This window comes from Williamsia soli, assembly GCF_017377795.1.
Classification (GTDB): domain Bacteria; phylum Actinomycetota; class Actinomycetes; order Mycobacteriales; family Mycobacteriaceae; genus Williamsia; species Williamsia soli.
The window spans coordinates 1-57,000 of record NZ_JAFRDR010000009.1 but is presented as its reverse complement, the minus strand read 5'-3'; the positions used below and the strand labels follow the sequence as shown (position 1 = coordinate 57,000).

The 57,000-nt window shown below is 65.5% G+C and carries 54 protein-coding genes, 1 tRNA gene and 1 pseudogene (1 of these 56 only partly in view); 31 read left to right on the top strand and 25 right to left on the bottom strand.

All coding sequences use genetic code 11. The features are described 5' to 3' along the window. A protein-coding gene (locus J3S28_RS21530; protein ID WP_237341906.1) for a TetR/AcrR family transcriptional regulator crosses the window boundary here: on the bottom strand, window positions 1–420 show its 5' portion. It extends 201 nt beyond the left edge of the window; the window shows 420 of its 621 coding nt (coding positions 1–420); its start codon is at window positions 418–420; its stop codon lies off the left edge, out of view. Between the two features lie 259 nt (window positions 421–679). Between J3S28_RS21530 and J3S28_RS21525 the strand changes: the two are divergent. Further along, a pseudogene (locus tag J3S28_RS21525) lies at window positions 680–871 on the top strand (winged helix-turn-helix transcriptional regulator); the annotation flags it as partial. A gap of 50 nt (window positions 872–921) precedes the next feature. Here J3S28_RS21525 and J3S28_RS21520 read toward each other — a convergent pair. Then, window positions 922–1,428 (bottom strand): MarR family winged helix-turn-helix transcriptional regulator, encoded by a 507-nt coding sequence (locus J3S28_RS21520; protein ID WP_372436054.1) that lies wholly within the window; start codon window positions 1,426–1,428, stop codon window positions 922–924. 66 nt (window positions 1,429–1,494) lie between these two features. On the opposite strand from J3S28_RS21520, the gene J3S28_RS21515 reads away from it, so the two are divergent. Beyond that, complete coding sequence (locus J3S28_RS21515; protein ID WP_372436060.1) at window positions 1,495–2,646, top strand: FUSC family protein; 1,152 nt, start codon at window positions 1,495–1,497, stop codon at window positions 2,644–2,646. Here J3S28_RS21515 and J3S28_RS21510 read toward each other — a convergent pair. Further along, window positions 2,586–3,188, bottom strand: a complete 603-nt coding sequence (locus J3S28_RS21510) for a TetR/AcrR family transcriptional regulator (RefSeq protein WP_207842800.1) — start codon at window positions 3,186–3,188, stop codon at window positions 2,586–2,588. The two genes, J3S28_RS21515 and J3S28_RS21510, sit on opposite strands and share 61 nt — an antisense overlap. A 96-nt stretch (window positions 3,189–3,284) precedes the next feature. Here J3S28_RS21510 and J3S28_RS21505 point away from each other — a divergent pair, with 96 nt between their 5' ends. Then, window positions 3,285–4,424, top strand: a complete 1,140-nt coding sequence (locus J3S28_RS21505; RefSeq protein WP_084894050.1) for an acyl-CoA dehydrogenase family protein — start codon at window positions 3,285–3,287, stop codon at window positions 4,422–4,424. A 130-nt stretch (window positions 4,425–4,554) separates the two neighbouring features. On the opposite strand, the gene J3S28_RS21500 is transcribed toward J3S28_RS21505, so the two are convergent. After that, window positions 4,555–5,496, bottom strand: a complete 942-nt coding sequence (locus tag J3S28_RS21500; protein WP_207842799.1) for an ROK family protein — start codon at window positions 5,494–5,496, stop codon at window positions 4,555–4,557. Window positions 5,497–5,528: 32 nt separating this feature from the next. Then, a complete protein-coding gene (locus J3S28_RS21495) occupies window positions 5,529–6,746 on the bottom strand; it encodes a thiolase family protein (protein WP_207842798.1) in 1,218 nt (405 codons plus the stop codon). Between the two features lie 165 nt (window positions 6,747–6,911). On the opposite strand from J3S28_RS21495, the gene J3S28_RS21490 reads away from it, so the two are divergent. The 9 genes from J3S28_RS21490 (at window position 6,912) to J3S28_RS21450 (ending at window position 17,290) form a co-directional block, all read left to right on the top strand. Further along, the gene (locus J3S28_RS21490) at window positions 6,912–8,042 is read left to right on the top strand and encodes an MBL fold metallo-hydrolase (protein WP_207843085.1); all 1,131 of its coding nucleotides are present in this window, start codon (window positions 6,912–6,914) and stop codon (window positions 8,040–8,042) included. Next, the gene (locus J3S28_RS21485) at window positions 8,039–10,543 is read left to right on the top strand and encodes an HAD-IC family P-type ATPase (protein WP_207842797.1); all 2,505 of its coding nucleotides are present in this window, start codon (window positions 8,039–8,041) and stop codon (window positions 10,541–10,543) included. The genes J3S28_RS21490 and J3S28_RS21485 overlap by 4 nt, the downstream gene beginning before the upstream one ends. A 17-nt stretch (window positions 10,544–10,560) precedes the next feature. Further along, window positions 10,561–10,749, top strand: a complete 189-nt coding sequence (locus J3S28_RS21480; protein WP_207842796.1) for an antitoxin — start codon at window positions 10,561–10,563, stop codon at window positions 10,747–10,749. Next, on the top strand, window positions 10,688–12,007 hold the full coding sequence (locus J3S28_RS21475) for a lipase family protein (protein ID WP_307797318.1): 1,320 nt from the start codon (window positions 10,688–10,690) through the stop codon (window positions 12,005–12,007). Before J3S28_RS21480 ends, J3S28_RS21475 begins: the two co-directional genes overlap by 62 nt. Window positions 12,008–12,064: 57 nt before the next feature. Beyond that, window positions 12,065–12,502, top strand: a complete 438-nt coding sequence (locus J3S28_RS21470; protein ID WP_207842795.1) for a type II toxin-antitoxin system Rv0910 family toxin — start codon at window positions 12,065–12,067, stop codon at window positions 12,500–12,502. Window positions 12,503–12,562: 60 nt separating this feature from the next. Continuing rightward, complete coding sequence (locus J3S28_RS21465) at window positions 12,563–14,233, top strand: substrate-binding domain-containing protein (RefSeq protein ID WP_207842794.1); 1,671 nt, start codon at window positions 12,563–12,565, stop codon at window positions 14,231–14,233. A gap of 158 nt (window positions 14,234–14,391) precedes the next feature. Beyond that, complete coding sequence (locus tag J3S28_RS21460; protein ID WP_207842792.1) at window positions 14,392–14,907, top strand: FMN-binding protein; 516 nt, start codon at window positions 14,392–14,394, stop codon at window positions 14,905–14,907. Beyond that, window positions 14,907–15,776, top strand: coding sequence for an FAD:protein FMN transferase (locus J3S28_RS21455; protein ID WP_372436059.1), 870 nt, complete (start codon window positions 14,907–14,909; stop codon window positions 15,774–15,776). The genes J3S28_RS21460 and J3S28_RS21455 overlap by 1 nt, the downstream gene beginning before the upstream one ends. Then, entirely contained in the window at window positions 15,773–17,290 is a 1,518-nt protein-coding gene (locus J3S28_RS21450; RefSeq protein WP_207842791.1) for an RnfABCDGE type electron transport complex subunit D, read from the top strand. The genes J3S28_RS21455 and J3S28_RS21450 overlap by 4 nt, the downstream gene beginning before the upstream one ends. 89 nt (window positions 17,291–17,379) lie before the next feature. Here J3S28_RS21450 and J3S28_RS21445 read toward each other — a convergent pair whose 3' ends face one another. Further along, complete coding sequence (locus J3S28_RS21445; RefSeq protein WP_207842790.1) at window positions 17,380–18,339, bottom strand: proline dehydrogenase family protein; 960 nt, start codon at window positions 18,337–18,339, stop codon at window positions 17,380–17,382. Between the two features lie 2 nt (window positions 18,340–18,341). Then, complete coding sequence (gene pruA, locus J3S28_RS21440) at window positions 18,342–19,976, bottom strand: L-glutamate gamma-semialdehyde dehydrogenase (protein ID WP_207842789.1); 1,635 nt, start codon at window positions 19,974–19,976, stop codon at window positions 18,342–18,344. A gap of 96 nt (window positions 19,977–20,072) precedes the next feature. Between pruA and J3S28_RS21435 the strand changes: the two genes are divergently transcribed. Next, the gene (locus J3S28_RS21435; RefSeq protein WP_207842788.1) at window positions 20,073–21,686 is read left to right on the top strand and encodes a PucR family transcriptional regulator; all 1,614 of its coding nucleotides are present in this window, start codon (window positions 20,073–20,075) and stop codon (window positions 21,684–21,686) included. 49 nt (window positions 21,687–21,735) lie between these two features. Here the strand turns inward: J3S28_RS21435 and pgfA are convergent, their stop codons facing one another. Together pgfA and J3S28_RS21425 are read right to left on the bottom strand one after the other, a co-directional pair. After that, window positions 21,736–22,872 carry a cell envelope lipid trafficking protein PgfA gene (gene pgfA, locus J3S28_RS21430; protein ID WP_207842786.1) on the bottom strand — a complete coding sequence of 379 codons (1,137 nt, stop codon included), beginning with the start codon at window positions 22,870–22,872 and terminating at the stop codon, window positions 21,736–21,738. 103 nt (window positions 22,873–22,975) lie between these two features. Further along, a complete protein-coding gene (locus tag J3S28_RS21425) occupies window positions 22,976–23,251 on the bottom strand; it encodes a hypothetical protein (RefSeq protein WP_207842784.1) in 276 nt (91 codons plus the stop codon). A gap of 58 nt (window positions 23,252–23,309) precedes the next feature. Between J3S28_RS21425 and J3S28_RS21420 the strand changes: the two genes are divergently transcribed. Next, window positions 23,310–23,837, top strand: coding sequence for a GNAT family N-acetyltransferase (locus J3S28_RS21420; protein WP_207842783.1), 528 nt, complete (start codon window positions 23,310–23,312; stop codon window positions 23,835–23,837). Window positions 23,838–23,856: 19 nt separating this feature from the next. On the opposite strand, the gene J3S28_RS21415 is transcribed toward J3S28_RS21420, so the two are convergent. Both J3S28_RS21415 and J3S28_RS21410 read right to left on the bottom strand, forming a co-directional pair. After that, a tRNA-Arg gene (locus tag J3S28_RS21415) sits at window positions 23,857–23,929 on the bottom strand. A 22-nt stretch (window positions 23,930–23,951) separates the two neighbouring features. Then, window positions 23,952–24,200: a DUF2630 family protein gene (locus J3S28_RS21410; RefSeq protein WP_207842782.1), complete on the bottom strand. Its 249-nt coding sequence runs from the start codon at window positions 24,198–24,200 to the stop codon at window positions 23,952–23,954. Between the two features lie 96 nt (window positions 24,201–24,296). On the opposite strand from J3S28_RS21410, the gene J3S28_RS21405 reads away from it, so the two are divergent. Beyond that, complete coding sequence (locus tag J3S28_RS21405; RefSeq protein ID WP_207842781.1) at window positions 24,297–25,115, top strand: maleylpyruvate isomerase family mycothiol-dependent enzyme; 819 nt, start codon at window positions 24,297–24,299, stop codon at window positions 25,113–25,115. A gap of 22 nt (window positions 25,116–25,137) precedes the next feature. Continuing rightward, window positions 25,138–26,442 carry a family 1 glycosylhydrolase gene (locus J3S28_RS21400; protein WP_237341904.1) on the top strand — a complete coding sequence of 435 codons (1,305 nt, stop codon included), beginning with the start codon at window positions 25,138–25,140 and terminating at the stop codon, window positions 26,440–26,442. Here the strand turns inward: J3S28_RS21400 and J3S28_RS21395 are convergent. Further along, window positions 26,339–27,361: a DMT family transporter gene (locus J3S28_RS21395; protein WP_207842780.1), complete on the bottom strand. Its 1,023-nt coding sequence runs from the start codon at window positions 27,359–27,361 to the stop codon at window positions 26,339–26,341. The genes J3S28_RS21400 and J3S28_RS21395 overlap by 104 nt on opposite strands. A gap of 137 nt (window positions 27,362–27,498) precedes the next feature. On the opposite strand from J3S28_RS21395, the gene J3S28_RS21390 reads away from it, so the two are divergent. Next, window positions 27,499–28,305 (top strand): SDR family oxidoreductase, encoded by an 807-nt coding sequence (locus J3S28_RS21390; protein ID WP_207842779.1) that lies wholly within the window; start codon window positions 27,499–27,501, stop codon window positions 28,303–28,305. Window positions 28,306–28,309: 4 nt separating this feature from the next. Then, the gene (cobF, locus tag J3S28_RS21385; RefSeq protein ID WP_207842778.1) at window positions 28,310–29,074 is read left to right on the top strand and encodes a precorrin-6A synthase (deacetylating); all 765 of its coding nucleotides are present in this window, start codon (window positions 28,310–28,312) and stop codon (window positions 29,072–29,074) included. An 85-nt stretch (window positions 29,075–29,159) separates the two neighbouring features. Here cobF and J3S28_RS21380 read toward each other — a convergent pair whose 3' ends face one another. Then, window positions 29,160–29,906: a 3'(2'),5'-bisphosphate nucleotidase CysQ gene (locus J3S28_RS21380; RefSeq protein ID WP_237341903.1), complete on the bottom strand. Its 747-nt coding sequence runs from the start codon at window positions 29,904–29,906 to the stop codon at window positions 29,160–29,162. A gap of 25 nt (window positions 29,907–29,931) precedes the next feature. Between J3S28_RS21380 and J3S28_RS21375 the strand changes: the two genes are divergently transcribed. From J3S28_RS21375 to J3S28_RS21355, 5 genes are all read left to right on the top strand, one after another. Further along, the gene (locus J3S28_RS21375) at window positions 29,932–30,807 is read left to right on the top strand and encodes an Fpg/Nei family DNA glycosylase (protein ID WP_207842775.1); all 876 of its coding nucleotides are present in this window, start codon (window positions 29,932–29,934) and stop codon (window positions 30,805–30,807) included. Then, complete coding sequence (locus tag J3S28_RS21370; RefSeq protein WP_307797314.1) at window positions 30,804–31,862, top strand: Ca2+-dependent phosphoinositide-specific phospholipase C; 1,059 nt, start codon at window positions 30,804–30,806, stop codon at window positions 31,860–31,862. Before J3S28_RS21375 ends, J3S28_RS21370 begins: the two co-directional genes overlap by 4 nt. Further along, the gene (locus J3S28_RS21365; protein WP_207842774.1) at window positions 31,859–32,599 is read left to right on the top strand and encodes an SDR family oxidoreductase; all 741 of its coding nucleotides are present in this window, start codon (window positions 31,859–31,861) and stop codon (window positions 32,597–32,599) included. The genes J3S28_RS21370 and J3S28_RS21365 overlap by 4 nt, the downstream gene beginning before the upstream one ends. Window position 32,600: 1 nt before the next feature. Further along, window positions 32,601–33,272: a response regulator transcription factor gene (locus J3S28_RS21360; protein WP_207842773.1), complete on the top strand. Its 672-nt coding sequence runs from the start codon at window positions 32,601–32,603 to the stop codon at window positions 33,270–33,272. Between the two features lie 307 nt (window positions 33,273–33,579). Beyond that, entirely contained in the window at window positions 33,580–34,659 is a 1,080-nt protein-coding gene (locus J3S28_RS21355; protein ID WP_237341902.1) for a DUF222 domain-containing protein, read from the top strand. Window positions 34,660–34,771: 112 nt separating this feature from the next. Here the strand turns inward: J3S28_RS21355 and J3S28_RS21350 are convergent, their stop codons facing one another. Then, complete coding sequence (locus J3S28_RS21350) at window positions 34,772–36,247, bottom strand: sensor histidine kinase (RefSeq protein WP_207842772.1); 1,476 nt, start codon at window positions 36,245–36,247, stop codon at window positions 34,772–34,774. A gap of 8 nt (window positions 36,248–36,255) precedes the next feature. Then, window positions 36,256–36,933: a hypothetical protein gene (locus J3S28_RS21345; RefSeq protein WP_207842771.1), complete on the bottom strand. Its 678-nt coding sequence runs from the start codon at window positions 36,931–36,933 to the stop codon at window positions 36,256–36,258. Between the two features lie 52 nt (window positions 36,934–36,985). Here J3S28_RS21345 and J3S28_RS21340 point away from each other — a divergent pair, with 52 nt between their 5' ends. Beyond that, complete coding sequence (locus J3S28_RS21340; protein WP_207842770.1) at window positions 36,986–37,519, top strand: hypothetical protein; 534 nt, start codon at window positions 36,986–36,988, stop codon at window positions 37,517–37,519. Between the two features lie 3 nt (window positions 37,520–37,522). Here the strand turns inward: J3S28_RS21340 and J3S28_RS21335 are convergent, their stop codons facing one another. The 6 genes from J3S28_RS21335 to J3S28_RS21310 form a co-directional block, all read right to left on the bottom strand. Beyond that, entirely contained in the window at window positions 37,523–38,479 is a 957-nt protein-coding gene (locus J3S28_RS21335; RefSeq protein WP_207842769.1) for a mechanosensitive ion channel family protein, read from the bottom strand. A gap of 51 nt (window positions 38,480–38,530) precedes the next feature. Continuing rightward, complete coding sequence (locus J3S28_RS21330; RefSeq protein ID WP_207842768.1) at window positions 38,531–39,850, bottom strand: condensation domain-containing protein; 1,320 nt, start codon at window positions 39,848–39,850, stop codon at window positions 38,531–38,533. Next, window positions 39,847–41,529 carry a glucose-6-phosphate isomerase gene (gene pgi / locus J3S28_RS21325; protein ID WP_237341901.1) on the bottom strand — a complete coding sequence of 561 codons (1,683 nt, stop codon included), beginning with the start codon at window positions 41,527–41,529 and terminating at the stop codon, window positions 39,847–39,849. The genes J3S28_RS21330 and pgi overlap by 4 nt, the downstream gene beginning before the upstream one ends. A gap of 134 nt (window positions 41,530–41,663) precedes the next feature. Then, on the bottom strand, window positions 41,664–42,533 hold the full coding sequence (locus tag J3S28_RS21320) for an FAD:protein FMN transferase (RefSeq protein ID WP_207842766.1): 870 nt from the start codon (window positions 42,531–42,533) through the stop codon (window positions 41,664–41,666). A 156-nt stretch (window positions 42,534–42,689) separates the two neighbouring features. Beyond that, window positions 42,690–42,902 (bottom strand): hypothetical protein, encoded by a 213-nt coding sequence (locus tag J3S28_RS21315; protein ID WP_207842764.1) that lies wholly within the window; start codon window positions 42,900–42,902, stop codon window positions 42,690–42,692. Window positions 42,903–43,002: 100 nt separating this feature from the next. Next, a complete protein-coding gene (locus J3S28_RS21310; protein WP_207842763.1) occupies window positions 43,003–43,683 on the bottom strand; it encodes a TetR/AcrR family transcriptional regulator in 681 nt (226 codons plus the stop codon). A 91-nt stretch (window positions 43,684–43,774) separates the two neighbouring features. Between J3S28_RS21310 and J3S28_RS21305 the strand changes: the two genes are divergently transcribed. Further along, window positions 43,775–45,259: an MFS transporter gene (locus J3S28_RS21305; RefSeq protein WP_207842762.1), complete on the top strand. Its 1,485-nt coding sequence runs from the start codon at window positions 43,775–43,777 to the stop codon at window positions 45,257–45,259. Window positions 45,260–45,284: 25 nt separating this feature from the next. On the opposite strand, the gene J3S28_RS21300 is transcribed toward J3S28_RS21305, so the two are convergent. Beyond that, window positions 45,285–45,593 (bottom strand): chorismate mutase, encoded by a 309-nt coding sequence (locus J3S28_RS21300; RefSeq protein WP_245937759.1) that lies wholly within the window; start codon window positions 45,591–45,593, stop codon window positions 45,285–45,287. A gap of 48 nt (window positions 45,594–45,641) precedes the next feature. On the opposite strand from J3S28_RS21300, the gene J3S28_RS21295 reads away from it, so the two are divergent. Continuing rightward, window positions 45,642–47,483 carry a hypothetical protein gene (locus J3S28_RS21295; protein ID WP_207842760.1) on the top strand — a complete coding sequence of 614 codons (1,842 nt, stop codon included), beginning with the start codon at window positions 45,642–45,644 and terminating at the stop codon, window positions 47,481–47,483. A 1-nt stretch (window position 47,484) separates the two neighbouring features. On the opposite strand, the gene J3S28_RS21290 is transcribed toward J3S28_RS21295, so the two are convergent. Beyond that, complete coding sequence (locus tag J3S28_RS21290; protein ID WP_207842759.1) at window positions 47,485–49,020, bottom strand: hypothetical protein; 1,536 nt, start codon at window positions 49,018–49,020, stop codon at window positions 47,485–47,487. Between the two features lie 96 nt (window positions 49,021–49,116). On the opposite strand from J3S28_RS21290, the gene J3S28_RS21285 reads away from it, so the two are divergent. Next, a complete protein-coding gene (locus J3S28_RS21285; RefSeq protein ID WP_207842758.1) occupies window positions 49,117–51,663 on the top strand; it encodes a UvrD-helicase domain-containing protein in 2,547 nt (848 codons plus the stop codon). A 52-nt stretch (window positions 51,664–51,715) separates the two neighbouring features. On the opposite strand, the gene J3S28_RS21280 is transcribed toward J3S28_RS21285, so the two are convergent. Next, window positions 51,716–52,849 carry a M23 family metallopeptidase gene (locus J3S28_RS21280; RefSeq protein ID WP_237341900.1) on the bottom strand — a complete coding sequence of 378 codons (1,134 nt, stop codon included), beginning with the start codon at window positions 52,847–52,849 and terminating at the stop codon, window positions 51,716–51,718. 378 nt (window positions 52,850–53,227) lie between these two features. On the opposite strand from J3S28_RS21280, the gene sucC reads away from it, so the two are divergent. The 4 genes from sucC (at window position 53,228) to J3S28_RS21260 (ending at window position 56,641) form a co-directional block, all read left to right on the top strand. Further along, window positions 53,228–54,391: an ADP-forming succinate--CoA ligase subunit beta gene (gene sucC / locus J3S28_RS21275; protein WP_207842757.1), complete on the top strand. Its 1,164-nt coding sequence runs from the start codon at window positions 53,228–53,230 to the stop codon at window positions 54,389–54,391. Window positions 54,392–54,404: 13 nt separating this feature from the next. Then, the gene (sucD, locus tag J3S28_RS21270; RefSeq protein ID WP_084894088.1) at window positions 54,405–55,295 is read left to right on the top strand and encodes a succinate--CoA ligase subunit alpha; all 891 of its coding nucleotides are present in this window, start codon (window positions 54,405–54,407) and stop codon (window positions 55,293–55,295) included. A gap of 139 nt (window positions 55,296–55,434) precedes the next feature. Beyond that, entirely contained in the window at window positions 55,435–56,184 is a 750-nt protein-coding gene (locus tag J3S28_RS21265; RefSeq protein ID WP_207842756.1) for a hypothetical protein, read from the top strand. Then, on the top strand, window positions 56,177–56,641 hold the full coding sequence (locus J3S28_RS21260) for an RDD family protein (protein WP_207842755.1): 465 nt from the start codon (window positions 56,177–56,179) through the stop codon (window positions 56,639–56,641). Before J3S28_RS21265 ends, J3S28_RS21260 begins: the two co-directional genes overlap by 8 nt. Here J3S28_RS21260 and J3S28_RS21255 read toward each other — a convergent pair. Beyond that, window positions 56,629–56,793: a hypothetical protein gene (locus J3S28_RS21255; RefSeq protein WP_207842754.1), complete on the bottom strand. Its 165-nt coding sequence runs from the start codon at window positions 56,791–56,793 to the stop codon at window positions 56,629–56,631. The two genes, J3S28_RS21260 and J3S28_RS21255, sit on opposite strands and share 13 nt — an antisense overlap. Between the last annotated feature and the right edge of the window lie 207 nt (window positions 56,794–57,000).

Here is a 57,000-nt window from a genome sequence, read left to right as displayed (position 1 = left end):
GACACCGGCGATGATGCTGCGGAAGCCGACAGCGCGGTTTTCGCGCCAGCGCCGGGCGAACGCCTCGTTGGTCATCGACAAGTGAAAGACGCCAACGAGTTCCGGCAGATATTTGCGATACGCGGCAAAGTAGGCGGCGACCGCCGTCCGGATGGTGGAGTAGGGGTCGGCGGTTTTCGCCTGCACACTGAGGGCGAGAACTTCGGCCGAGAACAGGTCCAGCAACGACTCGAGGAGTTGCTCTTTGCTGTCGTAATAGTTGTAGAACGATCCGGCCGAGCGTCCCGCGGCCTCGGTGATGTCCGAGATCTTCGCTCGGAAATAGCCTTTGGTCGCGAAGACCTCACGCGCCGCGTCTTGCAGGGCGGCCTCGGTACGCTGCCCCTTGGCCCGCATCGCCATCGCCTTGACCTCGTTCATCTCGGGTTCGATCGGCCACGACCTCAGTACCCTCGCGCCGCCGGTGTTGCCAGTTCAACGTCGCAGATGCGGGCGTCGGACCAGCGCCTGTCGAGATGAATCTGAATATAGTATCAGTTCGGGTTGCGGCGAACCCAGCTGAAAGCCGGACACACCGCGGAGTTCATGAGCCGAACACCGGTAAAGGATCACTTCGGCCCAATCGTCGAATCATGCTGTGAGGCAGATCATCTCGCACCTGCAGGTCGACCTACGACAAATGCTGGCGAAGCGTCAGAGCGATCACCAGCCGCACGCTTGTGATGGCGCGTTGCACGAGGCCTTCGCGTTTCTCGGCAAGCGCTGGAACGGAGTCCTGCTCGGAACGTTGATGCATGGGCCGGCGGGCTTCGTCGAGTTGCGGGCGGGGGTCGGTGGGATCGGCGACTCGGTGCTCTCGAGTCGCCTTGCCGAGCTCACCTCGGCGAGTGACGGTCGCCGCGTCCTCGGCGCCGAGCTGACCTACTCGGGTAGGGCTTGCGATACCTTGCGCAGCAACGTGATCAGCGCCACCCGCTCCTGTGGGCTCAATGATTCGAGGATCTTGGTGTCGCGAGCGAGTCGGCGGGGAAACTGGGTGTCGACGAGTTCGCGGCCGGCGTCGGTGAGCTCGAGCAGCACCACTCGACCGTCCCGGTCCGATCTGCGTCTGCGCACCAGACCGATGTCCGACAGGCGTTCGGTCAGCTTGGTGATCGAGGCGCCACTGAGCATCGTCGTCGAGACCACCTCGCTGGCGCGAAGTGGACGCTGCGCCCTGGCGAGGGCGCCGAGCACGTCGAACTCCGAGCGGCCGATGGAATGCGCCTCGAGGTCGCGGTCGAGGGAGTGCGTCAGCGCAGACGCGATCCGATTGATGCGGCCGAGTACCTCGACGGGCGTCGTGTCGAGGTCGGGGTAGGCCTCTGCCCACTCGCGTCCGATCCGTTCGACGATGTCGTTCGGCGCGCTGTCTGAGGTCACCGGCACATCGTAACCGTCACCTCCATATTTAGTTCACTAGTAAAATAGTGATAAAATACTTCGGTGTTCAAGATCCCCGCGTCCACGACCAACGTCCTGTCATCACAGGCCCGCCGGAGCGGTTCTGCGCTGCGTCATCTCTGCTCGCCGCGCACCTGGTGGAGCGCCGCGGTGACGGTGAACCGCGGCAATACTGCGATCGCGCCCGCGGTTCGCGTGGGTGTCGCGGTTGGTCTCGTCCTGGTCGTGGGTGGCCTCCTCGGTCATCGAGATCTCGCCGGATTCGCCGCTTTGGGGTCGCTGACCTCGGCATTTTGCCGGGCTGATCCATATCGCGTGCGGCTCCCGAGGTTGCTGGTCGTCGGCGGGGCAGTGGTGCTCTATGTCGGCTTCGGAGCGATCCTGGGTGCGTCGGGATCGTCGATCGTCGTGCAGATCGTCGCGATCTCTTCGGCTGCCGGGTTGGCCGCACTGCTCGTGTCAGCGCTGCGGCTGATGGGCCCGGGAGCGGTGGTGCTGATCTTCGCCGCAGCGGGCGCGGCAGGGTTCGCGACGACGGTGGGCGACGTCGGACGTCTCCTCGTCGCTGCGATCATCGGGGCGTGTGTGGGGATCGCAGCATCCCTCGCCCCGTGGGCGAGAGATGCGCTCCGCAGCGACGACCGGCACCGGATCGCCGAACGCGCGCATGTCCTCGCTGATCTGCGCGGGGCCGTCAACCGGCGGCTGCTCATGCGGTCGGCGCGAATCGTTGCCGCGTGCGCGATCGCGGCCGGCATCGCCGTGGCCGCCGGCCTGCAACACCCGATGTGGGCTGCCATGGGTGCGCTCGCGAGTCTGCAGGGCGTTGATTATCACGCCACCGTGCACCGTGGAGTGCAGCGGCTGCTCGGGAACGTCGTCGGTGCTGCGCTGGCGATCGGGTTGCTGGCGTTGCCGCTGGGCTACTGGGGTGCCGTGGCGCTCATCGTGGTGCTGCAGGTGGCCGCCGAGATCCTGGCCACCGTCAACTACGCACTGTGTTCTCTGGCGGTGACCCCGATGGCTCTGCTGCTCACCGGACTCGGTGCGGGCCTGACCGCCGACGTCGCGGTCGACCGAGTGGCCGACACTGCCGTCGGGGTGGTGTGCGGCGTGGTGCTGGCAGCCTTGACGGTTGCGCGTCACGAGTTCGTCGGCAGTGCTCCGATCCCCGTGGTCAGCAGCTCTGCGAGTTCGAGGTAGGCCTGTGAGTCGTCGAGTCCTACAGCATCTTTGATGCTGCGTTGTTGGATGCGCACCATGACCGCGGCGGCGACGTCGGCGACGAAAGCGGCGTGGAGGTCGCGGACGTCACCGGCCGCAGCGCCCTCGGTGATGAGATCGCGTACCCGCTCGGCTGCGGCCCGGGTGTTGTGCTCGTACACGTCTCGGGCCGGTGGATAGGCGGCAAGGTCGTCCATGAACTGTTCGGATGCCGGGGCCAGAGCGACTCCCACCGCCGTCAAATACGCCGTGAGCCGGGCGCGGGTTCCATCTGCGGTTGCCACCGCCCCCTCGACCTCGGCAGTCGCAGCCCGAAAGAAGTGCACGGTAACCGCTTGGACGAGGTCTCCTTTGCTGCCCGCCAGGGTGTAGAGCGTCGATTTCGAGCAGCGCAGCCGGGCGGCGATCTCGTCGAGAGTCAGGTGCGCGAACCCCTCGAACAGGAAGAGCTGGACGAGTGAGTCGAACAATTCGGCCCGGCGCGCAGTGGCATGAACTCCTGGGGCGGTGGTCGGGACCATGGCTCGATAGTACTGCTTGACGCCATCCAGTACTGTTATGAGTACTGAAGCTCGCGTGCCAGTACTGTCGCGCGGTGATGACCGAGGGAGATCGCGATGTCCGTCAACCGGCTGCTACCCACCGAAGAGGCCCGTGACCTGGTCCAATTGGCGAGCGATGTCGCCGACAAGACCTTGGCGCCCATCGTCGACGAGTACGAGAAGGCCGAGAAGTACCCGGATGAGGCCTTCGCGGTACTTGGTCAGACCGGGCTGCTCAGCCTCCCGTATCCCGAGGAGTGGGGCGGCGGAGGTCAGCCGTATGAGGTGTACTTGCAGGTCCTCGAAGAGCTCGCCGCGCGCTGGGCCGCGGTGGCGGTGGCGGTGAGCGTGCACAGCCTCTCGTGCCATCCGCTGATGATGTTCGGCACCGACGAGCAGAAGCAGCGCTGGCTTCCGGAGATGCTCGGTGGTGAGAAGATCGGTGCGTACAGCCTGTCGGAGCCGCAGGCCGGTTCCGACGCCGCGGCCCTGAACTGCAAAGCGGAGGCCACCGACGGTGGGTACCGGGTGACCGGAGCCAAGGCCTGGATCACCCACGGTGGCGTCGCAGACTTCTACAACCTGTTCGCGCGCACAGGTGAAGGATCCAAAGGCATTTCCTGTTTCCTGGTTCCCGGTGACACCGAAGGTCTGACCTTCGGCAAGCCGGAAGAAAAGATGGGCTTGGCCGCGGTCCCGACGACCTCCGCGCACTACGACGGTGCGTTCATACCCGAGGAGCGTCGTATCGGCGCCGATGGTCAGGGACTGCAGATCGCCTTCAGCGCACTCGATTCCGGACGCCTCGGCATCGCCGCGGTGGCGGTCGGTATCGCGCAGGCCGCACTCGACGAAGCGGTTGCCTACGCGAAAGAGCGAAAGACCTTCGGCAAGAAGATCATCGATCACCAGGGACTCGGCTTCCTCCTCGCGGACATGGCCGCCGCCGTCGACTCGGCGCGGGCGACGTACCTCGATGCCGCGCGCCGTCGTGATGCCGGCCTGCCGTACTCCCGCAATGCATCGGTGGCGAAGCTGGTCGCCACCGACGCCGCGATGAAGGTCACCACCGACGCGGTCCAGGTCTTCGGTGGCTACGGCTACACCAAGGACTTCCGGGTCGAGCGGCTCATGCGCGAAGCAAAGATCACCCAGATCTTCGAGGGCACCAACCAGATCCAGCGGCTCGTGATCAGTCGGTCGCTGGCGGGCTGAGGGCCGCGCCCAAATCCGGGGGCGGATGCCCCCTCACAAAATTACCGTGGGCATTGGTCGGCCCATCGGAATGGCCGTGTCGCGAGACCTGGAACGCGCTGGGCGACCTGCGTTCGAGCTGAGGGCGGCGTCAGGCCGTCAGTCCCACCTGACTTCGCCGATAGACCAGGGCAGCCGCGCCGGTGAGCGGCGCGGTCTCCGGTAGTCCGGCATCGACGACCTGTACTCGCGACACATAGTCGAGAGGATGACTTCTGACGACCTGCCCGATCATCGGCACCAGATCTGTTGTGACCTGCGAGAATCCGCCGCCGATGGCAACCACGTCGGTCTCGACCAGCGCGCAGGCGCTGCAGATCGCCTGACCTACCGCCTCTGACACCCGGACGACGGCGCGGCGGGCGATCGGATCACCGTTGCGATAGGACCGGGCGAGGTCTTCTCCGCTGTGTCCGGTCCACCCCTGCGCTTGTGCCCAGGCCACTGTATGTGGACCGGAGGCAACGGATTCGAGGGTGGTTCGGCTGCCGATGCTGAGTTCGCCCGTAAAGCCGGATACCTGGATCTGGCCGATGTGTCCGGAATTGCCTGCGAGGACGCGACCGCCCGAGATGAAGCCGCCGCCGATGCCGGTGGAGATCACCATTCCCAACAGGTTGCTGGTCCCGGCCGCATTTCCCAGCCAATGGGCAGCCAGCACGATGGCCACGCCGTCGCGATGAAACCTGACAGGTATGTCGCTCAGGGTGTCTCGAAGGTGTTCAGTGATCAAGGTGCGCAACGGGTAGTCGCGCCACTGCGGGATGTTGATGGGGGAGAGTGTTCCCGCTCGTTCATCGACCGGCCCGGCCGCGGCGATCCCGGCACCGATGATCGTTGCACTCGCGGGGGCATGGTCCAGGGCGTGATCGACCACGGCCAGGACGGCGGAGTCCAGGTCGGCGGGCGAGGAGTCACCGCCCGTCGGCGCCCGGCTTCGGGAAGGGGCAAGCACCACTCCGTCCGGGTCGACCAGCGCGGCTTCCACTTTCGTCCCACCCAGGTCGAGTGCCAACACCAGCTCATCTGCCACCGCCCCAGGGTAATGGCCGTGTGCGGCAAAAGTTACAGCCGCTCGATGATGGTGGCGTTGGCGAGTCCGCCCGCCTCACACATCGTCTGCAGGCCGTAGCGTCCACCGGTCTGCTCGAGCGCATTGACCAGGGTGGTCATGATGCGCGCTCCACTCGCCCCGAGCGGATGGCCCAGTGCGATGGCGCCGCCGTTGACATTGGTCTTCGCCAGGTCCGCTCCGGTGTCCTTGGCCCAGGCCAGCACGACGGGGGAGAAGGCCTCGTTGACCTCGAACAGGTCGATGTCGGAGATCGACAGACCGGCCCGCTGCAGCACCTTCTGGGTCGCTGGGATGACGCCGGTCAGCATGTAGATCGGGTCGGAGCCCACGACAGAGAAGCTGTGCAGCCGGGCGAGCGGCTTCAGGCCGAGTTCCTTGGCCTTGGCGCTGCTCATGATCAGCACTGCGGCACTACCGTCGGAGAGCGGACTCGAGTTCGCTGCGGTGATCCGCCAGTCGATCTGCGGGAACCGCTCCTTCATCGCCGGGTTGTAGAAGGCAGGCTTGAGGGCGGCCAGCTTCTCGATGGTCCCGCCCGGACGGATCATCTCGTCGGCGGTCAGACCCGCCAGTGGCACGATCTCGTTGTCGAACCGGCCCGCCTTGGTCGCCGCTGTAGCCCTGTCATGGCTCGAGATGGCGAACTCGTCGAGTTCGGTGCGGGAGAATCCCCAGTCCGCTGCGATCAGCTCGGCGCTGTAACCCTGTGGGATGAAGCCCTCGGGATAGCGCTGCAGCAGCGCTTCGCCGAACGGGTTGGAGCCCGGACGGACATCCGACATCATCGGAACCCTGCTCATCGACTCGACACCTGCAGCGATCACGACGTCCTGGACGCCCGACATCACCGCCTGGGCGGCGAACGAAATCGCCTGCTGGCTCGATCCGCACTGCCGATTAACCGTGGTCGCAGGCACCGACTCGGGGAAACCGGCGGCCAGTACCGCATTGCGGCTGATGTTCTGACCCTGTTCATCGGCCTGGGTGACGTTGCCGGTGATGACGTCGTCGACCAGAACGGGATCGATGCCCGTCTGTTCCACGAGTGCCTTGAGGCTGTGGGCCAACATATCCACCGGATGCACGCCATTGAGACCACCGGCCCCCACTCTTGGTCCAGCTCCGCCTTCGGCTGCGTGTCCGGCCTTCCCCTTACCGATCGGAGTGCGTACCGCTCCGACGATGACCGCGTCGACTATCTGACTCATGACTGCCTCCTGTTGGCTGACTATGTTTTATAAAAGCCAGATGTACGCCGAGTTATTCCCGGTGTCCAGACGGCAGCAAGAAGATCGACGGTGCGGGTGGTTCGAGCCGGATGTCCGGTGGACCTGGCCGGTAGTGTGTCCTGCGTGGTGCGTCTTCCGAATCTCATGACCGGTCCCAGGCTCCTGACCAGTGCCGCCACCGCCGGAGTCGCGCTTGCCGCGGCCGGTGTCACCGCCGGGGGTGAGGTCTATCGGGCAATGGGGGCGCCCAAAGACCTTGTCCTCTCGCACATCAGCGCCTCGCCGCGCCAGAAAGGCGGCACGTTCGCCAACGTCGAACCTCCGACCCCCGTCGAAGGTGACCGGGCGGCGGCGCTGGCGATGCTGCGCCGCGGCGACATCGGCAAACCCTCGAAGCACCTGCAGTTCGACGTCACGCCTCTGCCGCTGGAGGCCGCTGACCTCGCCGCGACATGGATGGGTCATGCCTCGGTCCTCGTGGAACTCGACGGTCACCGAATCCTGACCGACCCCGTATGGAGCAAACGCTGCTCACCATCGAGCATCGTCGGGCCGGCCCGCATGCATCCGGTGCCGCACTCGCTCACCGAGTTGCCCTCGCTCGACGTCATCCTGATCAGCCACGACCACTACGACCACCTCGACACCGCGACTGTCCGCAAACTCGCGGTTCTGCATCCGGAGGCGATGTTCGTGACGCCGATCGGGGTCGGGGCCCACCTCGAGTACTGGGGAATCGGCCCGGAGCGTATCCGCGAGGCCGATTGGGGTGAATCGATCACGATCGGCGATCTCACGTTCAACTGCTGCCCGGCCCGGCACTTCTCCGGTCGCGGTCTGCAGCGCAACACCACCCAATGGGCGAGTTGGGCCGTCGCGGGCCCGAACAACAACTTCTTCTTCTCCGGCGACACCGGTATCACCGACGCCTTCGAACAGGTCGGTGCCGAGTACGGACCGTTCGGCCTGAGCCTGATCGCGATCGGCGCGTACGACCGGCTCTGGCCCGACATCCACCTCAACCCGGAGGAGGCGGTCGAGGTGTATCGGATGCTCAACGGCGACAAGCTCTCCGAATCGCTTCTGCTGCCGATCCACTGGGCCACCTTCAATCTCGCCCTGCACGAGTGGGCCGATCCGGTTCAGCGACTGCTGCCCGCCGCCCAGGCGCATCAGATCCCGCTGATCACACCGATGCCGGGAGCCCACTTCGACGTCAGCTCACGCACGGGACACGGATTCGACAGCCAGTCCTGGTGGGAGGTCGCCGCATGACCGCCATCGACGAGGCGCACGTCGCCACCGGGCTCACCAAGGCCCAGGTCGCGGAGCGGGTCGCTGCCGGTCAGGTGAACGTGCTGCCGGACCGCTCGGGACGGACGATCGGCCAGATCGTCCGCGCCAACGTGTTCACCCGCATCAACGCCATCCTCGGCGTGCTGTTCATCATCGTGATGAGCACCGGCTCGATCATCAACGGCGCCTTCGGGCTGCTGATCATCGCGAACAGCGGTATCGGCATCATCCAGGAGATCCGGGCGAAGAAGACTCTCGACGCCCTGGCGATCGTCGGCCAGACCCGGCCGATGGTGCGCCGCGACGGTGTCGCCACGGAGATCGCGCCCGGCGAGGTCGTCCTCGATGACATCATCGAGTTGGGCCCGGGCGACCAGATCGTCGTCGACGGTGACACCGTCGAATCGGCGTCCCTCGACATCGATGAATCGTTGCTCACCGGAGAGGCCGACGCGGTCGACAAGGCGCCGGGTGACCACATCATGTCGGGCAGCTTCGTCGTATCGGGGTCGGGTGCCTATCGGGCCACCAAGGTCGGCCGGGACGCCTACGCGGCCCAACTCGCCGAGGAGGCAAGCAAGTTCACGCTCGTCGACTCCGAATTGCGCAGCGGCATCGACAAGATCCTGAAGATCATCACCTGGTTGCTGATCCCGGCCGGACTCCTGACGATCGTCAACCAGCTGTTCATCAGCGACAACGGCATCAAGGCCTCGTTGCTCGGAATGGTGGCGGCGCTGGTGCCGATGGTCCCCGAAGGGCTGGTGCTGATGACGACCATCGCCTTCGCCGTCGGGGTCGTCCGACTGGGCCGGCGGCAGTGCCTGGTCAACGAACTGCCCGCCATCGAAGGTCTGGCCCGTGTGAACGTCGTCTGTGCAGACAAGACCGGAACGCTGACCGAGAACGGCATGCGACTGTCGGAACTCGTTGCGGTGCAGGGCGAGCAGGAAGACCTTCAACAGGCGCTGGCAGCTCTGGCGGCGCATGACCCGCGTCCGAACGCCAGCGTGCAGGCGATGGCGGAGGCCTTTCCCGAGGCGCCGAAGTGGACCTCGACCCACATCGCGCCGTTCACCTCGGCGAAGAAGTGGAGCGGGATCTCCTTCTCCGACACCGAGTCCGGTGAGGATCGCGGCAACTGGCTGCTCGGTGCGCCCGATATGTTGCTCGACCCCGACGGGGACACCGCTGCGCAGGCAAGCGAACTCGGCTCGGGTGGACTGCGGGTGCTCCTGCTCGCCTCGACGGACGTGCCGGTCGACTCCGAGGCCGCCGGCCTCGGCGCCCCCGGATCCGTCACCGCGCGCGCATTGATCGCCCTGGAGCAGCGCGTCCGCTCGGATGCCCGCGAAACCCTGGATTACTTTGCCTCGCAGCACGTCAGGGTCAAGGTGATCTCAGGTGACAACGCAGTGTCGGTGGGGGCGGTGGCGGGTTCACTGGGGCTCGGTACCGTCGACGAAGCCGTCGATGCCCGCAACCTGCCGAGCGAGCGGGACCCACTCGCCGACGTCCTCGAGAGCCACACCACCTTCGGTCGGGTGCGCCCGGACCAGAAGCGGGCGATGGTGGGGGCTTTGCAGTCCCGCGGAAACACGGTGGCGATGACCGGTGACGGCGTCAACGACGTCCTGGCCCTCAAAGATGCCGACATCGGTGTCGCGATGGGGTCGGGCAGCTCGGCGAGCCGGTCGGTGGCGCAGATCGTCCTGCTCGACAACCGTTTTTCCACCCTGCCGTATGTGGTCGGCGAGGGCCGCCGGGTGATCGGCAACATCGAACGCGTCTCCAACCTGTTCCTCACCAAGACCGTCTACGCGGTGCTGCTCGCGCTGATGATCGGGATCGCCGGGGTGGCAGGCAAGATCTTCGGGTTCACCCCGATCTCGTACCCGTTCCAGCCCATTCACGTCACCATCTCGGCGTGGTTCACGATCGGGATCCCGGCCTTCATCCTCTCGCTCGCACCCAACAACGAACGTGCGCGCACCGGCTTCGTCGGCCGGGTGCTGCGGTTGGCGATCCCGTCCGGGATCGTGGTCGCGGTCTGCACCTTCGTCGCGTACGCGATCGTCTATCCGGGTGGCGGCGGCGTGGAGCTGGGCAGCAAGGACTCGATCGACATGACACCCGATCAGATGCAGGCCGCGACCACCGCGCTGATCACCCTCATCTCCATCTCTCTGTGGGTGCTGGCAGTGGTCGCCCGGCCGTACAACTGGTGGAAGGTCCTGTTGATCTCGGGGTCGGCGCTGGCTTACGTGCTGATCTTCAGCCTGCCGCTCACCCAGGACCTGTTCAAGCTCGACCCCACCGACTGGGCCAAGACGAGCGTGGCCTTGATCGCCTCGGCGATCGGCATTGCCGCCGTGGAGTTGCTCTGGCGGCTCAACCCGGTCATCGCGAGTTGGTCGAGTAGGCTGGACTCCCGATCTTCACCGAAAGACACCGTCGAAACAGCGCGTTCGGACGGTTAGACCAGAAGGAGGATCCCGTGGATCTCAAAGGCCTGATCAACAAGGGCAAGTCGACGTTGAGCAAGAACACCAAGATCATCGACCAGGGCGCCGACGCGGTGAACAAAGCCACGAAGGGCAAATACGCCGGGCAGGTTCGCAAGGGTGCGGACGCCGCGAAGAAGTTCGCTCGGGACGACAAGAGGAACCCGGGCCAGCAGCACTGATAGGCACCCGATCAAGAAGCTGACCACAGCGCTGATCGCGCCGGCAGTCGCACTGCTCGCGATCACCGCGTGTACCACCGGCGACGACGACGGCCTAGCGCTGTCGTCGTCGCCGAGTGCGTCGCCGGCCTCGTCGTCCCGGACGCCGTCGTCATCGCTGCCTCCGGCGCCGTCGCCGGCAGAGCGTGGCGACATCGTCACGCAGGAGTCGTTCGAGGCCAGTCCCGAACTCGGGGCCGCCGGTACGTTGACCCGGGTGATCTACCGATCCACCGCCGGGTACGGGGGCGGTTTCGGCACGGAGGTCTCCGGGGTGATCGCGGTTCCCGATGGCGTCCCACCGCCCGGCGGCTGGCCGATCGTCGCCCTGGGCCACGGCACCACGGGCACCGATCCGAGCTGTGGACCGTCCGACTACCCCGACCTCCTCGGCGAAGCCGGCAACGTCACCCGCTTGCTCAATCGCGGATTCGTCGTCGCTGCCAGCGATTACCAGGGGCTCGGGACCGCGGTGAGCAACCCCAGGCAGCATCCATATCTCGAGCCGAGAACTGTCGCGTTCAACATGATCGATGCGGTGCGCGCTGCCCGGAACGTCGTCCCCGACACCTCCGATCGCTGGGCAGCCATCGGGGCATCGCAGGGCGGGCAGGCCGCCTGGGCATCTGCGGAGGCGGCAGGCGATTATGGCCAGGGACTCGAGTTCGTGGGTGCCGCTGCGCTGGCGCCGGCTGCGGACGTCTCACCGATCACCGAAGCCGGGGTCGACACCAAGTACACCGATGCCCAGAAGATCTTCATCCCGAACCTGGTGGCGGGGCTTCGTGAGGTGTATCCCGATCTCGACCCCGGCGACTACATGCGTGGCGGTCTCGCCGCAGGCGCGGATGTGTTCACCTCGTGCGGTCCGACGTCGACAGCAGATCGCTTCAGCGCCGCCATGTCGATTGCGCCCGGTGACGCTGCGATCGCCGATCAGGATGCAGCCGACACGATCCGCGAGATCTTGCAGAGTGATGCGCTACCCGCTCGCCGAGCGGATGGTCCGTTGTTCGTCGCGTACGGAGACCAGGACACCATCATCTTGCCCGCCTGGACCGCAGCGGCGGTGCAGCGTGCCTGCGCGGCGGGCGACGTCGTCGAGGTCGTCCGCAAACCCGACGGCGGACACACCAACCTCGGGGTCACGGGTACCGCTGTCGACTGGATCTCCGACCGTTTCGCAGACGAGCCGGCGCCGGACAGCTGCCCGGTCTGAGTGGACACGGGCGGCCGCTCGCACCACTGCGGTAGTTCGGACGCTAACGTCAGCGGCATGGCAAAGGTCAAAGATTCGATCAAGGTGGGATTGACGCCGGCACAGGCGTGGGAGCACGCGTTGGACCTGTCCCGATTCGGTGAATGGCTCGTCATTCACGACGGGTGGCGTAGCGAACTCCCGGGGCCGGGGGAGATCGGCAAGGGCACCGAGGTGTCGTCGGTCGTCGCGGCCAAGGGCACCCGGGTGCGGTTCAACTGGGTCGTCGACGAATACGACCCGCCCCGTCGCGTGAGCCTCAAGGGAGACGGTAAGGGCGGTGTGAAGGTCACCCTGATCCTCGAGGTCGCACCCGATGGTGACGGCGCCGACCTCACCTTCGAGCTCGAACTCGGAGGCCTGCCGATGATCGGGCTCGCCGGCCGGGCGGCCGCGAAGGTCGTCAAGGGCGACATCCGCACCTCACTGCAGAAGTTCCACGACCTCTACGCCTGACCTCACCGCCGTCGCCGGTGTGTATAGAATCCGGCGAACCTCGAAACAAGGTGGTGAGGGATGGGTCGACACGGAGTCGACAGCGGCGCCGAGGATGAGTTCGGATTCAGCGGACATCGCGACGGCGGGCGGGGGAGTGGGGGACGGTGGGCCCTGATCGCTCTGGTGCTGGTCGCGGGGTTGGTGGCGGGACTGATCTTGTGGCGCACTGTGTGGGACGGGTCGGGGACCGACTGCGAGTCCCGGGAGGCGGTCGCGGTGATCGCCGACCCGTCGATGGCCGGCACCCTCAAACCGGTGGCCGCCGAGGCGTCGAGCGGTTCCTGCTACGACTTCACCGTGACCGCGGTCAGCGGCGCGAACGTGGCGGGGCAGTTGACCAAGGGCGATCAAGCCCCGGATCTGTGGATCGCGGACTCTCAGACAAGGGCACGCAAGGTCACCGACCAGGTTCGCGCGTCACCCGACATCATCGCCGATTCGGTGGCTGCGAGCCCTGTGGTTGTTGCGGGCAAAGATGTTGCACCGCTGGAGAACTGGGTCGACGTCATGACGCTGCCGGGTCTGCGGCTCGGCAATCCGATCGACTCGAGCACCGGAGACGCCCCGATCGTCGGTGCGCTGGCCGCCGAGCAGGACGGAGCGATCACGCGCAAGGAATTCACCGATGCGATGACGCTGCTGGCGCTGCAGCAGGGCAACGCGCGCGTCGGCGGCGACTCCGACGGCGACCGGCTCGCAGTCTCAGCAGGAAGTGATTCCCCGACCGTCGTCAGTGAACAGCATTTCATCGAGTTCCAGCGCGCGAATCCGGAGAGCGGTCTGACGCCCTCGGTTCCGGCGGACGGGACCATGATCCTGGATTATCCGATGCTCAACACCGCGTCCGCAGCTCGCAAGGACACCATCGCGAAGGCCGGAGCGAAGCTCGTCGAGCAGATCGCGTCCGATCAAGGCGCAGAAGCCCTGACCGCGAGCGGTTTTCGTACGTCGGTGGATGAACCCGGCCCCGAGGGCGGGGTCGGTCAGGTGACCGTGCTGACCCTCAAGGATCCGGCCCAGGAGGACAAGGCGCTGCGGCAGTGGGCGGTACTCGGGGTGCCGATCCGCAGCCTCGTCGTCGAGGATGCCTCGGGGTCGATGGAGGAACGTGCGGGGGACTCCACGCGGGCGGAAATGCTTGTCGAGGCAAGCCAGAACGGACTGACGCTGTTCCCGAACAACACCGCACTGGGCGCGTGGCTGTTCTCGATCAACATGGGCGGCCAGGGACAGGACTGGCTCCCGATCGCGCCCATCGAACGCCTCGACACCGTCGACGCGGACGGACAGACGCACCGTCAGTACCTGGAGTCGCAGATCGTCACCTTGCCGGACCGCCTCGGCGGCGCGACCGGGCTCTACGACACCACGCTGGCAGCGTTCAAAGAGGTGCAGGACAGCTACGACCCCAACTTCTCGAACAGTGTCATCCTCTTGACCGACGGTCAGAACGAGGACGACAACTCCATCAGTCTGCAGGGGCTGTTGGCCGAGCTCAAGGCGCTCGAGGACCCGGCCCGGCCCGTGTTGATCCTGACCATCGGGATCACCGAGGACGCTGACGCCGACTCGCTGAAGCAGATCGCAGATGCCACCGGGGGGACCAGCTACATCGCCGAGTCGGCAGCCGACATCTCGACGGTGTTCGTCGATGCGGTGGCCGCTCGGATCGAAGCGGCCGGTCGTTAGTCCACCTATCAGGGCTGTAGCCGAGGCGCAGGCCTGAGTGACAGTGGGGAAAGGCCAGCTGAGCGCCCTAACATGGCCACGCTTAAAGCTGGCTGAGTTCTGAGAGATTCCTGTCAAAGTCCCGCCAAACGGACCGCGGTCGACTCTAGGCGGGCACTATGGACACCATGACTTCGACCATCACTTCAACTCCAAAAAGCCGAATTGTCAACGCGGGCAAGGTGGCTGCGGTGATCGCCGCAACCGGCGCCGCGATAGCCGCCTGCGGCGACGACGGAGGGAGCACCTCTGCGTCGACCACGACGGCAGCGGCGACATCCACTGCGACCGGTTCGACCGCCGCGGAATCGACAGCGGCACAGGGTGAATCGAGCTCTCCCTACGCCGACGGTGAGTACTCGGCAACCGGCACCTACAACTCACCCGGTGGTGAGCAGTCGGTCGGTGTCACCGTCACCCTGTCGAACTCGGTGATCACCGCGCTCACCCTCGACACCAGCCAGACCAAGGGCACCTCGGCCGAGTTCCAGGCGAAGTTCGCCAGCGGTATCGACTCCCTCGTCGTCGGCAAGAGCATCGATGAGCTCGACGTCAGCAAGGTCTCCGGCTCGTCCCTGACCTCGGGTGGTTTCAACAACGCGATCGACCAGATCAAGAGCGAAGCCCAGGCGTGATCAGCGGGTCGACGGCAGCGTCTGTGTGGGAGTTCAGCGCTCTCGGAACGGATTGGGACATCACAGTGCCCCAGCCGATGTCCGAGGCGCTTCGCACGCAGATCGCCGTCGAACTGGGCCGCATCGACCAGGTGTGGTCGAGGTTCCGTTCGGATTCGATGGTGGCCGAGATCTCCCGCGCCGCGGGGGAGTACCCGATCGCAGAATCCGATCAGCGGATGCTCGACCTGCAGCGGCGCCTCTATGAGGTCACGAACGGGCTCGTGACTCCGATGGTGGGACAGACGTTGGACGATGCCGGGTACGGGGCCGGGTACGCGCTGCGGCCCGCGGACACGGTCGCGGCGGTACCTGCCTGGGATGACGTCATCGCCGGCTGGCAGGGGACGCTGCGAACGAAGCGACCAGCGCTGATCGATGTCGGCGCGAGTGGGAAGGGATTTGCCGTCGACCGGGTCTCGCACATCGTCGCCGAGGCCGGGTTCGACGAGTTCCTCGTCAACGGCAGCGGTGACATCAGGGCCGGTGCCGCGCCGCACCGCATCGCCCTCGAACACCCGACCGATCCCACGAAGGCCATCGGCACCGTGGTGATCGAGAACAACGCGATCTGCGGTTCGGCGAGCAATCGGCGCGCGTGGGCCGATTGGCACCACATCGTGGACCCGCGGAGTAGCAGACCCACGCGAGAGGTGCTCGCCACCTGGGTCGTCGCCGACGACACCATGACGGCCGACGGTCTGTCGACCGCACTGTTCTTCTGTCCTCCGCGGAACCTGCTACGGGACTATCGCTTCGACTACGTGGTGGTTCGGGCAAACGGCAGCGTGGAGCATTCACACGCTCGAGAACTGGAGCTCTTTCTATGAAGTTCGTCCGACTCATCGACCGGATCTCGATGTACCGCTTCGTGTTGCTGGCATTGGTGGTCCTGGCCGTGTACTCACTGGCCGTCGCGGCCTCGGACACCGACTTCGCCTACACCGCAACACAGTTGCTGGGATCACTGGCCATTCTGGTCGTCGTCTGCGGCATCGTCACCTACGCGTGTGCCGCTGTCGTGCGGGTGCCGCCGGGCAGCGAATCGTGGCTGATCACTGCCCTCATCCTGTTCTTCATCTTCCCGGGCGTCACCGATTCCGACGCGGCGTGGGGACTCGTGCTGGCCGCCGCGATCGCAAGTGCCTCGAAGTATGTCCTCGCCGTGCGGCGGCGTCACATCGTGAACCCTGCGGTCGCGGGAGCGGTGATCAGCTATCTCCTCGCCTACCTCTCCATCGGACCGTTCGAGTATCCGGTCTGGTGGGTTGCCGCTGAACCGCTGCTGATCGCCATGATCGTGATCGGTGCTGCGGTGGTGTGGAAACTGCGCGAGTGGTGGCTCGTCGGAGTGTTCGTCGCGGTCTCGGTCCTGACGATCATCGTCGTCGCGCTCGACGCCGACAACCCGATCAGCGATGCACTCGATCTGGGCTTCACGTCGACACCGCTGCTGTTCGTGGCGGCGATCATGTTGACCGAACCTCTCACCTCTCCGGCGACGCGGGTCCCGAAGGTGATCTACGCGGCGCTGGTGGGCGTCCTGATGTTCTGGGGTCAGACGTTCGAGATCACGTCCGACTTCACGCTGGCGTTCGTCCCTGAGATCGCGTTGCTCGCCGGCAGTCTGTTCACATTCGTCGTCGGGATGCGGTGGCGTCGTACCGTGCTCACCGTGGATTCGGTGCGGCCGATCGGTGGGGACACCTACGAGGTCCTGGCCACCCCACCCCTGCGCTTTCAGCCCGGGCAGTGGGCGCAGATCTCGGCTGCCACCTGGAGTCCGACGCCAGACAAGCAAGGCACCCGGAGGGTGCTCTCGCTCGCCGGAGCCCCGTCGGAAACACAGACGCGTTTCGGGTTCACCGCAGTCGGTGAGCCCTCGGCCTTCAAGAAGAGGCTCATCGACGGCTCCACCACCAAGCTGTACGTCGACGAGGTGGGAGGCGACTTCACGCTGCCCCGGAAGACGTCGACCCCCACCGTCTTCATCGCCGGCGGCATCGGCGTGACCCCGTTCCGATCCATGCTCGCCGAGTTGACCTCTAAAACCGGCGGCGATCTGTCCCACGTCTCGATGATCTACGCCGCCAACACCGACGATCGACTGGTGTACGCGGACGTCCTCGATGCCGCGAAGAAGCTCGGCGCCCAGGTGATCACAGTCGTCGGAGGGCTGGTGAGCGTGGAGGAGATCGACTCGGTCGCCCGCCCCGGCGCGCACTATTATCTGTCCGGACCACCGGCAATGCTGGCAGCTCTCAAGCCGATGCTGATCCGCGCCGAACCACAGCTCAGGTGGCAGCCGTGGCGAGTGCACACCGATCGTTTCATCGGGTACTAGGTCTCGCCGGAAATTCGCGCCACCTGCGCGCGTGCGCGCCAGTTGCACCCGGCTCGTACGCGCGCAAGTGGCGCGAATTCGGGAGCGGGTTATCCCCGAGATACCAGCGCACGCAGGAAGAACGTGAGGTTGGCCGGGCGTTCGGCGAGGCGGCGCATGAAGTATCCGTACCACTGGGAACCGAAGGGAACGTAGACGCGGACCTGACGGCCGGCCTGCGCGAGGCGGACCTGCTCGCCATCACGGATTCCGTAGAGCATCTGATGTTCCCACTCGTCAGACCTGCGGCCGGCGGCTTCGGACAACGCCTCGGCCGCCTCGATCATCGCCGGGTCATGACTGGCGACCATCGGATACCCTTTGCCGCCCATCAGAATTCGCAGGCATCTCAGGTAGGACTCGTCAACGTCGGCTTTGCTCTGAAATGCAACGTCGACCGGTTCGGCGTATGCCCCCTTGCACAACCTGATTCGCGACCCCGGGCCCGAGAACTCGGCGCAATCATCCTCGGTGCGGTGGAGATAGGACTGCAGCACGGTTCCGAGGTCCGGGAAGTCGGCGCGCAGCTCGCGCACGATCCGCAAGGTGGCGTCCGTGGTGGTGTGATCCTCGGCGTCGACGGTGACCCAGACACCGGCTTGCGCTGCTGCACTGGTGATCCGGTGGGCGTTTTCCAGAGCGATCTTCTCGCCGTGCCGCGGCAGCGCCCGTCCCAGTGCCGACAGCTTCAGCGAAACCTCTAGCGGGTGACCTTGCGTCGTCACCTCCTGGTCGCCGAGCATGCCGATGAGCCTCAGGTACGCCTGTACCGTCGCATCGGCCGCCGACTCGTCGGTGGTGTCCTCACCGAGGTAGTCGATGCTGATCATTCGGCCGGACGCGAGCAGACCTGCTCCCGCACCGAGGACGTCGTCGAATGACTCGCCGGGCACGAAGCGGTGCACGACGTTCCGGGTGACAGTGATCTTCTCGGCCGTACGTTTGACCCGGTCGCTGCGGGCGGCGGCCATGATGACGCTGCGCGCCACGGCGGCAGTGGGGGCAGCCATGCTCATTCACCTGCCATGTGCGGGTAGGACGAGGACGTCGGCGGGTCGAAGGTCTCTTTGATGGTCCGGGTGGAGGTCCATCGCATGAGGTTCTGCCTCGACCCCGCCTTGTCGTTGGTGCCCGACGCCCTCGCACCGCCGAAAGGCTGCTGGCCGACGACCGCTCCGGACGGCTTGTCGTTGATGTAGAAGTTTCCTGCGGCGTTACGCAGCCCCGACATCGCGGTGGTCACTGCGGCCCGGTCGTCGGCGATCACGGCGCCGGTCAGTGCGTAACGAGCGCTCGAATCCACCTCGTGCACCATTGATTCGAAATCGTTGTCCGGGTAGACGTGGACCGCCAGGATCGGGCCGAAGTACTCGGTGCGGAAGGACTCGTCGTGTGGATCGTCGCTCAGCAGGACAGTGGGCTGGACGAAGTAGCCGGTCGAATCGTCGTGACCCCCACCGGCCGCGACCGTGAGGGTCGGCACCGATTTCGCGCGCTCGATTGCGGCGGCCGACTTGTCGAAGGCCCGCTGATCGATCACCGCGCCCCCGAAGTTGCTCAGGTCGCGCACGTCACCATAGGCAAGTGCGTTGGTCTCCTGCAGGAAGTCGTCGCCCATCCTGTCCCAGACCGACCTCGGGATGTAGGCGCGTGAGGCGGCCGAGCACTTCTGGCCCTGGTATTCGAATGCTCCGCGGATGAGCGCAGTGCGCAGGACATCAGGATTAGCCGACGTGTGGGCCAGCACAAAGTCTTTTCCGCCGGTCTCGCCGACGAGTCGCGGATACGTGCGATACCGGTCGATGTTCGAGCCGACCTCTCGCCACAAGTGCTGAAACGTCGCGGTCGAGCCGGTGAAGTGGATCCCGGCGAGGTTCGTGTCGGCCAGTACCACATCCGACACCGCGATCCCGTCGCCGGCAACGAGATTGATCACCCCGGGTGGCATCCCGGCGGCTTCGAGGAGCTTCATGGTGAGGTAGGCGGCGTAGGTCTGGGTGGGTGACGGCTTCCAGACGACGGTGTTCCCCATCAACATGGGAGCGGTCGGCAGATTCGCGGCGATGGCGGTGAAATTGAACGGCGTGATCGCGTAGACGAAACCTTCCAGAGGCCGGTGGTCGAGCCGATTCCACACTCCTGGACCGGAGATGGGCTGCTCGGCGAGGATCTCGCGGGCGAATCCGACGTTGAAGCGCCAGAAGTCGACCAGCTCGCACGGTGCGTCGATCTCGGCCTGCTGCACCGTCTTCGACTGTCCGAGCATGGTGGCCGCTGCCATGGATTCGCGCCACGGCCCCGACAGCAGGTCCGCTGCACGCAGCAGCACCGCGGCACGATCATCAAACGAGGTGGCGGCCCAGTCCTCTGCGGCGCCGCGGGCGGCGGCGACGGCTGCACGGGCGTCGTCGCGGGTGCCGTTGGTGAACGTCCCCAGCACTTCTGCGTGCGCATGCGGTTGGACGACGGCCACGCGCTCGCCGCTGCCGGCGGCGTGGACACCGCCGATGACGTGCGGCAGGTCGATCGGATCGGCAGCGGTGAGCTTGTCGAGTTCAGCGGTGATGCGGGCCCGTTCGGCGGATCCGGGCGCGTAGGTGTGGACCGGCTCGTTCCGGGCGGTCGGGGGAGTGGTGAAGGCGTCCATGTGTCCATTCCAACCCGGAGCGAACCAGGAAACGATGGCTGATCCGACAAAGTGTTGCACTATCCTTGTGTCGATCGGACAAAGGATGATCTCGCCATGTCGCAACCGAACGGTCCCACCTCGACCAGTGGTTCGCTGACTCTCGGTCGGCTTCTCCTGGCGCTCGACGGCACCCTGGTGACGCTGGTCGAAGCCCCGGACGGGCTGGACCAGCCGGTGTCGTCCGTCGCGCTCCTCGACGCCGATGACCTGTTGCTCGGTGTCGGACGCGCTGCCCGAGCGGCGGAGCTGGCGTTGCTGGTCGGGGTCGATGCAGATCAGGCCATCGCCTGGCTCGCGACGCTCGGGACCCGGACTCCGGCGGCCATCCTGGTGAAGCTGCCCGACGTCGAGCTGGTGCGACGGGCGACGGGCGGAGGCATCGCGGTGGTGGCGGTGGACCCCCATGCGCGGTGGGAGCGCATCTACAACCTCGTCGGGCGGGTCCTGGAGCAGTCGCGCACGGGATCACCGGAATCGATGGCGAGCGGTACGGCGGGCGACCTGTTCGCGCTTGCGCAAGCGGTCGCCGACCGTACCGGCGGTCTGGTGAGCATCGAGGACGCCGACTCGCATGTGCTGGCGTACAGCAGGTCTGACGAGGAGGCGGACACGCTGCGCCGGTTGTCCATCCTCGGACGTGAAGGCCCACCGGAGATGCTCGACTGGCTTCGGCAGTGGGGTGTGTTCAACGCCCTGCGATCCCGGGCCGAGGTGGTCTCGGTGGCCGAGCGCGCCGATCTGGGGTTGCGGCCACGGATCGCCATCGGGATCCGGGAGCCGGGCGCTGCAACGTATCTGGGCACGCTGTGGTTACAGCAGGGTGCTGAGCAGTTGTCCGACGACGCGGGCCCGGTGATCACCGGCGCTGCCGCGGTGGCCGCTCGGATCATTGCGCGTTCCGCGGCGGTGCCGTCGGTGCACGGTGAACAGGTGCAGCGCCTGTTGGGACTCCGCGGCGAGGTTGTCGATATTCCCTATCTTGCATCCGCACTTGCCCTGCCAGGGGACGGCCCGGTCGCGGTCGTCGGCTTCGGCGGGCAGGATGTAGCTGATGCCGGCGCCGTGCTCACCGGGTCATACCTGCCGGCGCTGACCTTGCACGCCAGCGCTTTCCGTCCCGACTCGGTGACGACGGCCGCGGGCGATCGTGTCTATGTGCTGTTTCCCCGCACTGACGCCGGAGCGACGATGCGGTGGGCGCGGGTGACCGTGGCCGCGGCGAAACGCCAGTTCGGTCTACGGGTCCGGGGCGTCGTCGCCGATTCGCCCGCTGGCCTGGGCGCAGTCGCGGGCCTGCGCGGCGACGTGGATCGGGTCCTCGACGCCGCGCTGCGGGAGGGCGCCCACATCGATGCCGTCAGCACCGTCGAACAGTCGCGAACCCCGGTGTTGCTCGGCGAGATCGTCGGCCTGATCGCCGACAACCCCGATCTGATCGATCCGCGGGTCGCGCAGCTACGGGAGCACGATCTGGCCCACGACTCGGCGCTGGTGCCGTCGGTGCGGGCGTACCTCGACGCATTCGGTGACGTGCGGGCTGCTGCCGGCGACCTCCATGTACACCCGAATACGTTGCGCTATCGGCTGCGTCGTGTGCGCGAGCTCACCGGGCTGGATCTGGGAGACCAGTCGACTCGGCTGGTGGTGGCGTTGGCGCTGCGGGTGTAGTCACCAGCAATCGGTATGAAGCCGACGAGACCGGGTGGTTTGCACGCGCTCAGTCGACTCGGTCGCCGGGATTCTCCGGCCGTCGCCACACGAGGAGTCCGATTCCCGCCAGCAGGGCGACGCCGCCGACCACACCGATGATGATCGGGATGATCGTGCCACCCCAGCGGAGTTGGTCGACGTAGCCGCTCGCCTTGTCGGACTGGCGCTTGATCGTCGCGTCGGTCCAGGCCATCGTCGCGCTGAAGGCATCCATCCTGAAGTCGCGGATGGGCGCGGCCAGATCGGGATCCTCCCAGCCGGGCGACTTGAAGTACTGCTGCTGGATCTCGCGGCCGTTGAGGACGGTCCCGGTTTTCGGTTCCACCCACACATGCCGCGTCGCCTTCGCGAACCGGTCCATCACGACCTTCTCGTCGGCGGGTATCCCGGTGATGCCCCACCAGCTCGCGGGCATCTCGAGGGAGGTACCCAGGCCCGGTTGACCGCTGGGTGTCTCCAGCAGGGTCTGGTCGATCTCGGGGACCTCGCTGACGAACTCGTAGGCGGTCAGACCGTTGATCTCGGTTTCACCGACGAACTTCGCAGGAACGTCCTGTCGGGAGTTGATGTCGTAGTAGAGCTGGTCGGACTTGTCGACGTCGAATCCGAACTTGTACTGGAATCCTTCGCGAGGCGCCTCGACGAAGTTGTCCGCGGCATCGATCGTCCGGGTGCCCTCCGGGGCCTCGATGGTGTGCAGGCGGTTGATCTCGCCGTTGGGCTTGCTGGTCTCGCGGTCGAGGGAGACCACGTCGACACTGCCGGTGAGCACACCGTCCTCGCAGGTCCGGTTGCCGTCGACAGGAGCGACGGTCGGCTCGATTGTCTCGTCGCCGTCCTGGATGCGGTCGATCTGGACCGTCTGCCCCGACTGCACGGTCACCTGGCCGGAGTCGGAGGGGTCGATGACCACGGTGCGGCGCTGCTGGGTGAGATGGGCGTCGAACACCTCGGCTCGTGGGCCGCTGACCGAGCAGCGGTTGAAGACCCGGGCGGGAACGTCGTTGCTGTCGGTCAGACCCGCGGGCTGCGACTGCGCGACGGTGGTGATGTCGAGGTCGAGTGGCACGACTTTGAGCTTGGGGACCAACCACAGTGGAACCGCGATCGCCGCGGTGATCGCCGCGATCCCGATGAAGATCAACGCCGGTGCCAGAAACCTTTTGATGTCGAAACCCCTCTCGAACGCCGATGGCCGGGTCCAAGTATGGCAAGGGTCGTTGTCAGGGTGCGTCAGGGTGGTGTGTTCAGAGTGTCTCGTAGATGATGCTCGAGATGACGCCCTCGTCCTCGAAGACCGCGGAGATCTCCGGCCCGAAGTCGTTCAGGCGTCCGGCATTGTTGACCATCAGCGCATATGCCACAGTTCGGCCACTCTTGGTCTGGATGTAGCCGGCCAGGTTCTGTGCGACGAGATTCACGGCCTCGCCGTCCTCGGTGGGTTCGACGGTGGTCTCGGTCTTGGCGAAGACGTGGCCTTTGCCCGCAGCGTCGTCCCCGTGGAGGCCGTGCGTGCGTCGCACAATGTGCGGATCAGTTCCGTGTGCTGCGCCGGGACGACGAACTTGTAGCGTGAGCGGAATGTTGATTCGTCAGGCGACCGCTGAGGACGCATGTGCGCTCGCGGCGGTCGCAGCAGCCACTTTTCCGCTCGCCTGCCCACCTCAGACGACCGACGCCGCGAAGGCCGATTTCATCGCGACGGAACTCTCGCGCTCGCGTTTCGAGGAGTATCTCGCTGTTCCGGATCGGGCCATCGTCGTCGCGGACGAAGGTGACCATCTCGCCGGATACACGATGATTGTCTTCGGCGAACCCACCGATGCCGACGTCGCGGGAGCGATCACGCTGCGACCCACCGTCGAACTCAGCAAGTGTTACGTGCTGCCCGGCGCACATGGGGGCGGAGTCGCCCACCGGCTGATGGCGCAGACGTTGGAGCTGGCTCACGAGCGAGGGGGTGCCGGGGTGTGGCTCGGGGTCAACGAACTGAACACCAAGGCTCAGCGATTCTACGAGAAGAACGGCTTCGGAAAAGTCGGACGCAAGAGATTCCTGATCGGCGGAGCCTACGAAGACGACGACATCCTCGAGCGGCCGTTGCCCTGACACCACCGATCGCCAAAAGTGCCCTCGGCAGGATTCGAACCTGCGACCTACCGCTTAGGAGGCGGTTGCTCTATCCCCTGAGCTACGGGGGCGCACGGGAGAGAACTTACCAAGTCAGTTGAGGTAGCCCTCGACCACGTTCTCGGACCGCACCTCGGCGTCGTCGGGATTGCCGCCGGACCGCCGTAGCGCGTCACGCTGTCGGAGCAGGTCCCAGCACTGGTCGAGCTGTACCTCGACCTCGCGGAGCTGGGCGTGCTCTTCGTCGGGCGTGATCTTGCCGTCGGTCAGCTGGGTGCGGAGTTCTTTTTCATGCGCGATCAGATCGGTGATCTGGGCGTGGAGGTTTTTGTCTGTGGTCACCCCACAAACTGTAGGCGCCGACCCCGGGCTCGTGCACGTGCCGGTACCCGCAGTTCGGCCGCGGCCGCAGGTGAGGCCCGCTTATGCTCTGCAATCATGAGCCGAACAGTCGTGCCTAAAGAACCGGCGGTTGCCGCGCTTGCCTCGGTCTGGGGGTCCATCGAGGCACTGGCAGGCGTACTCACCGCCGAGCAATGGGACAGTCCCTCGATTCTGCCGGGATGGTCGATCGGGGATGTCGTCACCCACGTCATGACGACGGAGCTGCTGTTGTTGGGGGACCCGGTGCCCAGCACCGACACCGACGTCGAGTCCTTCGCGCACGTGCACAACGAGATCGGCGCGATGAACGAGCGCTGGCTGGAGCACTATCGGGCTCGTGGTCGGGAGGCCGTGCTCGCCGACTTCAGCGATGCGACCTCGAGACGGGTCGTAGCACTGCAGGCGATGAGCCAGGACGACTTCGACGCCGATTCGTTCACGCCGGCCGGGCCCGACACCTATGGACGCTTCATGCGGATCCGGGTGTTCGACAGCTGGGTCCACGAGCTGGACCTGCGGGACACCCTGGGATTGGCCCCGCCCGCCGACGCGGCGAGCGCAGTACTCGCCTTCGACGAGATGTTCCGCGCACTTCCGTTTCTCGTCGGCAAGAAGGCAGGCGCGCCGGAGGGCAGCCGCGTCCGGATCGTCGTCACCGGACTCGTAGAGAAGACCGTGAACGTCGCTGTAGACGGCCGGGCAACGATTGTGTCCGATTTCGACGACGAGCCCAATGTGACCGTGACGATCAACTATGCTGACTTCGCTCGTCTCACCGCAGGACGTGCGACAGCCGATCCGGCGGTCGCCGTCGTCTCCGGCGATCGTGCACTCGGCAACGCCGTGCTCGGGAACCTGGCGTTCGCGATGTGAGACAGATGTCGGGGGAGGATTCATGAACGGAACGACACTGATCCGGCGCATGGCGTTCGTCGTGTTGCCGGTGATCATCGCACTCGCGATACCCGCTGCTCCGGCGCCCGCGCAGACGCCGAACCTCGGGCGGGACTTTCTGTGGGGTGTGGGTTCGGCCGGTTTCCAGTCCGAGGGATCGTCGCCTGACAGCAACTGGTTGCGCTACTCGAACTCTGACCGGGTGCACGACCCCGTCGGTACGTCGGTCGACTTCCGGCATCGATACGTCGAGGACATCACCAACGCCAAGCTGATGGGTGTCAAGGTCTACCGGATCAGTGTGGAGTGGGCGCGCATTCAGCCGAAGCCGGGTGTGTGGGATCAGCGTGAGCTCGAGTACTACGACCGCGTCATGCACCACATCCTGCTGTCGGGAATGCGGCCGATGATCACACTCGATCACTGGGTCTATCCGGGCTGGGCCGTCGACCGTGGTGGCTGGAACAACCCGAACATGGTGCGAGACTGGCTGACCAATGCAAGAAAGGTGGTGGATCGCTACGCGCGTTTCGACCCCATCTGGATCACGGTCAACGAGCCGCTCGTCTACACCTTTCTCAAAGAATTGAGTTTCGGTGGCGTTGCGCCGCACAATGTTCCGCTGATGCTCGACCAGCTGGTACAGGCGCATCGCACCATCTACGACTACATCCACGCCCGCCAGCCCGCCGCGTGGGTCACGTCGAACTCCGCGTATCTGCCCACGGTGCAACCGGTTCTGGATTCGATGTTCCTCGATCGGATCAAGGACAAGCAGGATTTTGTCGGCATCGATTACTACTATTCGGTCGCGGCGACCGACCTGAACACCTACAACGCGGCGACCGAAGAGTACTGGAAGGCCTCGACCTCGGCGGACGGCCTGTACTACGCACTGCGCTACTACGACCGGAAGTTCCCCGGTAAACCGCTCTACATCGTGGAGAACGGGATGCCGACCGAGAACGGGGCGCCCCGGCCCGACGGGTATCGGCGTGCCGACCAGCTCCGCGACGCCGCCTACTGGCTGACCCGCGCCAAGTCCGACGGTATGAACGTCGTCGGCTACAACTATTGGTCGATCACCGACAACTACGAGTGGGGCAGCTACACACCACGTTTCGGGCTCTATCAAGTGGACGTGACCACGGACCGAGCCCTACTTCGCCGACCCACTGCAGCAGTCGCGGCCTACCGGGACGTCATCGCCAATGGAGGCGTTCGCTCAGATTATCGACCCACCAGGCCGGCGCAGTTCTGCTCTCTGGTCGATGCTCCAACGAGCTGCAGTCAGCCGGTACGGTGAACGACTTGTCGTCGAGGCCGGTCTTGATCGCCAGGTTCTCGTCGGCGGATCGCTCGGCTTCGGCAGACCCGAACAGCGCCACGGCGACAGCGCCGAGGACCGCGAACGTGAAGCCCGCCAGAGCCAGCCACTCGAGGCCGGGCACGGTCGAGTCTCCGAGCCACATCACCCCGACGATTCCCGGGGCGGCGGTCTCGCCGACGACCAGGGCCGCGGTCGAACCGTTGACGGCGCCCAGTTGCAGCGCGACGGTGTGCAGGTAGAAGCCGGACGCGCCGGCGATCGCGATCACCCACGCGGCGGGATCGGCCAGCATCGTCGGCAATGAGAACGGATCGATACCGTCGAGAACCCGCACACCGATCGCGACCGCGCCGAAGAGCAGTCCCGCGGCGGCGCCGGCGGTGACCGACCCGGCCGGTCCCATCCGCCGGACCCCGTAGATCGACAGCCCGACGAGCACAAGGGTCGCGAACAGCAGGGCCCAGTGCAGCGAGCGTGGGGTCGCGCCTGCGGTGTGTGGCTGCGAAGCGGCTCCGAGGATCAACAGCGCGGCCAGCACAGTACCGATGGCAACCCAGTCCCGGGTGTGCAGCCTGATGCCGAGCAAGCGGATACCCAGAACAGCGGTGATGACGAGGTTGCCGGCAACGATCGTCTGCGACAGGAACAGCGGCAGCATCCTGGCGGCACCCGCTCCTGCGATGAACCCGAGGACGTCGAAGATCGCGCCGACGATGAACACACCGGTCATCGCGGTCGCGGCCGTGGACCGCAGTGAGGGAGCGCCCGTCGCCGTCGACATGCGGTGGTCGGCGGAGTTCTCGCGGGCCGCCTTGCGCGCACCGAGCGCCTGCATCACCGACGACAGGCCGTAACCCACCGCCGCGATCAGGGCCAACGTGACTCCGACAACCACTTACAACACCCACTTTCCACACAACTCGTTTCACAACAACAACCAAGTCTGCTCAGGTAATTCCCAGCTTCGCCACTGATTTTTCTCAGGCGGAGTGGCATTTTTCACACGCCGTCGGTCGCCACTAGGGTTGGGTAATGAGCAAAACCGTCTTGATCACCGGTGCATCCAGCGGAATCGGCGCCGAGGTCGCCCGTCAATTGGTGGCCCAGGGCCTGACCGTGCTGGGCACGAGTCGCAAGCCCGACGCGATCGCGAAGCCGATCGCCGGTGTCACCTATCTCGAACTCGACCAGAACGACCCCGCCAGCATCGCGCGCTGCGCAGAGCAGGCGGGCGCGATCGACATCCTCATCAACAACGCTGGTGAGAGTCAGATGGGACCGCTCGAGGACACCCCGATGGAGGTCATCGAGAAGTTGTTCGCCACCAACGTGTTCGGGCCGATCGCGCTGACCAAGGCGGTGCTGCCGGGGATGCGGGAGCGCGGGAGCGGAACCATCGTCATGGTCGGGTCCATGCTGTCGAGCTTTCCGCTGGCCTTTCGGTCGACCTATTCGGCGACGAAGTCGGCCATGAAATCCTTTGCCGACGCGAGCCGCCGTGAGCTGGCCCCATTCGGGATCGCCATCTGCACCGTCGAGCCGGGCACGATTGCGACCGGCATCGGCGACAGGCGTGGTTACTACATCGCCGACGACTCGCCCTATCGCGCCGACTACGACACCGTTGCCGCGGCCACCACGCGCAACGAGAAGGCCGGACTGGCGGTGGCGCCCATGGCTGCGGTGATCGTCGAGGCCGCGCTGTCCGAGGATCCGAAACCGCTGTACGCCAAGGGGAACAAGGCGCCGGTGGTGTTCGCCTTGCGCCGGTTGCTGCCGCGTCGAACCATTCTCGACATCATCGGCCGGTTCCACGGTCTTTCGAAAGCGCGTCCCTGAGGCGATGCGGAAACTACTCGTCATCGGGGTCGGTCCGGGCGACCCGCGGCAGGTGACCATCGAGGCCATCGACGCGATGAACTCGGTGGACGCGTTCTTCGTCCTCGACAAGGCACCAGAACGTGGCCTCGCCGTAAAGCACTCGCTGGTCGGACTGCGACAGGAGATCTGCGAGCGATACATCGATGGGGACTACCGGTTCGTCGAGGTGCCCGATCCGCCTCGTGACCGCAACCCCGACGATTACCGCGCCGAGGTGCGACGTTGGCACGACGCTCGGGCCGATCTGATCGAAGCAGCGTTGGCGACCGAACTGGCGGACGACGGGGTCGGAGGGATTCTGGTCTGGGGCGACCCGGCGCTCTACGACAGCACCCTGCGCATCGTCGACACCATCATCGATCGGGGTCGAATCGACTTGGAGCACACCGTCATCCCGGGCATCACGAGTTTCGCGTCGCTGACGGCCGCTCACAAGATCCTGCTCAACCGCATCGGGGAGCCCATCCACATCACCACCGGACGCCGGCTCGGGGAGACACCCGAGGGGGCAGCGGCGAACCAGGTCGTGATGCTCGACGCCGACTGCACGTTCCTGCAGACGGCGGCGCCGACCGATCAGATCTGGTGGGGCGCCTATCTCGGGACGCCCGATCAGATCCTGATCGAAGGAACGGTCGGTGAGGTCGGTGAGACGATCCGCGAGACCCGTGCCGCCGCACGCGAACGGTATGGCTGGATCATGGACATCTACCTGCTCCGCCGCTGACCCGGCCCCGCGATAATGGGTTGTTTTGGCGGAGCCGAACAGGGCTTTTGTTCGCCAGAACGACCCATTATCGGAGGGCGGGGAGCTAGAGGATCTCTTCCAGGGCGCTGAGGATCTGGTCGCGGAGTTCCCGGCGGCAGATCACGAAGTCGGGCATGAACGGGTTGGGGCGGTTGTATTCGAGCTCCGACCCATCGATGCGACTGCAATGCAGCCCGGCGGCCTGCGCGACCCCGACCGGTGCGCAGTTGTCCCACTCGTACTGCCCGCCTGCGTGGACATACGCATCGGCGTCGCCGCGGACGACGGCCATCGCCTTTGCCCCGGCCGACCCGATCGGCATCACCTTCAGGCCCAATCGGTGCGAGACGTGACCGGCCTCGTACGAGGTCCAGCCGCGGCTCGCGACCATCCGCCCGCTGAGTTCGCCGTCGACCTTGGGCACCGAATCGGTACTGAACACCTGGCCGATGGCCGGAAGGGAGACCGCACAGTCGGTCGGCTGCCCACCTTCGGTGAGTGCGATGTGCACGGCCCAGTCGTTTCGGCCCGCCGAGAACTCGCGGGTGCCATCGAGGGGATCGATGATCCACACGCGGTCGGCGGAGAGCCGGCGACCGGTGTCCTTGGCCTCCTCCGACAGCACGGCGTCGCCGGGTCGGTGCTCGGCGAGGACCGCTGCGATCCACGTCTGCGCCATCGCATCACCGACGTCGCCGAGCAGATATCCGCGCAGCAATTGCTGGTACCGGATGTCGACGAGGATCTTCCCCGCGCCTTCGGCCAGCATTCTGGCCAACTCGGCGTCGGTCGCCGAACCACTGGAGCGCATCCGTTTACTAGAGCACACTGGACCCATGCCTGAGTTACCTGAGGTGCAGGCCATCGCCGACTACGTCGACGGCCGTGCCGCCGGACTACCCATCAGACGCGTCGATGTCGCATCCCTCGCAGTCCTCAAGACCGCCGATCCGCCGTACACCGCGCTGGCAGGAAGGGTGATCGACAGCGTCGGCCGGGTCGGGAAATACCTGGTCATAACGACGTCCGGGGCTGACGAGGGCCCGATCCACCTGATCATCCACCTGTCCCGCGCGGGCTGGCTGCGGTGGTCGGACAATCTGTCGCCCACCCCACCCCGGCCAGGGGGTAAAGGCCCGATCGCACTACGGGTGCACTGCGGTCTGCCAGGTGAAGGGTTCGACGTCACCGAGGCAGGTACCCAAAAGCGTTTGGCCGTGTGGATCGTCCGCGACCCTGCCGAGGTCGAACGGATCGCGACGCTGGGTCCCGACGTCCTCGCGTTGAGCCGCGACGAGTTCGCTGCGCTGCTGGCGACCACCGGGGCGCGGATCAAGACCGTGCTCACCGATCAGCGGATCATCGCCGGAATCGGGAACGCGTACAGCGACGAGATCCTGCATACGGCGAAGCTGTCGCCATTTGCCACGTCCAAGAACTTGTCCGACGACCAGATCGACCTGCTCTACGCGACGATCCACTCGGTGCTCACCGGTGCGATCGGCCGACTCGAGGGCCAAGAGGTCGCCCGGCTCAAAGGCGAGAAACGATCTGGATTGCGGGTGCACGCCCGGACAGGTATGCCGTGCCCGGTGTGCGGCGACACCGTGCGCGAGGTCTCGTTCACCGACCGCTCGTTCCAGTACTGCCCAACGTGCCAGACCGGCGGCAAGATACTGGCGGACCGGCGGATGTCGCGACTGCTGAAGTGACCACCACTGATCTGGACGCACTGCCTTCGGGCCTGCGGCTCAATCAGATCCAGTTCATGGCGACGCACAACTCGTGCCATCAGCTGATGCCGCCTGATGAGCGGTTTGCGTTCCTGATGGGTGACAACCTCGATTCGTATCGCTACGAGCATCCACCGATCGATGTCCAACTCGGGCAGCAGCACGTCAGGGGAGTGGAGTTGGACCTCTACCCCGACCCGGCAGGCGGTCGCTATCGGTATCCGCTGGCCCGGCGATGGCAACGCCGCGGACCCCGTCCCGAAAAGCTGTGGGATGCGCCGGGTTTCAAAGTCATGCACGCACCGGATGCGGACTATCGCACCAGCTGCCCGACATTGACCGGAGCGCTGCGCACCATCAAGGCGTGGTCGCTCGCGCACCAGGGGCACGTGCCGATCGTGGTCCAACTCGAACTGAAGGCCTCGTGGCCTTGGGCGCTCGTCACCGGCGGGGCGCGGGTCCCGCGGTGGACGCCCGCGGTGCTCGACGATCTAGATGCGGAAGTCCGCAGAGTCTTCGATGACGCGGCGCTCCTTACCCCCGATCGGGTCCGGGGTGTCGCCCCGACGCTCGAGGAAGCCGTTCTCACCACAGGGTGGCCGCTGGTCGACGACGTCCGGGGAACGGTGCTGTTCTTCCTCGACTATGGCGATCAGGACTATATCCGCGACAACTATCGGCACGGCCGCCCGAGCCTCCTCGGTCGCGTGGCCTTCACCACTCCGCCTCCAGGGCATGAGGATTCGGCGTTCATCATGCACAACGACCCCAGAGGACCGAATGCCGAACGCATCACGGACCTGGTCCGGCGCGGGTATCTCGTCCGTACTCGCTCTGACGAGCCTGTGTCGACCGCGAAGAGAAACGAGCACGACCGCCCGGCCGCGGCGCTGGCCTCCGGTGCCCACATGATCAGCACCGACTTCCCGAAGCCCGGCTTGGCCTTCCGCTGGGGCGACGGCCGGTTCGTGGCGCAACTACCCGGCGGGGTCGCGGTGCGGCCCAATCCGATCACGGTAAGTTGCCAGCCATGACACGCGACAGGATCCTCATCACCGGAGCCAGCTCGGGTCTGGGCGAGGGGATGGCCAAAGCCTATGCAGCGCAGGGACGCGCGCTGGCCCTGTGCGCCCGCCGCGCCGACCGGCTCGACGAGCTCAAGGCGGAGCTCGAACCCCAGGCGGCGCAGGTCGCGGTGGCGCGGCTCGATGTCACCGATCTGCCGAGTGTGCCGACGGTCTTCGGCCAACTGCGCGATGAGCTCGGCGGCCTGGACCGGGTCATCGTCAACGCAGGACTCGGGAAAGGCGCCCCGATCGGGACTGGCAAGGCGCACGCCAACATCGAAACGGTGCAGACCAATCTGGTTGGCGCGCTGGCTCAGGTGGAGGCTGCCCTCGAGATCTTCCGTGAACAGAACTCGGGGCACCTGGTGCTGGTCAGCTCGATGAGCGCGGTGCGCGGTCTCCCCAAGGCGCAAGCCGCGTATTCCGCGTCGAAGGCGGGACTCTCGGCGCTCGGGGAGGGGCTGCAGGCAGAATTCGCCGGCTCTCCCATCACGATCAGCGTGATCCTGCCCGGCTACATCTCCACCGACATCAACGCCGGTGTGAAGACCAGGCTGATGGCCGATCGCGCCACCGGCGTGAAGGCGCTCGTTGCCGCGATCGACGCCGAGCGGGCCCGAACCCCGGTGCCCCGGTGGCCATGGACCGCCGTCGACCTGGCGCTGCGTCACCTGCCGGCCGCGATCACCCGCCGTATGGTCTGACATGCGGGCTCTGGTGGTCGAGGACGACGTGAGAGTCGCTGAGACAGTTCGCCGCATGCTCATCAGCGACGGGTGGAGTGTGGTGGTCGCACGCGACGGCGCCGACGGTCTCTGGCAGGGCACCGAGAACGAGTTCGACGTCATCGTCCTCGACATCATGCTGCCCGAATTGAACGGCTATCAGGTGATCAAGGAACTGCGATCGCGCGAGGTTTGGACCCCGGTGCTGATGCTCTCTGCCAAGGACGGCGAATACGACCAGGCGGACGCGCTCGACTACGGCGCCGACGACTACCTGGTCAAGCCCTTTTCAGTGGTGGTACTCAAGGCCCGTCTGCGCGCCCTGCTGCGGCGCGGCAGCAAGGAGAGACCTGCGGTGCTGTCGGCGGGTTCGTTGACACTGAACCCGGCTGATCACGCGGTGTGCCGCGGCGACACACCGATCAAACTCACCCCCCGCGAGTACTCGACGCTGGAGTTCCTGATGCGGAACAAGGGGAGGGTTGTCACCAAAACTGAGATACTGCAGTCGATCTGGGATGAGAATTACGGTGGCGACGTGAACATCGTCGAGGTCTACATCCGCTATCTGCGCAAGCGCATCGACATCCCGTTCGGAACCAGTTCTATTCGGACGGTGCGCGGTTCGGGATACTGCCTCGGCGAAGACTGAGCGGACCCACGGGTCGGTCGTCGCCGGATAGGGCGTTCACTGCTGACGAGCGCCTGCCCACGTTTGACGTCGACCGTGCCAATGGCCCAGGTGCTGTCTGACGGTATCCGGCCAAGGACGGAGGTGCTGGAAGTGGAGCGTTTATCGTTGTCATACCCCGCTGTTAAGATACCGCCGCGGCACCTCTGAATAGATGAGAATGTCTGCAGCACAATGAAATAAACCAGATCGAACACTTGTGCTAATGCCGAAATCGCGTTAGATTCGTGTCGTGAACTTCGGGGGACTGTTCGAACACCTATCAACGATGGCAGCCGATCCATTACTGCTCGCACCGCTCGACGATTTGGCGTTGTGGGAGGAGACGGTGTGCGCACTGCGGGCCAAGAATGCGTTGGACCAGTTGCTGTTCCGGTTCACCGCAGAACTCGACAAACGTGGGGTAGCGAAAACACTCGGTGCGGACTCGACTGCGGAATTGTTGCAGTCGGTGCAGGTGCCGCCGGCGGTGGCGCACCGCTATGTGCGGGTGGGGCGTGCGCTCAGCTCGATTCCGTCGGTCGCTGCGTATGCCGTCGACGGGACGCTGTCGGGTGGGCACATGGATTCGATCGTGAAGGGCGTGGCGTACATTGAGCGTCGCGACCCGGATCTGACCACGGAAGAACGGGACGACTGCGTGCGGGGGTTGTTGACCGAGGCCAGTGTCTCCACGCCGGCGGAGGTCATCGAACGCGCCCACGCCATGGCGATTGCCTTGTCCCCGCCGGACAAGGAAGTGCCGGACTCCGAAAACGATGACCTCAATCAGGTCTCGTTCAACACCGGTGACGACGGGCGGACCCACGGGACCCTCGACCTCGACAAGGCTCTCGGGGAGAAGCTGGCCACCGCATTGCGACCGTTGGCCAAACCCGTGCCCGAACCGGACGGATCACCCGACCCCCGGACCACGCCGCAGCGCCTGGCCGAGGCCCTCGGGAAGGTCCTGGACACCTTCTTCGCCCACCACGACCGGCCGATCGAAGGTGGGGTCAAACCGAGGGTGACGATGACCGTCTCCGCTGCGCAACTGCTGCAGTTCCAGATGAACGGCATCGCCGGCGGGAAGGTCCCCACAGCGCCCGCGACGGCGTCGTTCGAATGGACAGGTCCGGTCTCGCCCGCCACCGCGCAGACGATCGCGTGTGATGCGGTGATCACCAAGATCCTCCTGGACGACAACGGGGTACCGCTGGACTGGACCGTGTTCATCGGCGGAGACGAAGCGCAGCGGAGCTCGATCAGTGTGGCCGACGGGCATCCCTGGTTCATCAAGCCCGGCTCCACCACGCCGTTGCGCTCTCACGCGCGCCGGACCATGACCAACGAATTAACCGCCACCTAAGCGGTCGCCAGGTTTACGAGAAACTACCCACGACGACGCAGCACGAAGTTACTACCGCAGCGCAGGTGAACGTCTGCGCAGCTTGATGTTTGACAACTTCACAGTGTGTGGCCTAGGTCGAGATCTCAAGTCCCGGCGATGGGCGCGCGGCGACGATGCCGGGATCGGTGAGCGATTCGTTGGCAGCGGTGGTGGTTTCGGTCGGGATCACCATGGTGAAGCACGCGCCGCCTCCCGGACTGTCCGAGACCGTGATGGTGCCGCCGTGGGCTTTCGCGATCTCGACGGCGATGGGCAGTCCGAGACCGGAACCGGACTGATGGCGTCCGCGATCGGCATCATGGCGGTAGAAGCGGTCGAAAATCTTCTCTCGCGCATCCGCCGGCACGCCGGGGCCGTCGTCGATCACGCGGATGGTCGCTGTCGATGCACCGAGATCTTGCGCCATCTCCAGCGTGATGGTCGACGAAGCATGGTGTGAGGCATTGTCGGTGAGGTTGCGGATCGCGCGCGTTAGCTTGTCCGAGTCCCCGATGACGCGGATCGGTGACACCTGCGCGATGACTTTCGCCAGTCCCAGCGAGCGGAGCCGGGTGACCTCCGCGCCGATGATGTCGTCTAGGTCCACCTCGTCGACGGTCAGCGGTATGCCTCGTTCGTCGGCTCGCGCCAACAGCAGCAGGTCGGCAACCATGGTGCTCATCCGCTGAGCCTCGGGCAACAAGATGGTTCGCACTGTGTCGACGTCGATGGACGAGTCCGTGTCGTCGGCCAGGTCGAGGATGCCGACGAGAGTGGTCAGCGGAGAGCGCAGTTCATGAGAGGCGTCGCCGACGAATTGCAGCTGGCTCACCCGGCTCTGCTCTAGGCGGTCGAGCATGTCGTTCATCGTGACGGCCAAGGTGGTGAGTTCGTCCTCGGTGGAGGGGACGGGGACCCGACGACTGAGATCGGAACTCGTGATCGCAGAGACCTGCGCCGTGATGTGGGCAACCGGCTTCAGCGCGCGTCCGACGAAGTAGTAGATGCCTGCGCCGGCGATAACGATGACCAGCGGGATCTCGATGGCGAGGATGGCGGCGGTACCCCAGAGTCCGGAGAAATAGGGTTGCGTCGACACCGCGGTGATGACGTTGTAGTCGATGCCGTCGAACCTGGCCCCGGTGATCTGGCCGCAGTACGTGCCCGAGCGTCCGGGGAGTTCGACACCGTCGACACGTTCGGTGTTCCACCGACCGGGCCTGATATCGGAGACGGCGACGGTGTCGGATCCCGGTGAGCTGAAGAGCACGACGCCGTTGTCGTCCACGATCTGGATGACATCGATACCCGTTGTGGGCCGCAGGAGTTCGGAATCGATGCTGTTGAGGCCGCCCTCGTTGATCTGATGGGCGATCTCGTAGGAACGGGTTCCGGTCGATTTGTACATCTGCGAATCCTGGTGGCGGTGCAGCATGTACAGCATGATCACCGCCCCTGCCACCATTCCCAGGGCCACGATGATGGTCGCCACGATGGTGGAACGCACGCGGACGCCCTGGCTGCGGCGGAATACAGCCGTGACACCCCGGGCCTTGTCTGCGAACATCACTGGATTCAGCCGGTCGGCGAGACCGAACCCGACGGGGTACCCGACGTCGGAGCCGGTGAACCGTCCGACCAGACGACCGGTGCGGACTTGTAGTCGAACTGGTCGTCGCCGGTGTCTGCCCAGTAGATGACCCTGGTCAGCTGTGTGTCCGGATCTGCGAGCGCCACAAGGCAGGTGGCGTACGACTGCCCTTTGGCGAGGGTCTCCGGTGGCGGAGGGGCCAGGCAGCCCGCGACATTGTCCGGCGGGGTGAGGGTGAGTGCCGGCGTCACACCGTCCGCACTGCCCGCGAATCCTGCGACCGACAGCGCGTTGCGCTGCCGGTCGACTGCCTGCGTGACGGTGAGATGGATGAAGAATGGGCTGCCGCCGTGGGTGAACGAGTCGGGCAAATCCCCGTCGGCGGCCGGTTCGATGCCGGTGACCGTGAAGCCCGATAGTTGCTGGTCGGGCCGAAAGGCGTCCGAGGGAAGCAGCGCCGTGTCCGACCACAACAGCGCCTCGCCGGGTTCGGTCAACGCGAGAGGGCCGGTCGGGAGGGTGACGTTCGCCGAGGTCGGCACCGCCACGCTGGGGGTCGTCGATGTCGGCTCGTCCGCGTCGCCACCGCTCGAACACGCGGCCAGGGTCGTCAACAGCGCCGCTGCAACCAGCGCAGATTCCACGCCGTTTCGCACACTCATCTGGTGATCGTATGTGGTCAACGCCGGTCCGGGGCGACGTAGGGTGTGCACCATGGGAAATCAACAGGACGAGGTGTACGGGCGCGGGGCCTTCCAGCTCTATGGCAGCGAACTGCAGGTGAAGATCAGCGATCTGCTGGCCGACGTCTTCGGCCGCGACGACATCACCTGCTGGGCCGGCGACTGGCGCGGAATCCTGTACTTCACCCTCGATGACGAGGAGGGCGTCGACCCGCAGCAGATCTTCGGTTTCGACCCCTCCACCGGTGACAGCGGCGAGCTCGCGACCCTGCCCGAACTGATGGCGGCCATCGACCGCGGCGACATCACCGACGCGGTCGACGGGGCCGGGTTCGCGAGGTGGCTGGCCGACACCGGAAACACCGGACTGGAGGTGGCGACCTGCGCGCCGACAGTCGAACTCGAGTTCATCGGCGGCTCACCCGATGAACGGGTCACCGAACCTCGGGACGTGGTGACCCACGTGGCCCTGGCCGCCGTGATCATGGGCCGACTGCAAGCCCTCGACGTCCAGCCGGGGGATCCGATCCCGGACGAGCTGTTCGACCAATCACGCTGGGAATGAGAATTATTCGCTGCCCTGACCGACTTTGACCAGCGTCGACGGACCCATCTCACGTCCCGTCGGGTAGGGCATCGGAATGCCGTTCGTCTCGTAGGCCTCCAGGATCTGCTTGCGGATGCGACGCTGCAGAGCCCACTGCGCGTTGGGGCGGGTCTTGATGAGGATCCGCAGCGTGACCATGTCGGCCGAGATCTCCTGTACACCCAGCATTTCAGGAGCACCGAGCGCATCCTTGGCGACGGCGTCGTCGGCCACTGCATTCTGCGCGGCCTCGAGCGCCACCTGTTGTGCTCGATCGAGATCCACGTTGTGCGCCACGGGAACCTCGATCCGGGCCACCGCGTAATCCTGGCTCATGTTGCCGACCCTGACGATCTCACCGTTGCGGACGTACCAGAGGGTGCCGTCGATGTCCCGCACGGTGGTCACACGCAGACCGACCGTCTCGACCTCGCCGACCGCCTCGCCGAGGTCAACGATGTCACCGACGCCGTATTGGTCCTCGAGCAACATGAACACGCCGGAGACGAAGTCTTTCACCAGGTTCTGTGCACCGAAACCGATCGCCAGACCGACGAGGCCGGCCGACGCTAGAAACGGGGCGATGTTGACCTGTAACACACTCAGGCAGGTCAGTACGACCCAGACGAGGATCAGGATCGATGCGGTGGACTTGAGCACCGAGCCGATGGTCTCGGCACGTTGCTGCCGACGTTCGATCACCTGCGGATCCCGTAATGCCTTGGGGCTGCGGTCACGCAGGTGGCGGAGCAACGCCGGCTTTCTGCCGTCCTCGCCCGATCCCGCGGGTGGCCGCCTGGTCGCCCGGTTGATGACCCGGTGAGCGACATACCGGGCGATCAGTCCGACAGCGACGTAGATCACAATTCTGATCGGGTTCTCGATGAGCCAAAGACGGTTGGTATCAGTCCATTCGAAGGCGACTGCGGTAACACTCATGGCCCCGACGGTACGGATTTGTTGTCGTCTGTCCAGCCGCGGTGGTCGTGTTCACCAATGTTCGGCGGTCAGATCCCAATGGCCGAGAACCTTGTTGATCAGTTCGCGAAGGTCTGCGCCATGTGCAACGGTGGGGTCCGGCACACCGATGCAGATGGTCACATCGCCGCCAGCCGTCGCGGCCCATCCGGAGACCGAGCACCGGGTTTGTGTGCTTCCGGCGGCGCTCAGATGGGGATGCACCGACCGTGCCGCGATGGCCCGGCCCCGATGTCCGGAGAGCATGGTGAGCAATCCATCGAGATCGCCCATGTTGGATGCCAGACCGTCTCGCGATCCAGGATCGGGAACGAGCGCGTGCGCGGCGCGATGGCCGATCACGCCGAGCACCTCTTCGGGCATGCCGGCCGGTGGTCCCATCCCTCGGCCCGCTCCCGCTTCTGTGAACGCCGCGCGCGCTCGGTTGCGCAACAGCGGCAGGTCGCGGCATTCGTCGATCGACGCAACATCGATGGCTGCGGCGGTGATCGTGTTCGCCCCCTCACCGCCCTGCGATACCGGCACCGCCAGCTGCACGGGTCCCGATCCACGGATCTGCAGGACGAGCTCGCCGATGAGCGCGGTGAACAATGTGTTCGTGGTGCCGCCGTGGCTCCGCGCCGAGGCGTTCCAGGTAGCGGCGTCGACCGAGAAGATCGCCGTCGGCTCTCGCCACTCCGGAGACCCGGGGGGTTTCGTACGTGGTGACGCGGGCCGGCGGGCGGCAGCGAACAGTTCGGCGCGATGCGCCGGGTCGCGCACTCCCCGCGCAACACTGCGGGCAACACCGCCGACGGCGATCCGCAGCTGGGACAGAGCATCTCGCGCATCGTCGCCCAGAGTCGGCAGTCCTGGGGCCGGCATCGGTGCGCCGGCCTCGTCCACGGCCAACGCCGCGGCGCGGATCAGGGATTCGGCGTCGGCCACCACATGCGAGCACACCAGAGACACGACCGAGCCGCCCGTGTGCAGGCGTGCCAGCGACAGTTCCCACACCGGACCGTGAGTGATGTCCAGCTCGGTGTCACCACGGGCATCAGCCCACGCAGTGATGGTCCCCGGGGCCAGCGGTTCGGGTTCGACGTACACGGGATTCAGGGCAGCGCCGCCGGCAAAATGGTTGCGGGCGGGCCAGACCCGACGCCGGACCACTCTCCTGGTCAAGGGTCCGGCCGCGAGGGTGCGGTGGGGCTGCTCCAGATCGGCCGCGGTCAACGTGGCGTCGAACCGCCAGAGCCCCTGCATGGCAATGCCGATACCCATTCCATGGTGGGTCCGCCAGAAGATGTCGTCCGCGACACCCAGGCGGCTGACTCCGGCGGCAGAACTCACGCGCTGCGGCCCCGGTGCGTCCGGTACCAGCGCACCAGCGAGTCGGTGGACGAGTCATCGTGCGCCTCGGGCGATTCGTCCTCGGTGATCACCTTGAGGAGCTCGGACGCCTGCTTCTTGCCGAGCTCCACACCCCATTGGTCGAAGCTGTTGATGCCCCACACCGCGCCTTCGACGAACACCTGATGCTCGTAGAGCGCGATCAACTGACCCACCACCGACGGGGTCAGTTTCGGTGCCAGGATCGAGGTCGACGGCCGGTTACCCGGCATCACCTTGTGCGCCACCACATGTGGGTCGACACCTTCGGCGGCGACCTCGTCGGCGGTCTTGCCGAATGCCAGCACCTTGGTCTGAGCGAAGAAATTGCTCATCAACAGGTCATGCATGCTGCCGGTGCCATCGGCGGTAGGGAGATCGTCGGTGGGCTCGGCGAACCCGATGAAGTCGGCGGGAACCATCCGGGTGCCCTGGTGCAGCAACTGGTAGAACGCATGCTGGCCGTTGGTGCCGGGTTCGCCCCAGAAGATCTCACCGGTGTCGGTGGTGACGTGGTGGCCGTGGGTGTCAACAGATTTGCCGTTCGACTCCATGGTGAGCTGCTGCAGATACGCCGCGAACCGGGACAGATCGTTGGAGTAGGGCAGTACCACGCGGGACGCGGTGTCCCAGAAGTTCGAGTACCAGAGGCCGATGAGGCCGAGGATCACCGGTGCGTTCTGGTGCAGCGGCGCGGTGCGGAAGTGCCGATCGACGATGTTGAATCCGTCGAGGAAGTCGGCGAAGGCATCCTTGCCGATGGCGGCCATCACTGACAGGCCGATCGCGGAATCCACCGAGTAGCGTCCGCCGACCCAGTCCCAGAATCCGAACATGTTGGCTGTGTCGATGCCGAATGCCGACACCTTCTCGGCGTTGGTGCTGACTGCGACAAAGTGTTTGGCGACGGCGTCGTCGCCGGCGCCCAACTTGTCGAGGAGCCACCTGCGTGCAGCTGACGCGTTGGTCAGTGTCTCCAGCGTGGTGAATGTCTTCGAGGCGATGACGAACAGCGTCGTCTCGGGGTCGAGGTCGGCGAGGGTGGAGACGAGGTCGGCGGGGTCGACGTTGGAGACGAAGCGACAGCGGATGTCGGTGTCGGCGTAGTGCCGTAGTGCCTGGTAGACCATCACCGGTCCGAGGTCGGAACCGCCGATACCGATGTTGACGACGGTCTTGATCGACTTGCCGGTGTGGCCCTTCCACTCACCGGATCGGAGCTTGTCGGTGAACGCTCCCATGGCGTCGAGGACTTCGTGTACGTCGTGCACCACGTCCTGGCCGTCGACCTTCAACGTCGCGTCGCGGGGCAGGCGCAGCGCGGTGTGCAGCACGGCACGGTCTTCAGAGGTGTTGATGTGCTCGCCCCAGAACATGGCGTCGCGTTTCTCGGCCAGGCCGACCTCGCGTGCCAGACCCAGCAGCAACTCGATGGTCTCGCGCAGAACCCGGTGTTTGGAGTAGTCGATGTGGAGATCGCCGACGTCGATTGTGAGTTCGGCCCCTCGCTTGGGGTCGACCGCGAAGATCTCGCGAAGGTGCATCGCGTAGACGTGCGGTTGGTGTGCGGACAGTTCCTGCCAGGCGTGGGAGCCGGTGAGGTCGAACTCCCGGGTTGACTCGCTCGGACCGCTGCTCATGTCGACAGACCCCTTCATCGGTTGCAGATTGCCAAATCTGCACTTGGTGACCTTGAGCATCAGCCTAGTCAGGCTTGGGGTCGTACTTGCACCCGAGCGACATAACCGGTCGAGCCACTTTCGTGTTTCCGCTCTCAGGCGGCGAGCGCGTGTCCGGTCGCCGGCACCCGGCCGACCCGGACCACGCCCGAATCGGCGGTGTCGATACGTGCGGTGACGCCCTGGGCGGCGAGCCACCGGGCCGCAGCGGCCGGATCGGCGTGAGATCTGAGTCCGGCCGACTGCGCCTGGGCAGCTGATTCGGCCACGACGCTCACGCACTCGAGGAAACTCTGCGGCCGGGCATCACCGGGTGCCACCGGCAGAGTGCGGTAGTCCGCTGCTGTGACCCGGGCGATTGCCTGACCAGCGCCGAGGGGGTACTCCACCCCGAGGGCTTCACAATCCCAGCCGCCTGCCGGCACGGCACCCGCGGTCGCGGCGAGGTTACCGACCCGGACCAGCACCCCGCAGCCCAGTTGCTCAGCCAGGTGAGCACTCGCCTGATCGGCCAGCAGTGCCCGGGCGGTGGCGAGCAGTTCGAGTCGGACCTCGCTCGGCACGGTCACCGTTCCGCGACCGATCTGCACGCGGTGCCACACGGGTATCGGAGAACTGACGGCCGACGTCATGCCGGTCGCCGAGGCGGAGAAGGTCACCCCCGGCAGGTAGCGGTAATCCGGTGTGTCCGAGCGTCGCACCGCCCGCGTCGCACCGTCGGTGAGGTCGTCGAAGAAGAGCGCCTCGATGATGAGCTGGTCGAGGAGCGAGGACACCATCACCGGCTGCCCCTCGGCGAGGTCGAGTGCGAAGAGTTCTGCGGTCGGTCGCGCGCGGTTCACGGTGCGGTCGAGCCGTTCTGCGAGCGCGGCGACATGGGCGGTGGCCCGGTCCGTGTGCTCGGGTGCGGTGACCGACACCGCGATGTCGGTGTCGAGACCGAAAAGCGCAGCAGTGGCGATCATCGTCGTACCTCTTCTTCGTCGTGAGTTCATCGCTCGGTGATGTCCATTTTGAGCGTCGAACCTGGTAGGCGGCTGTGAGCAGCAGATGAACAGCCTGGTGAAATACGACGAAAACCGGGCCACCTCGACGAGAGGTGACCCGGTGTGTGGCCGGTGTCAGACGACGATGTCGTAGAACCCGTCGTAGTCGACATCAGAGGCGTAGGTGTCGACATAACCGTCGAAGTCGGTGTCGAGCTCGGCCTCGTCGGCGTAGCCATCGGCGTTGGTGTCCCATTCGGTGACGTCGACGTATCCGTCGCCATTCGTGTCGGTGACGATGGTGTCGACGATGCCGTCTGCATTGGTGTCGAAGTACTGGGTTTCCATGATGGTCTCTTTTCTCGCGGAGGTGGATGATGCTGTCCTGCAGCTTCTTCGCTGCATTTCGGAGATAAGAGATCGGCGGCCGATGAAATGTTCCCGCGAGTCAGGTGGGAACGTCGGGCAGCAGCGCTGCAGTCAGTGTGGTGCGGACCCAGTCCTCGAAGTCGTCGTACGTGAATCCGGCCCGGACGACCAGTTGTTCGTGGGTGTGCGGGCTCGCGATCACCCACGCGGTGTCGCCTGCCGATTCCGGGGTGAGTTCGGGGCGGAGCTGATCGGCGGGGATGTTGCCGATCAGATTCCGGATGGACATACGTCTGATCTCCATCAGGTTCTGCCAGTCGGTGGCGGCCTCGGGGTCGACCGCGGCAGCCTGCGCGTAGGTCCCGAACCCCACCGCGGCTCGCTCGGTCAGCAGTCGGAACTGATGGGTCGCATGTGCGATCAGCTCTCGAGGGGTCGCGGTCGTCGGATCGAAGGCGTCGAGGATCGCCGCAGGCATGTCGTGGGGGTTGACCGCTCCGGGCTGCCCGCCCATCAGTTGCGACTCCAACATCCCGCGTAACAGACCTCGTTTGTTGCCCCACGAGGAGTAGATGCTCTGCACCGAGACGTCGGCGCGCTCGGCAATCTTTGTGACCGTGGCTGCAGCATAACCGCTTTCGGAAAACACTTCGATTGCTGCCGCCAGGATGCGTCGCCGGGTCTCGGCTCTGGTGGCGGCGCCGGCCTCACGCTGCCTGCTGGTGCGGCGGGATGCCTTTTTCGGTTCGCTCTTGCTCATGCCCTCTAGTGTATGTCATGCTTTGGAAAGACGTTCTAAATGATTGGAACGACACTCCGAACCAAGTCGGGTTCACTCCGAAGGATCAGCCATGACGACCACGTCTCCCACAACGCAGAAACCGATCAACACCCGCGCCGTGATGATTGTGGTGTGCCTCGCCCTCGCGGCGGTGGTGGCCGCGATGTCGTCGCTGAACGTCGCCCTCCCCGACATCGCGCGTTCGACGCACGCGAGTCAGACGCAGTTGTCGTGGATCATCGACGCGTACTCGCTCATCTTCGCCTCGCTGCTGCTGCCGGCCGGGGCGATCGGAGACCGCTACGGCCGTCGCAAGACGTTGCTGGCCGGATTGTCGATCTTCGGTGTTGCCTCGGCCGTGGCGATGACCGCGGGGTCGGCGTCGGAGTTGATCTGCCTGCGCGGGCTGATGGGACTGGGTGCCGCGCTCGTCATGCCTGCCACGCTGTCGACCATCACCAGCACGTTTCCGGACAACAAACGCCCGCAGGCGGTTGGGGTCTGGGCGGGCGTCGCCGGCGGCAGCGCAATCCTCGGATTGCTGGCTTCGGGCACATTGCTGGAGTTCTTCTCGTGGCGTTCGGTGTTCGGTCTGAATGTGGCATTGGCCGCCATCGCCATCGTGGCCGCCTGGCGAGTCGTCCCGGAATCTGCCGATGCGTCCGCGCCCAAGCTCGACCTCATCGGCGCGGCGCTGTCCGTCGCGGGGCTGGTGGTGGTCGTCTACTCGATCATCGAGGCGCCCGAAGCCGGGTGGCTCAGTGCGCGGACGTTGGCCGGCATCGTCGGCGGGCTCGTGATCTTGGCGCTGTTCATCCTGTTCGAACTGCGCACCGGGAACCCGATGCTCAACCCTCGCATCTTCACCCATCGCGGCCTGAGCGCGGGCAGCCTGTCGATCTTCATGCAATTCTTCGCCTTTTTCGGCTTCATCTTCGTTGTCCTGCAATACCTGCAGATGGTGCGCGGTGATTCGGCGCTGATGTCGGCGGTCTCGATGCTGCCGATGGCCGCGTTCATGATGCCCTCGGCACGACTCTCCCCGAAGCTGACCGACAAGTTCGGTTCGCGGCCCGTCTGCATCGTCGGACTGGTGTTGGTCGCGGTGGGCATGTTCGTCCTGTCGCGGCTCGGTGTCGACAGTTCCTACTGGCTGTTGCTGGCCGGTCTCGTCCCGCTCGGCATCGGGATGGGTACGGCCATGACGCCGGCCACCAGCGCCATCACCGGCGCCCTCCCGAAGGCCCAGCAAGGCGTGGCGTCAGCGATGAACGATCAGTCCCGCGAGGTCGGCGGCGCCCTCGGAATCGCGGTTCTCGGCAGTGTTCTCACTCAGGGATACCGGAGCAACCTCGAATTGCCGCGGGTCCCTGCTGAGATAGTGGAGAAGGCAAGAGAGTCATTCGCAGGCGCCTCACATGCAGGCGGTCAGATCGCGGCCCACGCCGACGTTGCCTTTGCGAGCGGAATGCAGAGCGCTCTGCTGGTGGCATCCGTCGCGGTCTTGGCTGCGGCGGTCGTCGTCGGTGTGCTGATGCAGCGGTCGGAGAGCTGACGAAGACGCACAGACGTTGGTGGTGTTACTGGCGACCGAGCGGGCCGCGACCGAGCCGGAGCAGCAACATGGCGAGGGTGTGACCTTCTTGACCCAGCTCGCTGAAGCGGTCGAGGACCTTCATCTCACGGCTGTGCACCAAGCGGGGGCCACCGGTGGCCATGCGGGTTTGACCGACCTTCTTGGAGACTGCGGTGCGGCGCTTGATGGCAGCGAGGATGATTGCGTCGACACGGTCGATCTCAGAGCGCAACTCTTCGATGTCTTCGGGGATATCGCCCACGTCAGAGCCCAGATTGAGCCCGGACAGATCGATTGGCTGGTCAGCAGTCACGCGCCCAAGTGTGCCACGCGAGGTGAGGCCACTGGTAAGAGTGGTCCGATGCATCGGCGCGCTTCGACACTTCTGTCACCGACCGGCCCCACGGCCGGCGCGGTGACTCCGGCCGCGCGGTGGGTGGTCCCGGTGGCGCTGGGCCTGATCGTGATCCAGCTCGCCGTTCGCTCCTGGCTCGTGGCCCGAGGGAACTTCTATTGGGACGACCTCATCCTCATCGGCCGGGCGTCGGAGGGGTCGATGTTCTCGTGGGACTTCCTCATGCACGACCACGACGGACATCTCATGCCCGCAGCGTTTCTCCTCGCAGGCATCACCACGGAGATCGCCCCGCTGAACTGGGCGCTGCCCGCGATCACACTGGTGATCGGTCAGCTGTTCGCGTCGCTGGCGGTGCTCCGGTTGCTCGTCGTGATCGCCGGTCGTTGTCGGCCCGCGGTCTTGATGCCGCTCGCCTTCTACCTGTTCACCCCGATGACCGTGCCCGCATACAACTGGTGGGCTGCGGGCCTCAACACGTTGCCGCTGCAGATCGGCATGGCAATCGTGGCGGCGGATGTGGTGCAGCTGTGTCGGGGCGAGGTGGATCGGCGCCGGGTGATCATCCGTGCGCTGGTGGTCTTCGTGGTGGCGCTGGCGTTTTTCGAGAAATCAGTGCTGATCGCGCCGGTCGCTGCGGCCACAGCGTTCCTGTGGTGCCTGCTCGCCGATGACCGCGGAGTGCGGGCCGCTGTGCATTCGGCGTGGAACGCCGCTCGTGGGCTGTGGATCGGTCTGATCGCGATCACCGCTGTGTGGGCGGTGGGCTATGCGACGCTCACCTCCGCCACCGCGGGCGAGCACTCGATCACCCAGACCATTGCGCTCGCATGGCGGTCGATCAGCAAGGGTGTGGTCCCGGGAACCGTTGGCGGACCATGGTTCTGGGAGCGGTGGATCCCGAGCCCTCCGATGGGCTTCCCGTCGTGGTGGCTGATGGCGGCAGGGTGGCTGCTGGTGGTCGGTGCCATCGCCTACGCGCTGTGGTCGCGACAGCGGGCCGGCTGGGTCATCGGAGCGGTGATCGCCTACGTCGCGGTGCTGCAGGTGCCGCTGCTGTGGAGTCGCACCAGCGAGAACACCGCGCTCGAACTCGCCCAGACCCTCCGCTACCTGCCCGACAGCGCGCTGGTGATCGCCATCGGCTTCACTCTGATCCTGCTGGCGCCGAAACGATCTCGGACACACGGGGTCGATGATGCGCAGCGTTGGCTGCGGCCGGTCGCAATCGCCGCGGTGTTCGCGTTCATCGCGAGTTCGCTCGTGTCGACGGTGCGATTCTCGACAGAATGGCGCGACGACCCCACCGCCGACTACCTGGCGAACGCCCGGACCTCGCTCGCGGAGGCGAAGGACACCCCGATGTTCGACCACCCGCTACCGTTGCTGGTGTTGTTGCCGGTCGCCTATCCCTACAACCAGGTGAGCAAGGTGTTCGCCGGACTGGACGATCGGCCCGAGTTCGGCCGATGGACCGACAAACTCCAGGTCCTCGACGACAACGGGCACCTGACTCCCGCGGAGGTCACCCCGCGACGGACCACTGAAGCCGGCGCAGGTGCGTGCGACGATCCAGAGATCACGGGTCCGGCGTCGATCGATCTGGACGGGCCACTCCTCGACTGGCTCTGGACGGTGGCGTTGCCGTATTGCGCCAACACCGACGGTGAATTGCAGATCGGCCTCGCCGGTGGTGAACCGGTGACCGTTCCCGTGCAGGCCGGCCTGCATTCGACCTACGTCCAACTCGGGGGCTCCGGCACGGCGCTGCAGGTGCGGCCGTTGACTCCGGGTCTGGCGTTGCACCTGGGTGCGGCGCGGATCGGCGAGGTGGTCCGGTCGCCCTGACCTACCCGGCCGGTGGTATCACCACGATGTCGATACCTCGTACCCCGTTGTCCTCGAGTGTCTTTGCCGTCGCATCCGCGGCATCCTGTTCGGCGAAGACCCAGCGCACCGGTGTCGACCGGGCCGCCTTGATCTGTGCTCTGGCGGTGTCGATGAGGGCATCGGTGCCCGCCCAACCGGTGTCCAGCGCGCCATCGCCGCCGATGTTGGCTGAATAGCCGGGGCCGAAGGTCATCAGCAGGGTGCCGTCGGGAGCGCGTCCGTCGAAGGCCTCGTCGTTCACGACGTAGGTGTAGGTCGACGGTGCGCCGGTCACCTGCAGGTTGTAGTCCCTGGCGGCGAGGTCGCCCTTGAAACCGGTCGGGGTCCAGATGCCCTCCGCCTGGGCAGTGGAGATCTGCTCGTTGGCGGCAAGGGCGCGGGTCAGCACCGTGGGGTCCTGATCGACGTAGGCGGTGAACACGTAACTCACATCGCCTTTGAGGGTGCCGTCCTGGTTGGGAACCGTGAACGGGCAGCGCGTCTCGCCCTGACCGTTGAGGGGAACCGTGACGGTGCGCGTGCACGTTCCGCCGACCGGTCGATCGTTGAGGGTCAGCGTCATGTCGCCGACCACGGTGATGGACCCGGGCTGTGTCGCGTTGGGCGTCCTGGCGACGTAGGTGACGATGTACTCGCACACCGGCGGCGAGCACGGTGACACCGTGAGCCGGAATCCGCTGGCGTCGAAGTTCGGGCTCAGGTACGGGGCCGGGATGTGGGCCAGGGTCTGAGCCTGGGCATCGATCCGGTCGTACAGCCGTCCGATCTCGTTGGGGCCGATGGGCTCCACCGAGATGTCCACCTCGACACGCTCGCCGCCCGTCTGCGTGATCGGACCGTTGACCGTTGTGAGGTTCTTGTCCGGTCCGGTGGTGGCGCGCATGGTGCCACCCGAGACAAAGGTGCTGTCGCCTTCGACGATCACATCGGGCAGGCCTGCAGGCAGGAAGCGGCCGTCGGGAGTGTCGACGAGTCCGACAGGCTGTCCCTTGGACTCCAGATCCACCGCCTCCTCATCGTTGGACAGCGCGAACGCGAGATTGGGAGGGGCCAGCAACCAACCGAGGTTCGGGAAGGTCGCCGGATCGAGCTTGGCCCAGCCGCTCGCGACGGCCTCATAGTTCATCTTCGGCTTCTCGAGCTGGCTCTTCCAGAAGCTGGCCGAACCCTTGGCATACGTCAGGCCGTTGACCCCGATGATCTCCGCGGACTCTCCACCGACCTTGATCTGGCCCTGCAGATCGCCGCTGGCCGACACCTCGACGTCGGTGAGGTTGATCTTCATCTCGCCCGCGGTGACCGAACCGGTGTATTTCGCGCCCGGCTGATCGGCAAACGCGGTCGCGACCTCGGTGAGTGATTTGTAGGCCAGGACGGAGGCAGGCGCGCTCGCGGTCCCGTCGGCGCTTCGCGGCAGGAAAATCAGTACGAGCACCGCGACCAGGGCCACGACTGCGGCCCCGAGTAGCGCTCCCGGCAGAGCCTTGCTTTTCATCATGTGCCCCCAGATCAGTGGCGATGATGTTACCGAAGGCCCGATTCGCGCCGTGATGGAGGAACTGTCGGGGTCAGCGGGTAACTTTGGAATACGATGAAAAGCACTGCTCCGCACCCCGCGCTCCCGGGTATGGCCACTGGAAACCTGCAGGACACTCCGCAGTCCGAGTCGAGTCGCGCTCGCGAACTCCTCGATGGACTCAATCCGCAGCAACGGGCAGCCGTCCTGCACTCGGGGTCGCCGCTGCTGATCGTGGCAGGTGCGGGTTCGGGCAAGACGGCAGTGCTCACCCGCCGGATCGCGCACCTGCTCGCCGAACGGGATGTCACCCCCGGTCAGGTGCTGGCCATCACCTTCACCAACAAGGCCGCGGCGGAGATGCGAGAGCGGGTGGCCGATCTCGTGGGCCCGCGCGCGCATCGCATGTGGGTCAGCACGTTCCACTCCACCTGCGTGCGCATCTTGCGCGCCCAGGCGACGTTGCTGGCCGGGATGAACTCCAATTTCTCGATCTACGACGCCGACGATTCGAAACGCCTGTTGTCGATGATCGTGCGCGATCTGGACCTGGACCCCAAGAAGTTCAGTCCGCGTGGCGTCTCGATCGCGATCTCGAACTACAAGAATGAGCTCATCGATCCCGATGCCGCGATCGCGGACGCGGAGGAGAAGGCCGAACCCGCGCTGGTGACCATCGCGCAGATCTACCGGCAGTACCAACAACGACTGCGCTCGGCGAACGCCTTCGACTTCGACGACCTCATCGGCGAGACCGTTGGACTGCTCCAGGCATTTCCCGAGGTTGCCGAGTACTACCGGCGCCGGTTCCGGCACGTGCTGGTCGACGAGTACCAGGACACCAACCACGCCCAGTACATCCTGGTGCGGGAACTCGTCGGCACCGGAGGCGTCGGGAATGTCAGCCCGTCCGAACTCTGTGTGGTCGGCGACGCTGATCAGTCCATCTACGCGTTTCGCGGCGCCACCATCCGAAACATCGAGGAGTTCGAACGCGACTTCCCGGACACCGAGACCATTCTCCTCGAACAGAATTACCGGTCGACCCAGACCATCTTGTCGGCCGCCAACGCGGTTATCTCGCGCAACGCAGGGCGTCGGGAGAAGAAGCTGTGGACCGATAGTGGCGATGGGGAGCTGATCGTCGGGTACGTCGCCGACAATGAGCACGACGAGGCGCAGTTCATCGCCCGGGAGATCGATTCCCTTTCGGACACAGGGGAGTTCAAGTACTCGGAGATCGCGGCGTTCTATCGCACCAATACTGCTTCACGTGCCCTGGAAGAGGTGTTCATCCGGCTCGGCATCCCTTACAAGGTGGTCGGTGGGGTGCGTTTCTACGAGCGCAAAGAGGTCCGCGACATCGTCGCCTATCTGCGGGCGGTGGCCAACCCCGACGACACCGTGAGTCTGCGTCGCATCCTCAACACCCCCCGCCGCGGCATCGGCGACCGGGCCGAGGCCTGCGTGGCGGTGCATTCGGAGAACACCGGGACGAGCTTCTACCAGGCGCTGATCGACGGCGCCGAGGGCAAGGTTCCGCTGCTGGGAACCCGTGCGGTCAAACAGATCTCGAGCTTCGTCGAACTCATCGAGGGTTTGCGCAACGATTTCCTGTCGAGTTTCGGCGCGGCCGGGTCGTCAGACGCCGACGTGGCATCGGTCGATGCCGGTAGCGAGGCAGGCGACATCGGGGAACTGGTGGAGGCGATCGCCGAGCGCACCGGATATCGCTACGAACTGGAGGGTTCGTCCGACCCGCAAGACGGCGCCCGTCTCGACAACATCAACGAACTCATCTCGGTGGCAAGGGAATTCAGCGCGGAGGCCGCAGGCCAGACGCAGCCGGTGGCGGAGCTCGACCAGAACGGGCGACCGCCGGAAACGCAGTTGGACGATGATGGGTTGGCTGCGGCTGAGGGCGAACCCGACCCGGGTTCTCTCGCGGCGTTCTTGGAGCGGGTCGCCCTGGTGGCCGACGCGGATCAGGTTCCCGACGACGAGGACGGCGTCGTCACGTTGATGACGTTGCACACGGCGAAAGGACTCGAGTTCCCGGTGGTCTTCGTGACCGGTTGGGAGGACGGGCAATTTCCGCACATGCGTGCGCTCGGCGATCCGGCCGAGCTGTCGGAAGAACGCCGTCTCGCGTATGTCGGGATCACCCGGGCACGCAAGCGGTTGTACCTGAGCCGGGCGATGGTCCGTTCGGCCTGGGGCACGCCGATGCAGAACCCGGAATCACGCTTCCTGCAGGAGATTCCGCAACATCTCATCGATTGGCGGCGCACTGAACCAAAGCGCAGCATGGGTCGTCGATCCAGTGACGGCAGTCGTGACTACGGCGACAACGGCCGTGGCTTCAGCGGCAGCGGTTTCGGTGAGCAGCGGTCCTTCGGAGGCGGATCACGTCGGCAGGAGTCGTTCGGATCACCGACGCGAGGGCGCAACAAGCAGATTCACGTAGAGGTGGGCGATCGGGTCACCCATCCCAAGTACGGCATGGGCAAGGTCGTCGGCAAAGAGGGTTCCGGACCGACCGAGCGGGTGATGTTCGACTTCGGCAGTGCCGGCCGGATCACCCTCATGTCTCTCGGTGGACTACCCGTCGAGAAGCTCTAGCCGACAGCAACAAACCCACCCGTTCGAGGGTGGGTTTGTGAGGGGTGTGACGTCAGCTGCCGGTGTACGAGGCGAGGCTGATGCCGTGTGCGGCGAGCCAGGGAGCCGGATCGATCTTCATCGTGCCGTTCTTCCAGACCTCGAAGTGCAGGTGCGGTCCGGTGGAAAAGCCTTCGCTGCCGACGAGGGCGATGATCTGGCCTGCGGTGACCTTTTGGCCTTTGGTGACGAGCACACCGCTCGAGGCCATGTGGCCGTACATGGTGACGGTGCCGTCGTCCGACCTGATCTGCACCCAGTTGCCATACCCCGATGCCGGGCCGGCGTCGATCACTTCGCCGTCGGTGGCGGCGTGGATGGGCGTCCCCAGGGGTGCGGCCATGTCGATGCCGCCGTGGAACGCGCCCCAGCGGTTCGCGTAGGTGGAGGTGAAGGTGTAGGCGCCAGGCGCGATCGGCGAGACGAAAAGTGGGATGCGAGCTGCCGCGTCTGCCTGAGCCTTTGCCTCGGCGATCTCCTGACCCTCGGCAAGCTGACTGGTGAAGGTGTCCATGTTGGCCGGTGCGGGCGCACCGGCGATTCCGGCAGCCGGACCATCGGTGTCGCCGTTGGTGACGGCCACAGGCGTCGGAGCCGCCGACTGGGTGGTGTCGTCGGCCGGTTGGGCGAAGCTTCCCGTGGCGGCTGCGACCGCAGCGCCTGCAGCGACTGCCAGCAGTGCGGCGCGACCCTTCAGGGCCTGTGGCGGCGCCGCGATGCGATGTTTACCGGATCCGCGACGCGGGGCACGCTGCTTCTGCGGCGCCCACGGCGACTCCTCGGACTCCGGTTCGAAGTCGTCGTACTCGGCGCCCTGGACCTCGAAAGGATGCTCATGGGCGTATTCGTCGAACTCGATCTCGGCGACGACGATGTCTTGGGTGATCTCGGCGGGTCGCGGCTGGTCGTAGGCGTCGCGGTCGAAGCGGCGGGCGCCGGGACGGTCGGCGCGGCGGCGACCGGTGGTGCGAGATTCGTTCCGCCATTCGGTCAGCGGGCCGTCGGCGTACTGCTCGAGACCGAAGTCTTCGACGGGAATGATCGAGGTGATCTCGTCGTGGCGCATGTCTGCCGACAGCTCGTCGTGGGTTCGGGCCGAGGGGAGCGCTGGCGCGCCGCCACCGGAGATCGTTCCACGAGCTGACAACAGATTGGGCCTTTCTAGCTACGATCGGACGTCCGCAGCGAGTGCGTCGGTGCGTCCGCACGGATCCTGTGTGATGGATCCGTGACCTTACTGACTCAGCGACGGTAACGAAACGATTGCGACGCGCGCAACCGGACGCGAGAATTGGGGTCGTTGTTGTGAGGTGGATCACTACAGTGCGTACGCTTTGTCCGTTGCTGGTGTGCAGGTCACCTCACCGAACGTGGGCGCGCGTGCGTGAGGTACCGGTGAACGGGACCGTGCCAGTGATCTGTGGCACAAGCTGCGGTAGCAGTGATAAGCGCTGTTTCTCGCGGCGTTACAGTCACTTCGGCCCGCAACACCAACTGCGGGCAAATCTACGAGATGGTGAGCTGAATGGATCTCTTCGAATACCAGGCGAAGGAGCTCTTCGCCAAGCATGAGGTGCCGACCTCGGCCGGCCGTGTTACCGACACCGTCGATGGCGCACGGCAGATCGCCGAAGAAATCGGCAAGCCCGTGATGGTCAAAGCACAGGTGAAGGTCGGTGGCCGCGGCAAGGCCGGCGGCGTCAAGTACTCCAAGGACGTCGACGAGGCAGTCGCAAACGCCGAGTCGATCCTCGGCCTCGACATCAAGGGCCACGTCGTCAAGAAGCTGCTGGTCGCAGAGGCGAGTGACATCGCAGAGGAGTACTACATCTCCTTCCTGCTCGACCGCACCAACCGCACTTACCTGGCCATGTGCTCGGTGGAGGGTGGCGTCGAGATCGAGGTCACCGCCGAGGAGAACCCCGACGCCCTGGCCAAGATCCCCGTCGACGCCGTCAAGGGTGTCGATCTCGCGTTCGCACGCGAGATCGCCGAAGCCGGCAAGCTGCCCGCCGAGGTGCTCGACGCCGCGGCCAACACCATCCAGAAGCTGTGGGAGGTCTTCATCAACGAGGACGCACTCCTCGTTGAGGTCAACCCCCTCGTGCGGACTCCGAACGATGAGATCCTCGCCCTCGACGGCAAGGTCACCCTCGACGCCAACGCTGACTTCCGTCAGCCCGGCCACGCCGAGTTCGAGGACAAGGACGCAACCGATCCTCTCGAGCTCAAGGCCAAAGAGAATGATCTGAACTACGTCAAGCTCGACGGCCAGGTCGGCATCATCGGCAACGGTGCCGGACTCGTCATGTCGACGCTCGATGTCGTCGCCTACGCCGGTGAGAAGCACAACGGCGTCAAGCCCGCCAACTTCCTGGACATCGGTGGCGGCGCCTCGGCCGAGGTCATGGCCGCCGGTCTCGACGTCATCCTGGGCGACGAGCAGGTCAAGAGCGTGTTCGTGAACGTCTTCGGTGGCATCACCGCGTGTGACGCTGTCGCCAACGGCATCGTCGGCGCACTGAAGAAGCTCGGCGACGACGCCAACAAGCCACTCGTTGTTCGCCTCGACGGCAACAAGGTCGAAGAAGGCCGCAAGATCCTCGCCGACGCGAATCATCCTCTGGTGACGCTCGCCGAGACCATGGACAGTGGCGCCGACAAGGCCGCCGAACTGGCGAGCAAGTAGGAGCAACAGATCAATGTCGATTTTTCTGAACAAAGATTCCAAGGTCATCGTTCAGGGCATCACCGGCGGTGAAGGCACCAAGCACACCGCACTGATGCTCAAGGCAGGCACCCAGGTCGTCGGCGGCGTGAACGCCCGCAAGGCCGGGACCACCGTCAGCCATGACGGCGGCGTCGAGCTGCCCGTGTTCGGTACCGTTGCCGAGGCCATCAAGGAGACCGGCGCCGACGTGTCGATCGCCTTCGTGCCGCCGAAGTTCGCCAAGGACGCCATCATCGAGGCGATCGACGCCGAGATCCCGCTGCTCGTCGTCATCACCGAGGGAATCCCGGTGCAGGACAGCGCATACGCGTGGGCCTACAACGTCTCCAAGGGCAAGAAGACCCGGATTATCGGACCGAACTGCCCCGGCATCATCACCCCCGGTGAGTCGCTGGTCGGCATCACCCCGGCCAACATCGCCGGCACCGGCGGCATCGGCCTGGTCTCCAAGTCGGGCACCCTGACCTACCAGATGATGTACGAGCTCCGCGACATCGGTTTCTCGACCGCCATCGGCATCGGTGGCGACCCCGTCATCGGGACCACCCACATCGACGCCATCGAGGCGTTCGAGCAGGATCCCGACACGAAGGTCATCGTGATGATCGGTGAAATCGGTGGCGACGCCGAAGAGCGCGCAGCCGATTACATCAAGGCCAACGTGACCAAGCCGGTCGTCGGCTACGTCGCCGGCTTCACCGCTCCCGAAGGCAAGACCATGGGCCACGCAGGCGCCATCGTCTCGGGCAGTTCGGGCACCGCGCAGGCCAAGAAGGACGCACTCGAGGCTGCTGGCGTGAAGGTCGGCAAGACGCCGTCCGAGACCGCCGATCTCGCGCGCGAGATCTACAAGAACCTGTAAGGCATTCATCAGCAGGTCTTGATTTTCGAAGGGCGCCGGTTCATCCGAACCGGCGTCCTTTGTCATGTCCGGTGTAGTTCAGGGTCTGGCGAGTAATGTTTTGAGTCTTACTGGTAGCGAGTGAAGGAAACGCGCGCGCATGGTCACCGGCGGAGCATTGGGGTCCAGCCTGGTTCGACGGGCTGGTTCGATGTACTCGTTCGCCACCCGCGTCCCTGTCGTCGGACCGATCGTCGAACGCGCCGCCGTCGAAGCGCTCGCATTCGGCGAGCAGGCCGCGGCGACCACCCTGGCGCTGACCCGGGCCGCCCTCAAGGTGATCATCCGCGAGGTGATCGAGGCGCTTGTCGTCGAGGTCGATCTCACCGAACTCGTCATACGCCATGTCGACATCAATCAGATCGCCACCGTGATCGATCTCGACACCATCGCGGCGAGGATCGACATCGACGCCATCCTGAACCGGGTCGACCTGGACGCCGTGATCGAGACCGTCGACTTGAATCGCGCGGTCAGCGGAGTCGATCTGGACGCGATCGCGGCGAAGATCGACATCGAGGCGGTCATCGGGCGAGTCGACCTGATCGGGCTGGCCAACGAGATCATCGACGGTGTGGACCTGCAGGCGATCGTCCGGGAATCGACGACCACGTTGACGACGGGTGTGCTCGACGACGTCCGGACACAGGGCGCCCGCGCGGACGATGTGGTTGCCGGGGTGTTCGGACGGCTGCTCGGCCGGCCGGCCCAACCACCACGCGGCAGGCCCGCACTGAACGGCACCATTCCGGCAGCGAGCGTGCCGAATTCCGCGACATCGGTCACCGAGGTCGTCGTCGACGTGCACCGCCGCGAGCCGGGACACACTCCGGTGGACACCCATGAGTGACCTGGCCCCGCAGCCGCCGCACACCAGCAACGACGATCTCGACAGCCGGTCAGCCGGCATCGTCAGCCGAGGTGCCGCAGCAGCGATCGACGTGGCCACGGTGGCCGTGATCCTCGGGGCCATGTACCTCGGTCTCCTGCTGTTGTCGTTGTTGTTCAACTCGGGCTCCTTCTCACCGCCGAGTCCGGGAATTCTCTTCACCGGAGTGGTGGGTTACACGACCGCGATCCTCTATCTCGCAGGATGCTGGGCGGTGTCGGGGCGCACCGTGGGTTCGGTCGCCATGGGCCTGGAAGTGGTGAGTCGCAACGGGAAGCGCATCGGCCCGTCGCGTTGTCTGCTGCGTGCCCTCTTCTATGCCTTCTTCCCGATCGGGCTCGCTTGGGTCGCGGTCGATCGTCGCCGGCGGTCGGTGCAGGACATCGTGCTGCGCAGCCGCGTCATCTACGCCTGGTAACTCTCGCCGACCGTGCCGATGATGTCGTCGACCGTGCCGACAACGCCGCCGACCGTGCCGACAACGCCGCCGACCGTGCCGACAACGCCATCGACCGTGCGGATCTGGGCGCCGGCTTTGCTGCTTGGTTCGAGTTGTGCACTGTCGCCCAAGGTTTCGGCCCAGTCGATCGCCGGATCGGCACGGTGAACGGTCGGATCGGCACGGTGAACGGTCGGTAGGGCACGATGAACGGGTGGATTCCAGTGAACGTCGCAACACCAGTTACGGGGTCGATGTTAGCAACGCGGTGAACGACTCGTTGGGTGTGCGGAAGTCGAGTGCCTTGCGGGGTCGATTGTTCATAGCTCGGGCTACGA

Coding starts and splice junctions, on each gene's coding strand:
- J3S28_RS21510 (WP_207842800.1), bottom strand. CDS start 3,188: ATGGTCCCGACCACCGCCCCAGGAGTTCATGCCACTGCGCGCCGGGCC.
- J3S28_RS21505 (WP_084894050.1), top strand. CDS start 3,285: ATGTCCGTCAACCGGCTGCTACCCACCGAAGAGGCCCGTGACCTGGTC.
- J3S28_RS21495 (WP_207842798.1), bottom strand. CDS start 6,746: ATGAGTCAGATAGTCGACGCGGTCATCGTCGGAGCGGTACGCACTCCG.
- J3S28_RS21490 (WP_207843085.1), top strand. CDS start 6,912: ATGACCGGTCCCAGGCTCCTGACCAGTGCCGCCACCGCCGGAGTCGCG.
- J3S28_RS21485 (WP_207842797.1), top strand. CDS start 8,039: ATGACCGCCATCGACGAGGCGCACGTCGCCACCGGGCTCACCAAGGCC.
- J3S28_RS21470 (WP_207842795.1), top strand. CDS start 12,065: ATGGCAAAGGTCAAAGATTCGATCAAGGTGGGATTGACGCCGGCACAG.
- J3S28_RS21465 (WP_207842794.1), top strand. CDS start 12,563: ATGGGTCGACACGGAGTCGACAGCGGCGCCGAGGATGAGTTCGGATTC.
- J3S28_RS21460 (WP_207842792.1), top strand. CDS start 14,392: ATGGACACCATGACTTCGACCATCACTTCAACTCCAAAAAGCCGAATT.
- J3S28_RS21450 (WP_207842791.1), top strand. CDS start 15,773: ATGAAGTTCGTCCGACTCATCGACCGGATCTCGATGTACCGCTTCGTG.
- J3S28_RS21445 (WP_207842790.1), bottom strand. CDS start 18,339: ATGGCTGCCCCCACTGCCGCCGTGGCGCGCAGCGTCATCATGGCCGCC.
- pruA (WP_207842789.1), bottom strand. CDS start 19,976: ATGGACGCCTTCACCACTCCCCCGACCGCCCGGAACGAGCCGGTCCAC.
- J3S28_RS21435 (WP_207842788.1), top strand. CDS start 20,073: ATGTCGCAACCGAACGGTCCCACCTCGACCAGTGGTTCGCTGACTCTC.
- J3S28_RS21420 (WP_207842783.1), top strand. CDS start 23,310: ATGTTGATTCGTCAGGCGACCGCTGAGGACGCATGTGCGCTCGCGGCG.
- J3S28_RS21405 (WP_207842781.1), top strand. CDS start 24,297: ATGAGCCGAACAGTCGTGCCTAAAGAACCGGCGGTTGCCGCGCTTGCC.
- J3S28_RS21400 (WP_237341904.1), top strand. CDS start 25,138: ATGAACGGAACGACACTGATCCGGCGCATGGCGTTCGTCGTGTTGCCG.
- J3S28_RS21390 (WP_207842779.1), top strand. CDS start 27,499: ATGAGCAAAACCGTCTTGATCACCGGTGCATCCAGCGGAATCGGCGCC.
- cobF (WP_207842778.1), top strand. CDS start 28,310: ATGCGGAAACTACTCGTCATCGGGGTCGGTCCGGGCGACCCGCGGCAG.
- J3S28_RS21380 (WP_237341903.1), bottom strand. CDS start 29,906: ATGCGCTCCAGTGGTTCGGCGACCGACGCCGAGTTGGCCAGAATGCTG.
- J3S28_RS21375 (WP_207842775.1), top strand. CDS start 29,932: ATGCCTGAGTTACCTGAGGTGCAGGCCATCGCCGACTACGTCGACGGC.
- J3S28_RS21365 (WP_207842774.1), top strand. CDS start 31,859: ATGACACGCGACAGGATCCTCATCACCGGAGCCAGCTCGGGTCTGGGC.
- J3S28_RS21360 (WP_207842773.1), top strand. CDS start 32,601: ATGCGGGCTCTGGTGGTCGAGGACGACGTGAGAGTCGCTGAGACAGTT.
- J3S28_RS21355 (WP_237341902.1), top strand. CDS start 33,580: ATGGCAGCCGATCCATTACTGCTCGCACCGCTCGACGATTTGGCGTTG.
- J3S28_RS21350 (WP_207842772.1), bottom strand. CDS start 36,247: ATGTTCGCAGACAAGGCCCGGGGTGTCACGGCTGTATTCCGCCGCAGC.
- J3S28_RS21345 (WP_207842771.1), bottom strand. CDS start 36,933: ATGAGTGTGCGAAACGGCGTGGAATCTGCGCTGGTTGCAGCGGCGCTG.
- J3S28_RS21340 (WP_207842770.1), top strand. CDS start 36,986: ATGGGAAATCAACAGGACGAGGTGTACGGGCGCGGGGCCTTCCAGCTC.
- J3S28_RS21335 (WP_207842769.1), bottom strand. CDS start 38,479: ATGAGTGTTACCGCAGTCGCCTTCGAATGGACTGATACCAACCGTCTT.
- pgi (WP_237341901.1), bottom strand. CDS start 41,529: ATGAGCAGCGGTCCGAGCGAGTCAACCCGGGAGTTCGACCTCACCGGC.
- J3S28_RS21320 (WP_207842766.1), bottom strand. CDS start 42,533: ATGATCGCCACTGCTGCGCTTTTCGGTCTCGACACCGACATCGCGGTG.
- J3S28_RS21315 (WP_207842764.1), bottom strand. CDS start 42,902: ATGGAAACCCAGTACTTCGACACCAATGCAGACGGCATCGTCGACACC.
- J3S28_RS21310 (WP_207842763.1), bottom strand. CDS start 43,683: ATGAGCAAGAGCGAACCGAAAAAGGCATCCCGCCGCACCAGCAGGCAG.
- J3S28_RS21305 (WP_207842762.1), top strand. CDS start 43,775: ATGACGACCACGTCTCCCACAACGCAGAAACCGATCAACACCCGCGCC.
- J3S28_RS21295 (WP_207842760.1), top strand. CDS start 45,642: ATGCATCGGCGCGCTTCGACACTTCTGTCACCGACCGGCCCCACGGCC.
- J3S28_RS21290 (WP_207842759.1), bottom strand. CDS start 49,020: ATGAAAAGCAAGGCTCTGCCGGGAGCGCTACTCGGGGCCGCAGTCGTG.
- J3S28_RS21285 (WP_207842758.1), top strand. CDS start 49,117: ATGAAAAGCACTGCTCCGCACCCCGCGCTCCCGGGTATGGCCACTGGA.
- sucC (WP_207842757.1), top strand. CDS start 53,228: ATGGATCTCTTCGAATACCAGGCGAAGGAGCTCTTCGCCAAGCATGAG.
- sucD (WP_084894088.1), top strand. CDS start 54,405: ATGTCGATTTTTCTGAACAAAGATTCCAAGGTCATCGTTCAGGGCATC.
- J3S28_RS21265 (WP_207842756.1), top strand. CDS start 55,435: ATGGTCACCGGCGGAGCATTGGGGTCCAGCCTGGTTCGACGGGCTGGT.
- J3S28_RS21260 (WP_207842755.1), top strand. CDS start 56,177: ATGAGTGACCTGGCCCCGCAGCCGCCGCACACCAGCAACGACGATCTC.